The organism is Chromobacterium fluminis (assembly GCF_011602385.1).
Taxonomy (GTDB): domain Bacteria; phylum Pseudomonadota; class Gammaproteobacteria; order Burkholderiales; family Chromobacteriaceae; genus Chromobacterium; species Chromobacterium fluminis.
In genome coordinates, this window is sequence record NZ_JAAOMA010000005.1 from 55724 (window position 1) to 111379 (window position 55656).

At 64.0% G+C, this 55656-nt stretch carries 55 protein-coding genes (1 of these 55 running past the window's edge); 37 read left to right on the plus strand and 18 right to left on the minus strand.

Annotated features, from left to right (window positions below; all coding sequences use genetic code 11):
- The 6 genes from HA052_RS05390 to HA052_RS05415 all read right to left on the minus strand — a co-directional run.
- Positions 1-1340, minus strand: the beginning of a protein-coding gene (locus HA052_RS05390) for a M16 family metallopeptidase (RefSeq protein WP_166451128.1). It extends 1396 nt beyond the left edge of the window; only the first 1340 of its 2736 coding nucleotides appear in the window; it begins with the start codon at positions 1338-1340; its stop codon lies beyond the left edge, outside the window.
- A 318-nt stretch (positions 1341-1658) separates the two neighbouring features.
- On the minus strand, positions 1659-2753 hold the full coding sequence (gene rodA / locus HA052_RS05395) for a rod shape-determining protein RodA (protein WP_166451129.1): 1095 nt from the start codon (positions 2751-2753) through the stop codon (positions 1659-1661).
- Positions 2734-4674 carry a penicillin-binding protein 2 gene (mrdA, locus tag HA052_RS05400; RefSeq protein WP_166451130.1) on the minus strand — a complete coding sequence of 647 codons (1941 nt, stop codon included), beginning with the start codon at positions 4672-4674 and terminating at the stop codon, positions 2734-2736. Before mrdA ends, rodA begins: the two co-directional genes overlap by 20 nt.
- 15 nt (positions 4675-4689) lie before the next feature.
- On the minus strand, positions 4690-5193 hold the full coding sequence (mreD, locus tag HA052_RS05405) for a rod shape-determining protein MreD (RefSeq protein ID WP_166451131.1): 504 nt from the start codon (positions 5191-5193) through the stop codon (positions 4690-4692).
- 6 nt (positions 5194-5199) lie between these two features.
- Complete coding sequence (gene mreC, locus HA052_RS05410; protein WP_081547021.1) at positions 5200-6105, minus strand: rod shape-determining protein MreC; 906 nt, start codon at positions 6103-6105, stop codon at positions 5200-5202.
- A 139-nt stretch (positions 6106-6244) separates the two neighbouring features.
- A complete protein-coding gene (locus HA052_RS05415; RefSeq protein ID WP_043592385.1) occupies positions 6245-7288 on the minus strand; it encodes a rod shape-determining protein in 1044 nt (347 codons plus the stop codon).
- A gap of 366 nt (positions 7289-7654) precedes the next feature.
- On the opposite strand from HA052_RS05415, the gene gatC reads away from it, so the two are divergent.
- The 23 genes from gatC to HA052_RS05530 all read left to right on the plus strand — a co-directional run bounded on the left by gatC (position 7655) and on the right by HA052_RS05530 (position 30546).
- Positions 7655-7942: an Asp-tRNA(Asn)/Glu-tRNA(Gln) amidotransferase subunit GatC gene (gene gatC / locus HA052_RS05420; RefSeq protein ID WP_043592439.1), complete on the plus strand. Its 288-nt coding sequence runs from the start codon at positions 7655-7657 to the stop codon at positions 7940-7942.
- A gap of 112 nt (positions 7943-8054) precedes the next feature.
- On the plus strand, positions 8055-9506 hold the full coding sequence (gatA, locus tag HA052_RS05425; RefSeq protein WP_166451132.1) for an Asp-tRNA(Asn)/Glu-tRNA(Gln) amidotransferase subunit GatA: 1452 nt from the start codon (positions 8055-8057) through the stop codon (positions 9504-9506).
- Between the two features lie 168 nt (positions 9507-9674).
- Positions 9675-11102, plus strand: coding sequence for an Asp-tRNA(Asn)/Glu-tRNA(Gln) amidotransferase subunit GatB (gene gatB / locus HA052_RS05430; protein WP_166451133.1), 1428 nt, complete (start codon positions 9675-9677; stop codon positions 11100-11102).
- A gap of 375 nt (positions 11103-11477) precedes the next feature.
- On the plus strand, positions 11478-11924 hold the full coding sequence (gene mraZ / locus HA052_RS05435) for a division/cell wall cluster transcriptional repressor MraZ (RefSeq protein ID WP_081546979.1): 447 nt from the start codon (positions 11478-11480) through the stop codon (positions 11922-11924).
- A complete protein-coding gene (rsmH, locus tag HA052_RS05440) occupies positions 11921-12883 on the plus strand; it encodes a 16S rRNA (cytosine(1402)-N(4))-methyltransferase RsmH (RefSeq protein ID WP_166451134.1) in 963 nt (320 codons plus the stop codon). Before mraZ ends, rsmH begins: the two co-directional genes overlap by 4 nt.
- Complete coding sequence (gene ftsL / locus HA052_RS05445; protein ID WP_166451135.1) at positions 12880-13152, plus strand: cell division protein FtsL; 273 nt, start codon at positions 12880-12882, stop codon at positions 13150-13152. The genes rsmH and ftsL overlap by 4 nt, the downstream gene beginning before the upstream one ends.
- A complete protein-coding gene (locus tag HA052_RS05450; RefSeq protein WP_166451136.1) occupies positions 13152-14900 on the plus strand; it encodes a peptidoglycan D,D-transpeptidase FtsI family protein in 1749 nt (582 codons plus the stop codon). Before ftsL ends, HA052_RS05450 begins: the two co-directional genes overlap by 1 nt.
- A 7-nt stretch (positions 14901-14907) precedes the next feature.
- A complete protein-coding gene (locus HA052_RS05455; protein WP_166451137.1) occupies positions 14908-16389 on the plus strand; it encodes a UDP-N-acetylmuramoyl-L-alanyl-D-glutamate--2,6-diaminopimelate ligase in 1482 nt (493 codons plus the stop codon).
- Positions 16386-17747: a UDP-N-acetylmuramoyl-tripeptide--D-alanyl-D-alanine ligase gene (locus HA052_RS05460; protein ID WP_166451138.1), complete on the plus strand. Its 1362-nt coding sequence runs from the start codon at positions 16386-16388 to the stop codon at positions 17745-17747. Before HA052_RS05455 ends, HA052_RS05460 begins: the two co-directional genes overlap by 4 nt.
- Before the next feature lies 1 nt (position 17748).
- On the plus strand, positions 17749-18834 hold the full coding sequence (gene mraY, locus HA052_RS05465) for a phospho-N-acetylmuramoyl-pentapeptide-transferase (protein ID WP_081546967.1): 1086 nt from the start codon (positions 17749-17751) through the stop codon (positions 18832-18834).
- Positions 18835-18842: 8 nt separating this feature from the next.
- Positions 18843-20219 (plus strand): UDP-N-acetylmuramoyl-L-alanine--D-glutamate ligase, encoded by a 1377-nt coding sequence (gene murD, locus HA052_RS05470; protein ID WP_166451139.1) that lies wholly within the window; start codon positions 18843-18845, stop codon positions 20217-20219.
- The gene (ftsW, locus tag HA052_RS05475; protein ID WP_081546963.1) at positions 20216-21373 is read left to right on the plus strand and encodes a putative lipid II flippase FtsW; all 1158 of its coding nucleotides are present in this window, start codon (positions 20216-20218) and stop codon (positions 21371-21373) included. The genes murD and ftsW overlap by 4 nt, the downstream gene beginning before the upstream one ends.
- Positions 21374-21505: 132 nt before the next feature.
- The gene (gene murG / locus HA052_RS05480; protein WP_166451140.1) at positions 21506-22588 is read left to right on the plus strand and encodes an undecaprenyldiphospho-muramoylpentapeptide beta-N-acetylglucosaminyltransferase; all 1083 of its coding nucleotides are present in this window, start codon (positions 21506-21508) and stop codon (positions 22586-22588) included.
- A gap of 37 nt (positions 22589-22625) precedes the next feature.
- Positions 22626-24017: a UDP-N-acetylmuramate--L-alanine ligase gene (gene murC, locus HA052_RS05485; protein ID WP_166451141.1), complete on the plus strand. Its 1392-nt coding sequence runs from the start codon at positions 22626-22628 to the stop codon at positions 24015-24017.
- Between the two features lie 23 nt (positions 24018-24040).
- Positions 24041-24952: a D-alanine--D-alanine ligase gene (locus HA052_RS05490; protein WP_166451203.1), complete on the plus strand. Its 912-nt coding sequence runs from the start codon at positions 24041-24043 to the stop codon at positions 24950-24952.
- A complete protein-coding gene (locus HA052_RS05495; protein WP_081546957.1) occupies positions 24942-25667 on the plus strand; it encodes a cell division protein FtsQ/DivIB in 726 nt (241 codons plus the stop codon). The genes HA052_RS05490 and HA052_RS05495 overlap by 11 nt, the downstream gene beginning before the upstream one ends.
- A 19-nt stretch (positions 25668-25686) precedes the next feature.
- On the plus strand, positions 25687-26925 hold the full coding sequence (ftsA, locus tag HA052_RS05500) for a cell division protein FtsA (RefSeq protein WP_166451142.1): 1239 nt from the start codon (positions 25687-25689) through the stop codon (positions 26923-26925).
- Between the two features lie 128 nt (positions 26926-27053).
- A complete protein-coding gene (gene ftsZ, locus HA052_RS05505) occupies positions 27054-28244 on the plus strand; it encodes a cell division protein FtsZ (protein WP_039755403.1) in 1191 nt (396 codons plus the stop codon).
- 111 nt (positions 28245-28355) lie between these two features.
- Positions 28356-29267, plus strand: a complete 912-nt coding sequence (gene lpxC / locus HA052_RS05510) for a UDP-3-O-acyl-N-acetylglucosamine deacetylase (RefSeq protein WP_166451204.1) — start codon at positions 28356-28358, stop codon at positions 29265-29267.
- Positions 29268-29269: 2 nt separating this feature from the next.
- Positions 29270-29452, plus strand: coding sequence for a hypothetical protein (locus tag HA052_RS05515; protein ID WP_019102328.1), 183 nt, complete (start codon positions 29270-29272; stop codon positions 29450-29452).
- Positions 29453-29475: 23 nt separating this feature from the next.
- The gene (gene moaC, locus HA052_RS05520) at positions 29476-29955 is read left to right on the plus strand and encodes a cyclic pyranopterin monophosphate synthase MoaC (protein WP_166451143.1); all 480 of its coding nucleotides are present in this window, start codon (positions 29476-29478) and stop codon (positions 29953-29955) included.
- Positions 29956-30030: 75 nt separating this feature from the next.
- Positions 30031-30261: a type II toxin-antitoxin system RelB family antitoxin gene (gene relB / locus HA052_RS05525; protein ID WP_166451144.1), complete on the plus strand. Its 231-nt coding sequence runs from the start codon at positions 30031-30033 to the stop codon at positions 30259-30261.
- Positions 30262-30546: a type II toxin-antitoxin system RelE/ParE family toxin gene (locus tag HA052_RS05530; protein WP_166451145.1), complete on the plus strand. Its 285-nt coding sequence runs from the start codon at positions 30262-30264 to the stop codon at positions 30544-30546.
- 19 nt (positions 30547-30565) lie between these two features.
- Here HA052_RS05530 and panS read toward each other — a convergent pair whose 3' ends face one another.
- Positions 30566-31516, minus strand: coding sequence for a ketopantoate/pantoate/pantothenate transporter PanS (gene panS / locus HA052_RS05535; RefSeq protein WP_166451146.1), 951 nt, complete (start codon positions 31514-31516; stop codon positions 30566-30568).
- A 171-nt stretch (positions 31517-31687) separates the two neighbouring features.
- Here panS and dsdA point away from each other — a divergent pair, with 171 nt between their 5' ends.
- From dsdA to HA052_RS05555, 4 genes are all read left to right on the plus strand, one after another.
- Complete coding sequence (dsdA, locus tag HA052_RS05540) at positions 31688-33046, plus strand: D-serine ammonia-lyase (RefSeq protein WP_166451147.1); 1359 nt, start codon at positions 31688-31690, stop codon at positions 33044-33046.
- A 14-nt stretch (positions 33047-33060) separates the two neighbouring features.
- Complete coding sequence (gene dsdC / locus HA052_RS05545; RefSeq protein WP_166451148.1) at positions 33061-33987, plus strand: DNA-binding transcriptional regulator DsdC; 927 nt, start codon at positions 33061-33063, stop codon at positions 33985-33987.
- A 101-nt stretch (positions 33988-34088) separates the two neighbouring features.
- The gene (locus HA052_RS05550) at positions 34089-34787 is read left to right on the plus strand and encodes a glutathione S-transferase family protein (RefSeq protein ID WP_166451149.1); all 699 of its coding nucleotides are present in this window, start codon (positions 34089-34091) and stop codon (positions 34785-34787) included.
- Between the two features lie 51 nt (positions 34788-34838).
- The gene (locus HA052_RS05555; RefSeq protein ID WP_240937276.1) at positions 34839-36863 is read left to right on the plus strand and encodes a M13 family metallopeptidase; all 2025 of its coding nucleotides are present in this window, start codon (positions 34839-34841) and stop codon (positions 36861-36863) included.
- A 7-nt stretch (positions 36864-36870) separates the two neighbouring features.
- Here HA052_RS05555 and HA052_RS05560 read toward each other — a convergent pair whose 3' ends face one another.
- Positions 36871-37647, minus strand: a complete 777-nt coding sequence (locus HA052_RS05560) for an AraC family transcriptional regulator (RefSeq protein ID WP_166451150.1) — start codon at positions 37645-37647, stop codon at positions 36871-36873.
- Positions 37648-37741: 94 nt separating this feature from the next.
- Between HA052_RS05560 and HA052_RS05565 the strand changes: the two genes are divergently transcribed.
- Positions 37742-38914 carry an MFS transporter gene (locus HA052_RS05565; RefSeq protein ID WP_166451151.1) on the plus strand — a complete coding sequence of 391 codons (1173 nt, stop codon included), beginning with the start codon at positions 37742-37744 and terminating at the stop codon, positions 38912-38914.
- Positions 38915-38983: 69 nt separating this feature from the next.
- On the plus strand, positions 38984-39355 hold the full coding sequence (locus tag HA052_RS05570) for a cupin domain-containing protein (protein WP_081547013.1): 372 nt from the start codon (positions 38984-38986) through the stop codon (positions 39353-39355).
- 58 nt (positions 39356-39413) lie between these two features.
- On the opposite strand, the gene HA052_RS05575 is transcribed toward HA052_RS05570, so the two are convergent.
- Together HA052_RS05575 and HA052_RS05580 are read right to left on the minus strand one after the other, a co-directional pair.
- Positions 39414-39950 carry a YfaZ family outer membrane protein gene (locus HA052_RS05575; protein ID WP_081546941.1) on the minus strand — a complete coding sequence of 179 codons (537 nt, stop codon included), beginning with the start codon at positions 39948-39950 and terminating at the stop codon, positions 39414-39416.
- Between the two features lie 92 nt (positions 39951-40042).
- Positions 40043-40684, minus strand: coding sequence for a YceH family protein (locus tag HA052_RS05580; protein ID WP_081546939.1), 642 nt, complete (start codon positions 40682-40684; stop codon positions 40043-40045).
- A 172-nt stretch (positions 40685-40856) separates the two neighbouring features.
- Between HA052_RS05580 and HA052_RS05585 the strand changes: the two genes are divergently transcribed.
- Positions 40857-41603: a TlyA family RNA methyltransferase gene (locus HA052_RS05585; protein WP_166451152.1), complete on the plus strand. Its 747-nt coding sequence runs from the start codon at positions 40857-40859 to the stop codon at positions 41601-41603.
- 60 nt (positions 41604-41663) lie between these two features.
- On the opposite strand, the gene HA052_RS05590 is transcribed toward HA052_RS05585, so the two are convergent.
- Complete coding sequence (locus tag HA052_RS05590; protein ID WP_081546935.1) at positions 41664-42140, minus strand: universal stress protein; 477 nt, start codon at positions 42138-42140, stop codon at positions 41664-41666.
- Between the two features lie 168 nt (positions 42141-42308).
- Between HA052_RS05590 and HA052_RS05595 the strand changes: the two genes are divergently transcribed.
- A complete protein-coding gene (locus tag HA052_RS05595) occupies positions 42309-42629 on the plus strand; it encodes a hypothetical protein (protein WP_141111201.1) in 321 nt (106 codons plus the stop codon).
- A 68-nt stretch (positions 42630-42697) separates the two neighbouring features.
- Here HA052_RS05595 and HA052_RS05600 read toward each other — a convergent pair whose 3' ends face one another.
- The 7 genes from HA052_RS05600 to HA052_RS05630 form a co-directional block, all read right to left on the minus strand.
- Positions 42698-44047, minus strand: a complete 1350-nt coding sequence (locus HA052_RS05600; protein WP_081546931.1) for a glutamine synthetase family protein — start codon at positions 44045-44047, stop codon at positions 42698-42700.
- A 251-nt stretch (positions 44048-44298) separates the two neighbouring features.
- Positions 44299-45906, minus strand: a complete 1608-nt coding sequence (locus HA052_RS05605; protein ID WP_166451153.1) for a methyl-accepting chemotaxis protein — start codon at positions 45904-45906, stop codon at positions 44299-44301.
- A 188-nt stretch (positions 45907-46094) separates the two neighbouring features.
- Positions 46095-47486 (minus strand): DUF2252 domain-containing protein, encoded by a 1392-nt coding sequence (locus tag HA052_RS05610; protein ID WP_166451154.1) that lies wholly within the window; start codon positions 47484-47486, stop codon positions 46095-46097.
- Positions 47487-47779: 293 nt separating this feature from the next.
- Complete coding sequence (locus HA052_RS05615) at positions 47780-48163, minus strand: hypothetical protein (RefSeq protein WP_166451155.1); 384 nt, start codon at positions 48161-48163, stop codon at positions 47780-47782.
- Positions 48164-48316: 153 nt separating this feature from the next.
- Positions 48317-48739 (minus strand): DUF2214 family protein, encoded by a 423-nt coding sequence (locus HA052_RS05620; protein ID WP_166451156.1) that lies wholly within the window; start codon positions 48737-48739, stop codon positions 48317-48319.
- Positions 48740-48834: 95 nt separating this feature from the next.
- Complete coding sequence (locus tag HA052_RS05625; RefSeq protein WP_166451157.1) at positions 48835-49311, minus strand: WbuC family cupin fold metalloprotein; 477 nt, start codon at positions 49309-49311, stop codon at positions 48835-48837.
- A gap of 121 nt (positions 49312-49432) precedes the next feature.
- Entirely contained in the window at positions 49433-50692 is a 1260-nt protein-coding gene (locus HA052_RS05630; protein WP_166451158.1) for a glutamate-5-semialdehyde dehydrogenase, read from the minus strand.
- A gap of 233 nt (positions 50693-50925) precedes the next feature.
- Between HA052_RS05630 and HA052_RS05635 the strand changes: the two genes are divergently transcribed.
- The 6 genes from HA052_RS05635 (at position 50926) to HA052_RS05660 (ending at position 55547) form a co-directional block, all read left to right on the plus strand.
- Positions 50926-51918, plus strand: coding sequence for a sulfate ABC transporter substrate-binding protein (locus HA052_RS05635; RefSeq protein ID WP_166451159.1), 993 nt, complete (start codon positions 50926-50928; stop codon positions 51916-51918).
- A 7-nt stretch (positions 51919-51925) separates the two neighbouring features.
- A complete protein-coding gene (cysT, locus tag HA052_RS05640; RefSeq protein ID WP_081546916.1) occupies positions 51926-52780 on the plus strand; it encodes a sulfate ABC transporter permease subunit CysT in 855 nt (284 codons plus the stop codon).
- A gap of 1 nt (position 52781) precedes the next feature.
- A complete protein-coding gene (cysW, locus tag HA052_RS05645; RefSeq protein WP_081546914.1) occupies positions 52782-53678 on the plus strand; it encodes a sulfate ABC transporter permease subunit CysW in 897 nt (298 codons plus the stop codon).
- Entirely contained in the window at positions 53675-54751 is a 1077-nt protein-coding gene (locus tag HA052_RS05650; RefSeq protein WP_166451160.1) for a sulfate/molybdate ABC transporter ATP-binding protein, read from the plus strand. The genes cysW and HA052_RS05650 overlap by 4 nt, the downstream gene beginning before the upstream one ends.
- Before the next feature lie 164 nt (positions 54752-54915).
- Positions 54916-55260, plus strand: coding sequence for a type II toxin-antitoxin system RelE/ParE family toxin (locus HA052_RS05655; protein ID WP_166451161.1), 345 nt, complete (start codon positions 54916-54918; stop codon positions 55258-55260).
- The gene (locus HA052_RS05660) at positions 55260-55547 is read left to right on the plus strand and encodes an XRE family transcriptional regulator (RefSeq protein ID WP_081546910.1); all 288 of its coding nucleotides are present in this window, start codon (positions 55260-55262) and stop codon (positions 55545-55547) included. The genes HA052_RS05655 and HA052_RS05660 overlap by 1 nt, the downstream gene beginning before the upstream one ends.
- The last annotated feature ends 109 nt before the right edge of the window (positions 55548-55656 follow it).

Below are 55656 nucleotides of genomic sequence, written 5' to 3' on the forward strand. Positions count from 1 at the left end.
ACGAACTGGCCGTAAGTGCGGTTGGACGGTTTGAAGTAGTTCTCGGCGGCCCGCTCCACGTCTTTGGCGCTCAGCGCCTCGATGCGGTCGCGGGTCAGGAAGAATAGCCGCCAATCTCCCTTGGCGATGGCCTCGGACATTTCCACCGCCAGTTGCTGCGGGTCGTTAAGGGTCTTGTCGATATCGTTGAGCAGGCTGGCCTTGGCGCGCTTGAGTTCGGCTTCGGTCACCGGTTTGTTCTTGAAGCCTTCGATGGCGGCGAGCATGGCCTGGCGCGTGTCGGCCAGTTTCTGGCCCTTGTTCAGCTCAGCCCAAAAAATGATGTAGCCGGGCTCGGCCAGCGCGAACGGCCAGGCCTCGACGCCGACGGCTTTCTTGCCGCCCACCAGTGCCTGATACAGCCGGCCGTTGGGGGTGCTGGCCAGGATGTCGGCCAAGACGAGGAGGGCCGCCGCGTCGGGGTGGCTGCCGGCGGAGATCGGATACAGCACGGCAGCCAGTTGGGTGTCGCCGACACGTTCCACCGTCAGCTCGCGCGCGCCGTCGCGCTGCGGTTCCTCGGTCCAGGTCGGCGCCAGCTGGCGCTGCGGCTTGGCGATCTTGCCGAATGTCTGCCGGACGACGTCCAGCGTCGCCGCCGGGTCGAACTTGCCGCTGATCATCAGCACCGCGTTGTCCGGCTGATAGTACTTGCGGTAGAAGGCTTGCAGATTGTCGATGCGGACTTTTTCCACGTCCGAGCGCGCGCCTATGGTGTTGTGGCCGTAGTTGTGCCAGTCGTAGCTGACCGCGGTCATCTGCTTCCACAGCACGCGGCGGGGATTGTTCTCCCCCATTTCCATTTCATTGCGCACCACTGAGAATTCGGTGTCCAGATCGCTTCTGGCGATCTTGCTGTTGACCATGCGGTCTGCTTCCATCTCCAGCGCCCAGCGCAGGTTGTCGTCGTTGGCCGGGAAGGTTTCGTAGTAGTTGGTGCGATCCAGGAAGGTGGTGCCGTTGAACTGCATGCCGCGCTTGCCCAGTTCCTGCATCAGGTTGCCGCTGGTGGGCGTGCCCTTGAACAGCATGTGCTCCAGCAAGTGGGCCATGCCGGTTTCGCCGTAACTTTCGTGGCGGCTGCCCACCAGATACGTGATGTTGACGGTGGTGGTGGGCTTGGAGGCGTCCGGGGCCAGCAGGACCCGCAGGCCGTTCGGCAACCGGTATTCGGTGATGCCTTCCACGCTGGTGTAGGCTTGCAGCTGGCTTTGGCTGGCGGCGACGGGTTCGGCGGCGATGGCCGGCAGGGTGTGGCCCAGGGATAGGGCGAGCAGCAGGCTCAGGGTCTTGATGCGCATGCGGTGGCGTTTCCTCTGGCATGAATGCGGGACGGCGGCGCGTGGAGCCGCCGGAATTCTATAGGCTTGCGATTTTGCCTGTATTCGTCAAGTCGGAAACCTTCCGGGCATGACGTAAGTCTGGGGCAAACAGGGGTAGGCCGGCGCGGCGGGCAATTGGTTCCCGCCATGGAACTTAGCGCCTGTTTACGATCTCGCGAGCAAGAGCGAGACAAGGCGGAAATGACCGAAGAAGCGGAATGTACATACGGTACATGAGCATTCTGAGGTCATTTCCAACGCCGTATCGCCGAAGCGCAGCAGATCGTAAACAGGCTCTCAGCGTTTCAGATTGCTGATGCTCATCAGCATGCCCATGCCGACGAACAGGGTGACGGTGGCGGTGCCGCCGTAGGACATGAAGGGCAGCGGCACGCCCACTACCGGCAGGATGCCGGACACCATGCCCATGTTGACGAAGGCGTAGACGAAGAAGGACAGGGTGATGGAACCGGCCATCAGCCGGCCGTACAGCGTTTGCGCGCTGGCGGTGATCATCATCGCGCGGCTGAGCACCAGCAGGTAGAGCGTCAGCAGCAGCACATTGCCGGCCAGGCCGAATTCCTCTGAATACACGGCGAAGATGAAGTCCGTGGTCCGCTCCGGAATGTAATCAAGGTGGGTCTGGGTGCCGTTGAGCCAGCCTTTGCCCCAAGGGCCGCCGGAGCCGATGGCGATCATGGACTGAATGATGTGGTAGCCGTCGCCCAAGGGATCGGTAGTGGGGTCTATCATGGTCAGCACCCTGCGGCGCTGGTAGTCGTGCAGCAGGTTCCAAACGATGGGCAGGCTGGCGGCGCCCAGGCCGATGCCGGTGAAAATCACTTTCCATGGCAGGCCGGCGAAGAACAGCACGAATAGGCCGGCGGCGGCGATCAGTAGGGTGGTGCCCAGATCCGGCTGCTTCAGCACCAGCGCGCTGGGCACGGCCATCAGCAGGGCGGCCACGAGGTAGTGCCACCAGCGCATCGACAGTTCGTATTTCTGAAAGAACCAGGCCAGCATCATCGGCAGCGCGATCTTCATGATTTCGGACGGCTGGATGCGGGTGATGCCCAGTTCCAGCCAGCGGGTGGAGCCGTTGACGGTGATGCCCTTGAAGTGGACGGCCAGCAGCAGCAGCACACCCAGTCCGTAGATGGGCGGCGCGAAGTTCATGATGCTTTGTGGCCGCATGCGGGCGATGATCCACATGATGACCAGCGACAGGCTGGTGTAGATGAGCTTGTTGTCTATCTTGTCGAAGGACTGGTTGTTGGCAGAGTACAGCAACACCATGCTGACCACGAAGATCATGCCCAGAAACAGCATCAGCCAGCCGTCCAGCGGCTCTTTGATCTGTTCCCAGACGCGTTTAATTAGAGAGGTCTGCATTGTCGTTGGCGGTGTCGGTGGGCATGGTCTTCAGCGTGCCTTCGATGTCTTTCGGCACTTTGCCCAGCAAGTAGTAATCGAACAGCGAGCGCACGATGGGCGCGGCGGCGGCGGCGCCGAAGCCGGCGTTTTCCACGATCACCGCCACGGCGATGCGCGGCTTGTCCACCGGGGCGAAAGCGATGAACCAACTGTGGTCGCGGTATTGCTCGGCCAGAGCTGAGGCGTTGTACTTGGCACCCTGCTTGATCTGTACGACTTGGGCGGTGCCGGTCTTGCCTGCCATTGAGTACTGCAGGCCCACGCCCAGCCGCGCGCCGGTGCCGCGCGTCATCACGCCCTCCATGCCGCGTTTCACGTATTCGAAGTTCTCCGGCTTGAACGGGACCTGGCGGGTGGGCATCGGTTCAATGATGCGCGCTTTGCCGCTGCGGGTATCCACCACTTGCTGCACCAGGTGCGGTTTGAACACTTGGCCGTCGTTGGCCATGATGGCGGTGGCGTTGGCCATTTGCAGCGGGGTGTAAGCGTTGAAGCCCTGTCCGATGCCGATGCTGACCACGTCGGCCGGATACCAGCGGCGGAACTCTTCCTTGTAGCGGGCGAAACGGCGCGCTTTCCATTCCTTGGACGGCAGCACGCCGATGGATTCGCCGTCCAGGTCGATGCCGCTCTTGCTGCCCAGGCCGAACTGCGCCAGCGCCGGGTGGATCTTGTCTATGCCCATGTCCCAGGCCAGCTTGTAGAAGAAGGTGTCGCTGGAGACTTCGATCGCGCGTTGCAGATTGACCATGCCGTTGCCGGCCTTCTTGCTGTCGCGGAACTGGTGGCTGGAGCCGGGCAGGGTGAAGTAGCCGGGCGCGGGGCGGATATCGCGCATGCCGATGGCGTGGTTTTCCAATGCGGCCATCGCCATGAAGGGCTTGAAGGTGGAGCCGGGCGGGTAGGTGCCGCGCAGCGCGCGGTTGACCATCGGCTTCTGCCAGTCGTTGTTCAGATTGGTCCAGGTCTGGGTGTCGATGCCGTCGATGAACAGATTGGGATCGAAGCCCGGCTTGGACAGGAAGGCGAGCACGCCGCCGGTGGACGGTTCTATCGCGACCAACGCGCCGCGGCGGCTGCCGAAGAGCTTGTCCGCCATTTCCTGCAGCCGGATGTCCAGCGCCAGCTTCAAGGTATTGCCGTTGACCGGCGGCGTGCGCCGCAGCGAGCGCACCGCGCGGCCGCCGGAATCGGTTTCCACTTCCTCGAAGCCGACCTTGCCGTGTAGATCGTCCTCGTACACCGCTTCCAGACCCGTCTTGCCAATGTAATTGGAGCCTTTGTAATTGGCGGTTTTTTCTTCCTCTTCCAGCCTTTCCTTGTCGCGCTGGTTGATGCGGCCGATATAACCGAGCACATGGCTGGTCATTTCTTTGAACGGATAGTCGCGGAACAGCCGCGCCTTGACTTCCACGCCTGGGAAGCGCCAGGCCTGGGCGGCGACGCGAGCGGCTTCTTCTTCGCTGAGCTTGGTTTTCAGTGGGATGGATTCGAAGTTCTTGCTTTCAATCAGCAGGCGTTTGAACTGGCGCTCGTCGCGCGGGGTGATCTCCACCAGCTTGCGCAGCTCGGCCTCGGTGGCGGCCAGGTCGGCGATTTTGCTGGGCGTCAGTTCCAGCGTATAGGCGGAGTAATTTTGCGCCAGCACCACGCCGTTGCGGTCCAGGATCAGGCCGCGGTTGGGCAGGATGGGCACCAGCGAGATGCGGTTGTTCTGCGCCAGCGTGGAAAAGTGTTCGTGTTGCAGCACTTGCAGCCAGATGAAGCGAGTGAGCAGCACCAGAAACATCAGCACGATCAACGCGTAAGCGACGATCAAGCGCAGCTGAAACTGGCTGTCTTCGGCCTGCGGATTCTTGAAACGGGTGGGTTGAGGCATGGACGGTCCGCGGCGCTAGACCGCGTTGTGGCGGTAGGGCATCAGCATCAGCTTGGTCAGCAGCGGCCATAGCAGGGCGCCGATCAAGGGCGGCAGGAAGTAGCCCCAGCCGACGAAGGCGGAGCCGGTGAGCATGCGCACTACCACCATGATGATCTGGTTAGTCAGCAACAGGCCCAGCACCACCAGTGTTTGCTGGCCCAGGTTGAACATCACCACCTGGCGCTGGCGCGCCAGCGCCAGGTAAGCGGTGATCGAATAGGCTAGCGCGTGCTGGCCGAACAGGCCGGTGGTGGAAATGTCGGCCACCAGGCCCAGCATGAATGCAGTGCCGATATTGACCCGGCGCGGCTGGTTGATCACCCAGTACAGGATCAGCATGCCGATGAAGTCCGGCAGCCAGCGCGTGCTGCCGTGAGGCAGCGGAATCAGTTCGATCAGGACGGCGAAGATGAAGGTGAACAGGATGAAGCGGCGCTTCACCGGTTTGAGCAGTTCCTTGGGGCGCTCGAACGTCATCGGGGCTTACTCCTCGGCGGCGGCTTTCTTGCCGCCCCTGCTCTTTTTGACGATGGGGGCCGGCTCTGGCGGACGCGGCGGCGCCTGCTTCTCGCCCAGCACCAGCATATAGCGGGTTTGCTGCACGCCGGCCAGGGGCGAGGTGGCGATGCGGGCGAAGGTGGCGCCCTGATTTCGCTCCACCCGGGTCACGCGGGCCACTGGGATGCCGGCGGGATAAACGCCGTCCACGCCGGAGGTGACGATATGGTCGCCGTCCTTGATGTCGGCGCTTTGCGGCAGATAGCGGATTTCCACGCCGCCGCCGTAGCCGTACAGGATGGCGCGCTGGCCGGTGCGAGCCACCATTACCGGCACCATCTGGTTCTTGTCTATGACCAGGGTGACTTCCGCGGTTAGCGGCTGCACCCGGGTGACTTGGCCCAGGAGGCCGCTGGCATCCACGACCGGCTGGCCGGCCTTCAGGTTGGCGTCGCTGCCTTTGTCGATGATGATTTTGTAGGAAAACGGATCGCGGCCGGTATACAGCGTTTCGGCCATCTGCGCTTGCTGGTGGTAGCTGGACTTGATGCCGTTGAGCTTGCGCACTTCGTCCAGCTCGCGTTGCAGGGTTTGCAGTCGCGACAGTTGCGCCGACATTTCCAGCTGGCGCACGCGCAAAGCAGTGTTTTCCTGTTTGAGTTCGGTTTGGGAGCTGAGAAAGTCGCTGACGTGGCGCATCGCCTGCGCGGGCATGTTCACCGCGCGCTGCACCGGGTACAGCGCCAGCGAGGTGGCTTCGCGCGCCTGTTCCATTAGGCCGAAATAGCTGTCGCCGACCAGGAGCGCCACCGAGGCGGCCACGGCCATGGCCAAGCGCGCGCCGGGCGGCGGCCCGGAGCGGAAAAAGCTGGGGGTGTTGGCAAAGTCCATCGGCTCAGACCTCGCCCCTTGACGCGGGGCGCTGTGCTTCAAAAACGGGCGCGCTTGCCGCGCGCCCGCCATCATCGCTTGCATTACGAGCGGCCGCCGCCGCCGGAGCCGGGCTCAGGCGGGCGTCGGCCGTTCCGGTTTAGGGGACGTTGGTGAAAATGGTGCCAATCTTGTCCATTTTCTCCAGCGCCTTGCCGGAACCGCGCACCACGCAGGTCAGCGGTTCTTCGGCCACGAACACCGGCAGGCCGGTTTCTTCGGCCAGCAGGCGGTCGATGTCTTTCAGCAGCGCGCCGCCGCCGGTCAGCACCATGCCCTTGTCGGCGATGTCGGCGCCCAGTTCCGGCGGAGTTTGTTCCAGAGCGATCTTCACCGCGGACACGATCTGATTCAACGGCTCGGTCAGCGCTTCCAGGATTTCGTTGGACGACACGGTGAAGGCGCGCGGAATGCCTTCGGCCAGGTTGCGGCCCTTGACTTCCATTTCGCGCACTTCGGCGCCCGGGAAGGCGGAGCCGATGGTCTTCTTGATTTCCTCGGCGGTGGTTTCGCCGATCAGCATGCCGTAGTTGCGGCGGATGTAGTTGATGATGGCTTCGTCGAATTTGTCGCCGCCCACGCGGACGGAGTTGGAGTACACCACGCCGCCCAGCGAGATCACGCCGACCTCGGTAGTGCCGCCGCCGATGTCCACCACCATGGAGCCGGTGGGTTCCTCAACCGGCAGGCCGGCGCCGATGGCGGCCGCCATCGGTTCTTCGATCAGTTCCACGCGGCGCGCGCCGGCGGCCAGCGCCGAGTCGCGGATTGCCTTGCGCTCCACCTGGGTGGAGCCGCAGGGCACGCAGATCACGATGCGCGGGCTGGCGGCGAAGAAGCGGTTGGGGTTCACCTTCTTGATGAACTGCTTGAGCATCTGTTCGGTGACGGTGAAGTCGGCGATCACGCCGTCCTTCATCGGGCGGATAGCCTGGATGCTGCCCGGGGTGCGGCCCAGCATGCGCTTGGCTTCCAGGCCCACGGCCAGAATGGATTTCTTGTTGGTGGGCGCGTCGCTGTGAATGGCGACGACCGAGGGCTCGTCCAGCACGATGCCTTTGGCGCGCATGTAGATGAGGGTGTTGGCTGTGCCAAGGTCAATGGCGAGGTCGTTGGAGAAGTATCCGGTCAGCGAACGAAACATTGGGCGATCCTGGTCAGTTTTCGTCATGTGGCGGACGCGACGGCGCGTCCGCGTTTAATCTGTTGTTTGTTGTCTACTCGTACGACCCGAGTCTACCCGCCGCGTGGCAAAACGACGCTTGGCGCCCACTGGGCGACGCCGGCTAAGCGGCCTCGCCCGGCTGGCCTTGCGCATCATTTTCCGACGCTGTGTCGGGTTGATGAGGCCTGCACGATCCGGCCCCGGCGCGGCGGCTTGCCGCCTGTCGGCAGCGCGGTGAAAGCGCTGCCGAAATAACGCCGTGGCGTGATGTCGATCTTGGGAGAATCAAGCGGGCTATGATACCCTATAACGCTTGAAATATTAAAGGTTTTGAACGAGGACACCATGTCGCTGACGCATCAGGATGTCGCACGAATTGCCAAGCTTGCCCGCATCAATGTCAATGAAGCGGAAATTGCCGCGACAAGCAAGCAACTCAATAATATTTTTGGCCTGATCGAACAGATGCAAGCGGTGAATACCGACGGCATCGAGCCGATGGCCCATCCGCAGGATGTCTCTTTGCGTTTGCGCGAAGATATCGTTACCGAAACCAATCAGCGCGAAGCTTTCCAGGCCGTGGCCCCGCAAGTGGAAAAGGGCTTGTTCCTGGTTCCCAAGGTCATCGAGTGATGCTCTGATTGCCTGCGCCGGTTTAGGTTCCCGCCCGCGCGGGAGGCCGGCGCCGGTCGCTGTCTGAAAGGACGGCGGCGCCATTCCCGGATAGCTAAAGATTCCATTTGAAATGACACAGTCTACTTTAAAGCAACTGTCGCGGCAGCTGGCGGCCAAGGAAGTCTCCAGCCTTGAGCTGGCCACCCAATATCTGGACCGCATCGAGGCGCTGAACCCGGCGCTCAACGCGCTGGTCACCGTCGACCGCGCCAAGACCCTGGCCGAAGCCGCGGCCGCCGACGCGCGCATCGCCGCCGGCAACGCCCATGCGCTCACCGGCGTGCCCATCATCCACAAAGATCTGTTCTGCCAGCAGGGCTGGAAAACCAGCTGCGGCTCCAAGATGCTGGACAACTTCGTGTCGCCGTACAGCGCTCATGTGGTTGAGCAATGCGAGGCTGCCGGCATGGTGACGCTGGGTCGCGCCAATATGGACGAGTTCGCGATGGGGTCGTCCAACGAGAACTCCTTCTACGGCGCCGTGAAAAATCCCTGGGACCAGAAAGCGGTGCCGGGCGGCAGCTCCGGCGGTTCCGCCGCCGCCGTGGCCGCGCGGCTGACGCCGGTGGCCACCGCCACCGACACTGGCGGCTCCATTCGCCAACCGGCCTCCCATTGCGGCGTCACTGGCATCAAGCCGACTTACGGCGTGGTGTCGCGTTACGGCATGGTGGCCTACGCCTCCTCGCTGGATCAGGGCGGCCCGATCGCTCAGACCGCCGAGGACTGCGCGTTGATGCTGAATGTGATGGCCGGCTTCGACCAACGCGACTCCACCAGCCTGGAACGCGCTCGCGAAGACTACGCCCGTGATCTGAATCAGCCGCTGACCGGCCTCAAGGTGGGCTTGCCGCGTGAATACTTCGCCGCCGGCCTGAGCGCCGACGTGGCGCGCGCCGTGGACGAGGCGGTGGCGGTGTTGAAGAAGCAGGGCGCGCAGGTGGTGGACATCAGCCTGCCCAATACCGAGTTGTCCATCCCGGCCTACTACGTGATCGCGCCGGCCGAAGCTTCCACCAATCTGTCGCGCTACGACGGGGTGCGCTACGGCCATCGCGCCGCCGAGTACAAGGACCTGGTGGATATGTATGAGAAGACCCGCGCCGAAGGCTTCGGCAGCGAGGTCAAGCGCCGCATCCTAGTGGGCAGCTATGTGCTGTCGCACGGCTATTACGACGCCTATTATCTGAAAGCCCAGAAAATCCGCCGTCTGATCGCGAATGACTTCAAAGCCGCTTTCGAGCAGTGCGACGTGATCCTGGGGCCGGTGGCGCCGACCGCGGCCTTCGACATCGGCGCGATGAACGACGACCCGGTGCAGATGTATCTGTCCGACATCTACACGTTGTCGGTGAACCTGGCCGGCTTGCCGGGCATGAGCGTGCCGGCCGGCTTTAGCGCGAATGGCCGCCCGATCGGCTTGCAGATCATCGGCAACTACTTCGGCGAAGCCAAGATGCTGAACGTCGCGCATCAGTTCCAACTTGCGACTGATTGGCACAGCCGCGCGCCGGCGCTGTAAAGCCAGCCGCTGCGCGACGCGAATACGGCGTTGGGCGCGCTTGCCGTACTGAATGTACTGTCTGCGCGCGCTTGACTTGTCTTCGGCGCCGCTCGCAGGCAGGCTAAGTTTACGTTTACGAGGGCGGCGTTTCAGCTCCGCCCTGGCATGAAAAAGGATTTTCCGACCATGAAATGGGAAGTCGTCATCGGTATCGAGGTGCATGTGCAGCTCAATACCGTCTCCAAGATTTTCTCCGGCGCCAGCACCGCCTTCGGCGCCGAGCCGAACACCCAGGCCTCCGCGGTGGAGCTGGCCTTTCCCGGCGTGTTGCCGGTATTGAACAAGGCGGCGGTGGACAAGGCGATTCGTCTGGGCTTGGCGCTGGACGCCAAGATCAATCAGAAGAACGTGTTCGCACGCAAGAACTACTTCTATCCGGATCTCCCCAAGGGCTACCAGATCAGCCAGATGGACCTGCCCATCGTCGAGGGGGGCAAGCTGAAAATCCTGGTGGGCGAGCAGGAGAAGGTCATCGGCGTGACCCGCGCCCATATGGAAGAAGACGCCGGCAAGAGCCTGCACGAAGACTTCCACGGCCTGTCCGGCATCGACCTCAACCGCGCCGGCACGCCGTTGTTGGAAGTGGTGTCCGAGCCGGACATGCGCTCGGTGGACGAGGCGCTGGCCTATGTAAAAGCCTTGTACGCGCTGGTGACCTGGCTGGGCATCTGCGACGGCAATATGCAGGAAGGCAGCTTCCGCATGGACGTCAACGTGTCGGTGCGTCCGGAAGGCCAGCAAGCCTTCGGCACCCGCCGCGAGATCAAGAACCTCAACTCCTTCCGCTTCCTGGAGCAGGCCGCCAAGTACGAGATCCAGTGGCAGATCGACACCCTGGAAGACGGCGGCAAGGTGCAGCAGGCCACCGTGCTGTTCGACCCGGACACCGGCGAGACGCGGATGATGCGCAGCAAGGAAGACGCGCACGATTACCGCTACTTTCCGGATCCGGATCTGCTGCCGGTGCGCATCACCGACGAGCAGATCGCCCGCATCCGCGGCGAAATGCCGGAGCTGCCGGCGGCGATGCAAGTCCGTTTGGCCGAGGCCTACGGCGTGTCCGCCTACGACGCGGCGCTGCTGACGTCCAGCCTGGCCCAGGCTCAGTACTTCGAAGCCGCGGCCAAGGCTTCCGGCCAGGGCAAGCTGGCCGCCAACTGGATCAACGGCGAGATCGCCGCGCGGCTGAACCGCGACGGCAAGGAGATCGCCGATTGCCCGATCTCGGCCGAGCGTCTGTCCGGTCTGATCGCGCGCATCGCCGACAACACCCTGTCCAGCAAGCTGGCCAAGCAGGTGTTCGACGCCTTGTGGGACAACGAGCTTTCCGCCGACGACATCATCGAGCGCGACGGCCTGAAGCAGGTGTCCGACGTCGGCGCCATCGAGAAGATGGTGGAAGAAGCGATTGCCGCCAATCCCAAGGCGGTGGAAGAATTCCGCGCGGGCAAGGAAAAGGCGCTCAACGCCTTGGCCGGCCAGGTGATGAAAGCCTCCAAAGGCAAGGCGAATCCGGCCCAGGTGCAGGATATTCTGCGTCAAAAGCTGGCCTAATCCGACGGAACTCCAGGGCGGCGGCGCCGATAGTGGCGCCGCCGCCCTGTTTTTGTGTTGCGGCGCGGCAAGTGGTCTTGCATTGGACTGTCCTTGGAAATATTCCCAGGCCGGAGTTGTGGTGTTTCGAGAATAGTTCGAGTGTTAACAGCTCACTTTGACTGATGTTTTTAAGCCTCTGATTTGACAAGGAATCCGCTTTTTGCGCTGTCCGCTAAGTCATTGTCTCAAAAGGTGAATTAGAACTTCTCGATGTTGACCGTGGGGAAGTTCTTTCTTATAGTGGCGGAAAGTGGGGCGAAGTGGGTGAAAGTGGGGCATTTGCCCCAGGGGGCGACGGCCCCTTAGGTTTATTCGGTCAGCGGGCTCGAAATCATGATTGGTGGCGTCAGCATCTTGTCTCTCGATAGCAAGGGGCGTTTGGCTATTCCGGCTAAACACCGCGAGACACTGCTGTCCGCTTTCGGGCACAAACTGATCGTCACCCTCGAGTCCCAAGACCACTTGCTGATCTACCCCGAACCCAACTGGCGTCCGGTCGAAGCCCGCCTGTTAGCCCTTCCCACCGGCAATCCCACTCTGAAACGTTACCAGCGCCTCGTGCTCGGCCACGCGGAAACGCTGGAAATGGACAGCGCCGGACGCATTCTGCTGCCCGCGCGCTTGCGCGATCTCACCGGACTCGACAAAGACGTCGCGCTGGTGGGCATGGGCAACCGCTTCGAGCTGTGGAATGCCGAGGAATGGGACAGTCAGACCGCTGACGCCCTGGCCATCGATCAAGCCGATCTGGCCCAACACCTTGGAGACTTTACGCTGTGAGCACCACCCCTTTCGTGCACCTGACGGTGCTCTTGACCGAAGCGGTCGACGCGCTCGCCATCCGGCCGGATGGCGCCTACGTCGATTGCACTTTCGGTCGAGGTGGCCACAGCCGCTTGATCCTGTCGCGACTGGGGCCGCAAGGCCGCCTGATCGCCTTCGACAAGGATCCCGAAGCCATCGCCGTGGCCACGCGGCTGGCGGAGGAAGACCCGCGTTTTCAGATCGTGCACAACGGTTTTGAAACGCTGGGGCAGGAACTGGACCGCCTGGGCGTGCCCCAGGTGGACGGCGTGTTGATGGATCTGGGCGTGTCCTCGCCGCAGATCGACGACGGACGGCGCGGTTTCAGCTTCCGTTTCGACGCGCCCTTGGACATGCGTATGGATACCACCCGCGGCATCACCGCGGCCGAATGGTTGGCGACGGCAGACGAGGCCGATATCAGAGAGGTCATCAAGACTTATGGTGAAGAGCGGTTTGCTCGCAAGATCGCAGCAGCCATTGTTGCGCAAAGGGCTGACGCCCCCCTCCAGACCACGCGTGAGCTCGCCTTGCTCGTTGGGCAAAACGTCCGTACTCGGGAACCGGGTCAGGACCCCGCAACGCGTACCTTCCAAGCGATACGGATCTTTGTGAACCGCGAGCTGGACGAACTCAAGGCGGTGCTGCCGCAGGCGGCGCGCCGTCTGGCGGAAAACGGCCGTCTGGCGGTGATCAGCTTTCACTCGCTGGAAGACCGCATCGTCAAGCAATACCTGCGCGACGCCAGCAGCGAGGAAAAACTGCCGGCCTGGGCGATGGTGCGCGCCGCCGACATGGCGCAGCCGCCGATGTCCACCGTGGGCAAACCGGTGCGCGCGGGCGATGAAGAGGTACGCGCCAACGCGCGCTCCCGCAGCGCCATCATGCGTGTGGCCGAGCGCACCGCCGCGCCGTGGCGGGAGATCGACGCATGAACAAGCTCAACGCGATACTGCTGGTCATCGTGGTGCTGTCCGCCTGGTCGGTGGTCACCTCGACCCATGTGTCGCGCAAGCTCTACAGCGATTTGCAGAAAGAGCGCAAATCCGTGCAGCAGCTGGAGATCGAGTTCGGACAGCTGCAGTTGGAGCAGAGCACCTGGGGCGCGCACGCGGTGATTGAGAAAGCCGCGTCCAGCCGCCTCGACATGCATACCCCGGATCCGCGTCAAATCCAGGTGGTTTCGCCTGGAAAGGGGATGTGATGCGTACTTATTCCCCGCGCCACCAGCAACGCATCCCGGACGCCAGCCCCGCGCTGCGCATGAAGCCGGGCCGCGTGCGTTTTGTGCTGCTGATGCTGGCGCTGTTGTTTCTGGCGCTGATCGGCCGCGCGGTTTACCTGCAAGTGGTGCAGCAGGACTTCCTGCAAAACCAGGGGGAGGCGCGTTTCCGTCGCGCAATGACGCTGGAAGCCAACCGCGGCGTGATCACCGATCGCAACGGCGAACCGCTGGCGATCAGCTCCCCGGTACAGACGATTTGGGCCAGCCCTGCGGACATGGAGCCGGTGCCGCCGGCCAAGCTGCGCGAACTGGCGGCGATGCTGGATCTGTCGCCGGAAGAACTGTCGGCCAAACTGTCCGACCGCAAGAAGGAGTTCGTCTACATCAAGCGCCAGATCAGCCCGGAATTAGCCGACAAAGTGATGGCGCTGGGCGTGCCCGGCATCGCCAAGCAGCAGGAATTCCGCCGTTTCTACCCGGCCGGCGAAATCGTGTCCCACATCATTGGCTTCACCGGCGTGGACGGCAAGGGCCAGGAAGGCGTGGAACTGGCGCGCGAGAAGATGCTGGCCGGCAAGGACGGCCGCCGTGTGGTGTTGAAGGACCGCCGCGGCCACATCATCGAAGACATCGCCGCCATCGAACCGCCGCGCGATGGCCAGAAGCTGGCGCTGGCGGTGGATCACCGCATCCAGTATTTGGCTTACCGCGAGCTCAAGGCCGCTGTGGAGCTGAACAAGGCCAAGGCGGGCAGCGTGGTGGTGGTGGACGCTCATACCGGCGAGTTGTTGGCGCTGGCCAATTACCCGTCGTTCAATCCTAACAACCGCAGCGGCGTAACGCCGGAAATGATGCGCAACCGCGGCGTGATCGATCTGTTCGAACCGGGTTCGACGATGAAGCCGCTGTCGATCTCGCTGGCGCTGGAAAACGGCAAGGCCGGCCTCAACACGGTATTGGACACTCACTCTTACATGATAGGCCCGGCCACCATCCGCGACGTGGCGCCGCGGTCCAGCCTGGACATCCTGGGCATCATTCAGAAATCGTCCAACGTCGGCACCAGCAAGCTGGCGCTGATGAGTTCGCCGGAACAGTCGTGGAAGCATTACGACGCGCTGGGCTTTGGCCGCGCGCCGGAAACCGGCTTTCCCGGCGAAGCCGGCGGCCGGCTGCGCGACTGGCACAACTGGCGGCCCATCGAGCAGGCGACGATGTCCTTCGGCTACGGCATCTCGGTCAGCCTGATTCAGATGGCGCGGGCCTACACCGTGTTCGCCAACGACGGCGTGATGTTGCCGATTTCGCTGTACAAGACCGCCTCCCCGATGCCGGGCAAGCGCGTGTTGGCGGAAAAGACCGCGCACGAAATGCGCGATCTGCTGATCGCCAACAGCCAGCCGGGCGGCGGCGCCGTCGGCGGCCGCATCATCGGCTACAGCATAGGCGGCAAAAGCGGCACCGCGCGCAAGCTGGAAGGCCGCACCTACGTGGCCAACAAGCACCGCGCGCTGTTCATGGGCTTCGCGCCGGGCAAGTCGCCGCGCGTGATCGTGTCGGTCATGATAGACGAGCCCTCCGCGGGCAAATATTACGGCGGCGCGGTGGCTGCGCCGGTGTTCTCACAGATCGCCGGCGGCGCGCTGCGGGTGCTGAACGTGCAGCCGGACGAGCCCTCCAACAACACTTTATTGCCGGAATCCACCCCGGTGCCGGTGGATTTTTGATCAGATCATGAAAAGCCGTTTGACCCCCATGCCGGACTGGAATCCGGCCGACATCAAGCAGTTGGGACTGCCCGTCAAGCGGGTAGAGACCGACAGCCGCCGCGTGCTGCCCGGCGACGTGTTCCTGGCGTGCCCCGGCCTGCATTCCGACGGCCGCGACTACATCCAGGCCGCGCTGGCGAAAGGCGCGGCCGCGGTGTTGTGGGACGACGCCGGCGGCTTCGTCTGGAACCCGCTGTGGCAAGCGCCCAATCTGCCGGTGCCGCATCTGCGCGACCGCATCGGCATGCTGGCGGCCGAGGTCTACGGCTACCCCAGTCGCGCGCTGCGCGTAATCGGCATCACCGGCACCAACGGCAAGACTTCCATTTCCCATTGGCTGGCGCAGGCTTTCTCGCTGCTGGGCCAGAAGGCGGCGCTGATCGGCACCGTCGGCAACGGCTTTTACGGCGAACTGACCGAAACCACCCATACCACGCCGGACCCGGTGACCATTCAGCAAAAACTGGCTGAATACCGCCGCCAGGGCGCGCACGTGGTGACCATGGAAGTGTCCAGCCACAGCCTGGATCAAAGCCGCGTCAACGGCGTGGACTTCGCCACCGCGGTGCTGACCAATCTGACTCGAGACCATTTGGACTATCACGGTTCGATGGAAGCCTACGGCGAATCTAAGAAGAAGCTATTCTTCTGGGAAGGCCTGAAGCACGCGGTGATCAACGCCGACGATGAATTCGGCCGTCAACTGGCCGCCGAAATCGACCCGGCCCAGACCCAGGTGGTGACATACGGCCTGGAGCAGGGCGATGTGCGTCCGCTGGCGCTGGCCGCCACGCTGGACGGCCTGCAGTTGACGGTGACCACGCCCTGGGGCGTCGCTGATGTGCGCACCGGCCTGGTGGGGCGTTTCAACGCCGCCAATCTGCTGGCCTGTCTGGCCACGCTGTGCGTCAACGGCGTCAGTCTGCGCGACGCCGCCGCGGTGATGGCGCGCATTCAGCCGGCGCGCGGCCGCATGCAGAGCGTGGGCGGCGCGCACGAGCCGCTGGTGGTGATCGACTACGCCCACACTCCCGACGCGCTGGAAAAAGCCTTGTCAACGCTGGCCGAGATTCGCCCGGAAGGCGGCCGCCTGTTCTGCGTGTTCGGCTGCGGCGGCGACCGTGACCCGGGCAAGCGCCCGATGATGGGCGCCATCGCCGAGAAAATCGCCGATGTGGCGGTGTTGACCAGCGACAATCCGCGCACCGAAGACCCGCAAGCCATTCTGCGCGACGTGCTGGCCGGCATGGACGCCGCGCGCACCCATGTCGAGGTGGACCGCGAAGCCGCCATTCACTGGGCGGTGAGCCAGGCGAGCGCCGGCGACGTGGTGCTGGTGGCCGGCAAGGGACATGAGGAATACCAGGACATCGCCGGCGTCAAGCGGCCGTTCTCCGACTTCCGCGTGGCGGAAGAGGCGTTGACCGCCTGGGGGGAACGGGCATGATGACGCTGCTGCAGGCCGCCGAACTGGCCCGGGGCACTTTGAGCGGCCCGGACGGCGACATCTTGCGCGTGGTGACCGACAGCCGCGAGGCCGGTCCCGGCGATCTGTTCGTCGCCTTGAAGGGCGAGCGTTTCGACGCCCACGATTTCGTCGCCGATGTGACGGCCAAGGGCGCGGCCGCGCTGGTGCGCGCTGATTTCGAGTTGCCGGGCGCGAGTCTGGTTCGCGTGGACGACACCCGCCTGGCCCTGGGCCGGCTGGCCTCCGGCTGGGCACTCCGCCTGCCGGCGCTGCGCATCGGCGTCACCGGCTCCAACGGCAAGACCACGGTCAAGGAAATGCTGGCCGCGATTCTGCGTCGCCACGCCGGCGCGGACGCGGTGCTGGCCACCGCCGGCAACTTCAACAACGACATCGGCCTGCCGCTGACCCTGCTGCAACTGACGCCGGCGCATCGCTACGCGGTGCTGGAAATGGGCATGAACCATCACGGCGAGCTGCGTTACCTGACCGGCCTGGCCCGGCCACGCATCGCGCTGGTCAATAACGCGATGCGCGCTCACTTCGGCTATTTCGGCTCCACCGAAGAAGTGGCGCGCGCCAAGGCGGAAATCTTCGAAGGTCTGGACGCCGACGGTGTGGCGGTGCTGAACGCCGACGACGCCAATCTGGCCTTGTTCCGCCGCGCGGCGGACGGCCATCGCCAGGTCGCCTTCGGCTTGAGTTCCGAGGCGGACGTTCACGCCGCGGAGATCGAACTGGGCGCGCTCAGCAGCCGTTTCACCTTGCGCTGCGCCGACGGCGAACGGCGGATCGAACTGCCGGCGCCGGGCGAACACAATGTGCGCAACGCGCTGGCCGCCGCCAGCCTGGCCCTGGCCGTCGGCGTGCCCTTGGACGGCATCGCCGTCGGTCTGGCGGCCTTCGGCGGTGCCAAGGGCCGTTTGCAGCTTAAGCAAAGCCCGTGCGGCTTGAGCGTGATCGACGACAGCTACAACGCCAACCCGGACTCGATGAAGGCCGGAATCGACGTGCTGACGCGCTTGCCCGCGCCGCGCTGCTTCGTGATGGGCGACATCGGCGAATTGGGCGAAGCCGCCGACGCGCTGCACGCGGAAGTGGGCGAGTACGCGCAGGCGAGTGGCATTGATCTGCTGCTGACGCTGGGCGAAGCCTCGCGTCATGCCGCCGTCGCCTGCGGCGCGGGCGGCAAACATTTTGATTCGATTGACGAGTTGTACGAGTTTCTCGACCGGCAGTTGCCGTCGGGTGCCTCCGTTCTGGTCAAGGGGTCGCGCTTCATGCGCATGGAACGGGTGGTGGAACACCTGATGCAACAATTTAGAGAGGAACAATAACGTGCTGCTCTGGCTGGCTGAACTGCTGGGCTCCCACATCCGGGCCTTCAACGTCTTCAACTACATCACGCTGCGCGCGGTGATGGCGGCGCTGACCGCGTTGGCGATCTCCCTGCTGCTGGGGCCGTGGGTGATTCGCAAGCTGACCGAACTCAAAGTGGGCCAGGCGGTGCGCAACGACGGCCCGCAAACCCATCTGGTCAAGGCGGGGACCCCGACCATGGGCGGTTCGCTGATCCTGCTGGCCATCGGCCTGACTACCTTGCTGTGGGCGGATCTGTCGAACAAATACGTGTGGCTGCTGCTGGCGGTGATGTTCGGCACCGGCGCGCTGGGCTTTTACGACGACTGGCGCAAGGTGGTGTACAAGGACCCGAAAGGCGTGTCCGCCAAGTTCAAGATGGGCTGGCAGTCCGCCATCGCCATCGGCGCCGGCGTGTTCCTGATCGCCACCGCCAAGCTGCCGGCGTCCACCGAGCTGATCGTGCCCTTCGTCAAGACCGTCTCCTATCCGCTGGGCGCGATCGGTTTCTGCATCCTGACCTACTTCGTCATCGTCGGCACCTCCAACGCGGTGAATCTGACCGACGGCCTGGACGGTCTGGCGGCCTTGCCCACCGTGCTGGTGGCGGCAGGGCTGTCCATCTTCGCCTATGTCGCCGGCCACGCGGTGTTTTCCAAATATCTGGGCCTGCCCTTCATTCCCGGCGCGCACGAGGTGGTGGTGTTCTGCGCGGCGATGTGCGGCGCCTGCCTGGGATTTTTATGGTTCAACGCCTATCCGGCCCAGGTTTTCATGGGCGACGTGGGCGCGCTGGCGCTGGGCGCGGCGCTGGGCACCGTGGCGGTGATCGTGCGTCAGGAGATCGTGCTCTTGATCATGGGCGGCCTGTTCGTGGTGGAAGCGCTGTCGGTGATGATCCAGGTGGCTTCGTTCAAGCTCACCGGCAAGCGGGTGTTCCGCATGGCGCCGCTGCATCACCACTATGAATTGAAAGGCTGGAAGGAAACGCAAGTGGTGGTGCGTTTCTGGATCATCACCATGATGCTGGTGTTGGCCGGCCTGTCCACCATCAAGTTGCGTTGAGGAAGAACATGGATTACGCGAATCGTCACGTCGTGGTGGTGGGCTTGGGAGGCTCGGGCCTGGCGGCCGCGCGCTACCTGGCTGCGCACGGCGCGCGCGTGAGCGTGGCCGACGCCAAGCCGTCGGCCGAGCGCGTGGCCGAACTGCGCGCCTTCCTGCCGCAGGCGGAAGTGCGCGGCGGCGATTTCAGCGACCAGACCTTCGCCGACGCCGACTTGCTGGTGCTGAGTCCGGGCGTGCCGCTGAAGAACCCAGCCGTCTCCGCCTTCCGCCAAGCCGGCGGCGAGGTGATAGGCGATATCGAAGTGCTGGCGCGGGCGATTCGCGGCGACGGCAGCAAGGTGATCGCCATTACGGGCTCCAACGGCAAGAGCACCGTCACCAGCCTCGCGGGCCATTTGTGCGCCGCCGCCGGCCTGGACGCGGTAGTGGCCGGCAATATCGGCCTGGCGGTGCTGGAAGCGCAGCTGGAACGCGAGCAAAGCGGCAAGCGTCCGGACGTGTGGGTGTTGGAGCTGTCCAGTTTTCAACTGGAATCCACTTACAGCCTGGAGGCCGACGCCGCCACGGTGTTGAACATTTCCGAGGACCACCTGGACCGTTACGAGGATCTGCTGGACTACGCCCATACCAAGACCCGGGTGTTCCGCGGCGCCGGCGTCCAGGTGCTGAACCGAGACGACGCGCTGGTGCGCGCGATGGTGCGGCCCGGCCGCGCGGTCAAATGGTTCTCGCTGACAGAGAATGCCGCATACGCGTTGCAACAGAATGACGGCCGCTACTGGCTGAGCCTGGACGGCGAGCGGGCTTTCGATTGCGCCGAGATGCGTTTGCAGGGCCTGCACAATGCCGCCAACGCACTGGCCGCGCTGGCCTTGTGCGAGGCCGTGGGCGCGCCGCGCGCCGCGCTGTTGCAAGGGCTGAAAACCTTCCAGGGCCTGGAGCATCGCGTCGAGCTGGTAGACGAAATCGCCTCGGTTGCGTTTATCGATGATTCCAAGGGCACCAATGTCGGCGCCACCGAAGCGGCGCTGAACGGCATGACTCGTCCGGTGGTGTTGATCGCCGGCGGCGACGGCAAGGGCCAGGACTTCGCGCCGCTGGCGCCGGCCTGCCGCCGCATCGCCCGCGCCGTGCTGCTGATCGGCCGCGACGCCGGCAAGATCCGCGCCGCGCTGGCTGACTCCGGCCTGCCGCTGCACGACTGCGCGACGCTGGAAGAAGCCACCCGCCGCGCGGCGGAACTGGCGCGGCCGGGCGACGTGGTGTTGCTGTCGCCGGCCTGCGCCAGCCTGGACATGTTCCGCAACTACGCGCATCGCGCCCAGGTGTTCATCGACGCCGTGCGCGAGTTGAAGCGGCAAGCGGAGGCGACGCGGCCATGATCGTGCACGGAGCCCGGCGCTACGCCGCCATCAAGCCGTTCGACGAAGCGCTGTCCTGGGCGCTGGCCCTGCTGTTGTCGATCAGCTTGGTGATGGTGTATTCGGCGTCCATCGCCTACGCCGAGGCCGACGCGGCCACGCACAACCGCTACTTCTATCTGATTCGTCACCTGATCTTCATGACGATAGGGCTGAGCGCGGCCTATATCGCTTTCCAGATTCCGACGGCGTTCTGGCAGAAGTACTCCGGCAAGATTTTCCTGATTGGGCTGGTGTTGCTGGTGCTTGTGCTGATTCCCGGCATCGGCAAGATGGTCAACGGCTCGCGGCGCTGGATCAATCTGTTCGTGCTGAACCTGCAGCCGTCCGAAGTGATGAAGTTCGCCACCGTGCTGTACGCGGCGGATTACACCGTGCGCAAGAGCCATCTGCTGCACAGCCTGAAAGAAGGCTTCGCGCCGATGTTCGCCGCCATGGTGGTGGTGGCCTTCCTGCTGCTGCGCGAGCCGGACTTCGGCGCGCTGATGGTGGTGATGAGCATCGCGATGGGCGTGCTCTTCCTCGGCGGCATCAATATGCGCATCTTCAGCGGGCTGGCGGTGATGGCGGTGGGCGCCATCGTGGTGTTGATCATCTCCTCGCCGTATCGGCTGAAGCGGGTGCTGGGCTTCATGGACCCATGGGACGACCCGTACGGCAAGGGCTACCAGCTGTCGCATTCCTTGATCGCCATTGGTCGCGGCGAGTGGTTCGGCGTCGGCCTGGGCGGCAGCATAGAGAAATTGTTTTACCTGCCGGAGGCGCATACCGACTTCATCATGGCGGTGATTTCGGAAGAATTCGGCTTTGCCGGCATTTGCGTGGTGGTGGGCCTGTACGCCTGGATTGTGCGCCGCGCTTTCCACATCGGCGTGGAGTCGAAAAAGCTGGAGCGTTACTACCAGTCGCTGGTGGCGCAGGGCCTGGGCATCTGGCTCGGCATTCAGGTGTTTTTCAACATCGGGGTGAATATGGGCCTGCTGCCGACCAAGGGTTTGACCTTGCCGCTGATGTCCTTCGGCGGCTCGGCGATGTTGATGAATTTGATCGCGGTGGCGGTGCTGCTGCGAGTTGATTATGAAAACCGAAGGATTATGCGGGGCTATAAGGTTTAGCCCCGAATAAGGAAAGAGGGCAAGTCTTTCCAGGCGCCTTGGCGCCGCATCCTTCGGTTGCTGCGAGCCCGAAGGGCGAAGCAAAAACCAGCGCATGATGCGCGGCAACGAGAGTTAACGGAACGGATAGAAATGGCGAATCGCACGGTCATGGTGATGGCGGCTGGCACGGGTGGACACATTGTCCCCGGCCTTGCCGTGGCCAAGGAATTGCAAAGCCGGGGCTGGAAGGTGGTGTGGCTGGGCACCCGGCGCGGCATGGAGAACAAGCTGGTGCCGCCGACCGGCATTCCGCTGGAGCGGCTGAACTTTCACGGCGTGCGCGGCAAGGGGCTGTTGGGCTCGGCCAAGGGCGCGCTGCAGCTGCTTGGCGCTTTCTTCAGTAGCGCGGCGCAGATTTTCCGCCACCGCCCGGACGTGGTGTTGGGCATGGGCGGCTACGTCTGCTTGCCCGGCGGCGTGATGGCCGGCCTGCTGTGGAAGCCGCTGGTCTTGGTCAACGCTGACGCCGGCCTGTTGTTGAGCAATAAGGCCTTGCTGCCCTTTGCCAAGAAACTGGTCTGCGGTTTCGATGGGGACGCGGCGCGCAACGGCAAGGCGCTGGTTACCGGCAATCCCGTTCGCGGCGAGATCGAGAGCATTGCCGCGCCGGCGGAACGTTTCGCCGGCCGCAGCGGCCCGTTGAAGGTGTTGGTAGTGGGCGGCAGCCTGGGCGCCAAGATTTTGAATGAAACCTTGCCGCAGGCGATGGCCAAGTTGCCGGCCGACAAGCGGCCGCAATTGACGCACCAGACCGGCGAGGCGAATGTCGCCGCGGTCGAGGCCGCTTATCAGGCCGCCGGCTTGCGAGAGCAGGTGGAATTGCTGCCCTTCGTCAACGATATGCCTAAGCGCCTGGCCGAGTGCGATTTGATTATCTGTCGCGCCGGCGCGATCACGGTCAGCGAATTGTGCGCGGCCGGCGTGCCCAGCGTGCTGGTGCCGCTGGTGGTGTCCACCACCGGCCATCAGCGCGACAACGCCGAGTGGATGGCGCAGGCCGGCGCGGCCTGGCATCTGCCGCAGAAAGAATTGAACGCCGACGGGCTTGCGGGCCTGTTGGCGGGTTTGGATAGAGACCAGTTGCTGGACAAGGCTGAACGCGCGCGCGCGCTGGCCCGCTCCGGCGCGGCCGGCCGGGTGGCCGACCTGTGCCAGCAGCTGGCCAAGGAATGACAGGGCGTCATATGAGCGCTCAAGCAGAGACACAGACATGAAACACAGGGTCAAACACATACATTTCGTCGGCATCGGCGGCGTGGGCATGTGCGGCATCGCCGAGGTGCTGCACGGCCTGGGCTTTACCGTGTCCGGTTCCGACATGGCGGAAAGCGCCACCAGCAAGCGGTTGATCGACCAGGGCATCCGCGTGTTCTATGGCCACGACGCCACCTATATGCACGGCGCCGACGTGGTGGTGACCTCCACCGCGGTCAAGTCCGACAATCCTGAAGTGCTGGAAGCGCGCGCCAACAAGATCCCGGTGATCCCGCGCGCGCTGATGTTGGCTGAACTGATGCGCTTCAAACAGGGCATCGCCATCGCCGGCACCCACGGCAAGACCACCACCACCAGCCTGACCGCTTCGGTGCTGGGCGCGGCCGGCCTGGACCCCACCTTCGTTATCGGCGGCAAGCTGACCGCGGCCGGCACCAATGCGCGCCTGGGCTCCGGCGAATTCCTGGTGGCCGAGGCCGACGAATCGGACGCCTCCTTCCTGCATCTGACTCCGGTGATGGCGGTGGTGACCAATATCGACGCCGACCACATGGACACCTACGACCATAGTTTCGACAAGCTCAAGCAGGCTTTCGTCGACTTCCTGCAGCGGCTGCCGTTCTACGGCCGCGCGGTGCTGTGCGTGGACGACCCGAATGTGCGCGAGATCCGCGGCCGCATCACCAAGCCGGTGACCACCTACGGCCTGGACGATTCCGCCGACATCTACGCCGAGAACGTGCGCGCGGCCGCCGGCCAGATGCACTTCGACGTGGTGGTGAAGAACGGCAAGGAAGTGCGCTTCCCGGTGGTGTTGAACATGCCGGGCCGCCACAACGTGCTCAACGCGCTGTCCGCCATCGCCATCGGCCTGGAGTGCGGGGCCAGCGTGGAAGCGATCCAGCAAGGCCTGGCCGAGTTCGCCGGCGTCGGCCGCCGCTTCCAGCGTTACGGCGAAGTGCCGGCCAAGGACGGCGGCAGCTTCACCCTGGTGGACGATTACGGCCATCACCCGGTGGAAATGGCCGCCACGCTGGCCGCGGTGCGCGGCGCCTTCCCGGACAAGCGTCTGGTGCTGGCCTTCCAGCCGCACCGCTACACCCGCACTCGGGACCTGTTTGAAGACTTCGTCAAAGTGCTGTCCAGCGTGGACGCCTTGTTGCTGTCCGAAGTCTACGCCGCCGGCGAAGCGCCCATCGTGGCCGCCGACGGACGCGCCTTGGCGCGCGCGGTGCGGGTTCTGGGCAAGGTGGAGCCGGTGTTCGTCGAGGACATCGCCGAGATGCAGCAGACCATTTTCGATCAAGCTCGCGACGGCGACGTGGTGGTGACCATGGGCGCGGGTTCCATCGGCGCGGTGCCGGCCAAAGTGACGGCGGGCGCGTGATGATGAATGACAAGGACAAGGCAATGAAGCAGTACGGCAAGGTGGCGGTGATGATGGGCGGGAGCTCCTCCGAGCGCGAAGTGTCGCTGATGAGCGGCGCCGGCGTGCTCAAGGCCCTGCAGTCCCGCGGCGTGGACGCCCATAAGTTCGATCCGTCGGAACAGCCGCTGACGGCGTTGAAGGAAGAGGGTTTCGATCGCGTATTCAACATCCTGCACGGCCCCTTCGGCGAAGACGGCACCTTGCAAGGCGTGCTGGAAAGCATGGGCCTGCCGTATACCGGTTGCGGCGTGATGGCGTCGGCGATCTGCATGGACAAGTGGCGCACCAAGCTGCTGTGGCAGGGCGCCGGCCTGCCGATCCCGGAATTCGAGCTGCTGGACGAGAACAGCGACTTCGCCGCGGTGGAAGCCAAGCTTGGCCTGCCCATCTTCGTCAAACCGGCCACCGAGGGCTCCAGCATCGGCGTGACCAAGGTCAAGCAGCCGGGCGAATTGAAGGCGGCGTTCGAAGAGGCTCGCAAATACGACAGCATCGTGATCGCCGAACGTTTCATCGGCGGCGGCGAGTACACCTGTGCGGTGATTGGCGACACGGCCTATCCGACGATCAAGATCGAGCCGGCGACCGAGTTCTACGACTACGACGCCAAGTATTTTCGCGACGACACCGTCTACCGTTGCCCGTCCGGCCTGAGCGAAGCGCTGGAACAGCGCGCGCGCGAACTGTCGCTGGCGGCTTTTCGCGTATTGGGCGGCCGCGGCTGGGGCCGGGTGGATTTCCTGATGGACGAGGCCGGCGGCATTTACTTGCTGGAAGCCAACACCAATCCGGGCATGACCAGCCATAGCCTGGTGCCGATGGCGGCGCGGGCGATGGGCATCAGTTACGAGGATTTGTGCCTCAAGGTGCTGGATATGGTGCATGTGGGATAACCATCGGTTGCTAAAAGGCCTGGCCAATTTGATGCTGGCCGCCGCAGCGCTGATGTTGCTGTATGCAGGAGGGTTCTGGTTGACGCACGCTCCGGTGTTTTCGGTGAAGAAGATCCAGATTCGCGGCGACATGAAACGCGTGACGCCGGAACAGCTGAAGTTCATTGCCGAGCATGAGCTGTCCGGCACCTTCTTCACGCTGGACATCGACAAAACGCGGGCGGCCTTCGGCAAATTACCGTGGGTGCGGGATGCCCAGGTGCGGCGGCGCTGGCCGGACGCGCTGGATATTTCGGTGGAAGAGCATGTGGCGCTTGCGCGCTGGGGAGAGAACGGCCTGGTCAATACCCGAGGAGAGCGGTTCGACGCCGCCAGCGATCAGGACCTGCCGGTGTTTTACGGGCCGGCGGGGGCAGAGAAGGACATGAGCGAAATGCTGGGCGGGCTGCGTCAGGATCTGGCCCCGGCGGGCGTCAAACCCGCGGAGCTGTGGCTGTCCAGCCGCCGCGCCTGGAGAGTGGGGCTGGACAACCAGGTGAAGCTGGAGTTGGGACGCAACGACGTAAGTCCGCGCGCCCGCCGCTTCGCCCAGTACTGGAAGAGCAAATTGGCGGCGTTGCCGTATCACGTGGAATACGTGGATATGCGCTACCCGAATGGATTCGCCGTGCGGATGCCCGATTACAAGGCGCCGCCGGCCAAGGGAAACAAGTAATTAGCAGTTGGAGCGACAGGTGAGCAAACCAAAGGAAAGCAAGAACATGCTGGTTGGCCTCGACATCGGCACATCCAAGATCGTGGCGATCGTCGCAGAAGTCCTGGAGGACGGCCAACTCAATATCGTCGGCATGGGCCACACCCCGTCGCGCGGTTTGAAGCGCGGCATGGTGGTGAACATCGAATCCACGGTGCAGGCCATCCAGCGCGCGCTGGAAGAGGCCGAGCTGATGGCCGACTGCAAGATTCACGAAGTGTTCGCCGGCATTGCCGGCAGCCACATCAAGAGCGTGAACTCGCACGGCATGGTGGCGATCAAGGATCGCGAAGTCACCAAGATGGACATCGACCGCGTGATTGAAACCGCGCGCGCGGTGACCATCCCGCCGGACCATCAGGTGCTGCACATCCTGACTCAGGAATACAGCATCGACGGCCAGGAAGGCGTGCGAGAACCGCTGGGCATGAGCGGCGTGCGGCTGGAAGCCAAGGTGCACATTGTCACCGGCGCGGTGTCCGCCGCCCAGAACGTGACCAAGTGCGTGCGCCGCTGCGGCCTGGAAGTGTCCGACCTGGTGCTGCAGCCGATGGCCTCCGCCATCGCGGTGCTGTCGGAAGACGAAAAAGACCTGGGCGTATGTCTGATCGACATCGGCGGCGGCACCACCGACATCGCGGTGTACGCCAACGGCGCGATCCGCCACACCGCGGTGATTCCGATCGCCGGCGACCAGATCACTAATGACATCGCCATGGCCTTGCGCACTCCGACCAAGGAAGCCGAGGACATCAAGATCCAGCACGCGGTGGCGCTGGTGGCGATGGCGGACCCGAGCCAGATGATAGAAGTGCCGGGCGTGGGCGAACGCGGGCCGCGGCAGATGTCGCGCGCCACGCTGGCCGAAGTGGTGGAGCCGCGGGTGGAAGAGTTGTTCCAGCTGGTGCAGCAGGAACTGCGCCGCAGCGGCTTCGAGGATTTGCTGTCCTCCGGCATCGTGCTGACCGGCGGCGCCAGCCTGATGCCGGGCATGGTGGAGCTGGCGGAGGAGGTGTTCCATATGCCGGTGCGCGTCGGCGTGCCCAAGTATGTGGGCGGCCTGGCGGAAGTGGTGAAGACCCCGCGCTTCTCCACCGGCGTCGGCCTGCTGTTGTACGGCAAGGATCAGATTCAAACGCATGCCGGCCCCAAGGTGGAGACGGCGGGTGTGGGCCAGATGTTCTCGCGCATGAAGGCGTGGTTCGCTGGCAATTTTTAAGAGTTTGTTGACGATCCGCAGATCGTGAACATTGTACTAAGCGCTACGCGGCCGGCGCATTCGCTGGCCACGATAGCGATCGGGCAGATGTATCGGGTAGGTAGCTCATCTTTATTGAGGAGAGGAAAATGAGCGGAATGGTCTTTGAAGTTATGCAAGAAACCGCCAATGTGGCGATTATCAAAGTCATCGGCGTTGGCGGCGGCGGTTGCAACGCCATCGACAATATGATCGACGGCAATGTGCACGGCGTGGAGTTCATCTGCGCCAACACCGACGCTCAGTCGCTGCTGCGCAACAAATCGCCGCAGAAACTGCAACTGGGCAACAACCTGACCCGCGGCCTGGGCGCGGGCGCCAATCCGGAAGTGGGCCGCAGCGCGGCGCTGGAAGACCGCGAACGCATCGCCGAGATGCTGCGCGGCTCCAATATGGTGTTCGTCACCGCCGGCATGGGCGGCGGCACCGGCACCGGCGCGGCGCCCGTGGTGGCCGAAGTGGCCAAGGAAATGGGCATCCTGACCGTGGGCGTGGTCACCCGACCGTTCGAGCACGAAGGCAAGCGCATGAAAGTGGCGCAGAACGGCATCGAGGATCTGAAAAAGCACGTCGATTCGTTGATCGTGATTCCCAATGAGAAACTGATGGAAGTGCTGGGCGACGACGTGACCATGCGCGAAGCCTTCCGCGCCGCCGACGATGTGCTCAAGGGCGCGGTGGCCGGCATCGCCGAAGTCATCACCTGCCCGGGCCTGATCAACGTCGACTTTGCCGACGTGCGCACCGTGATGAGCGAAATGGGCCTGGCGATGATGGGTTCCGCCTACGCTTCCGGCATCGACCGCGCCCGCGTGGCCGCCGAGCAGGCCGTGGCCAGTCCGCTGCTGGACAATATCACTCTGGAAGGCGCGCGCGGCGTGCTGGTCAATATCTCTACCGCGCCGGGCTGCCTGAAGATGAGCGAGTACCGCGAAATCATGGGCATCGTGCGCCAGTACGCGGACGAAGACGCGCAGATCAAGTTCGGCACCGCCGAAGTGGAAGACATGCCGGAAGACACCATCCGCGTGACCTTGATCGCCACCGGCCTGGGCCAGAAGAAAACCGCCCGCAACACTGAGGAGCGGCCGGAGTACATCAAGATCGTGAAGACCGGCACCGACGACCGCGCGGTGGAAGTGGTCAGCTACGACGACTTCGACACCCCGGCCATCATGCGTCAGGGCCGTCGCCGCGCCGCGCCGTCCATGGACTTCTCCAACCCGGAAGTGAGCGAAAGCTACGATATCCCGGCCTTCCTGCGCAAGCAGGCGGACTGAGGCGGAGCCGCTATAGAAGAAAGCTATTTAATACTGCAAATCAATCAATAAAGTGCGGTTTTTGACTGTGCTAGAATCGGGCATTCCCATCTGTTTGAGAAGTCCGACATGATATTGCAGCGCACGCTGAAACAAGCGATAAGCGCCACGGGTGTGGGTTTGCACTCCGGCGAGCGGGTGAAGCTCACCCTGCTGCCGGCCGCGCCCGACACCGGGATCGTCTTTCGCCGCACCGACTTGCCCGAGCCGGTGGAGGTGAAGGTGGATCCATCGCTCGTCAACGACACGCGACTCTCCTCCACGCTGGTGACTGACACCGGCGTGCGTGTCGGCACGATCGAGCATTTGATGTCGGCCCTGGCGGGCTTTGGCATCGACAACCTCGTGATTGAGGTCACGGCGGCGGAAATCCCCATCATGGACGGATCCGCCGCCCCTTTCATTTACCTGCTGCAGACCGCGGGCGTGGCCGAGCAGAACGCCAAGAAGCGCTTCATCCGCGTGATGCAAACGGTGGCGGTGGAAGAGCGCGGCGTGTGGGTGAAGCTGGAGCCGCACGACGGCTTCAAGGTTACCCTGTCGATCGACTTCAACCATCCGGCCTTCAATCTGGCGCCGCAGACGGTGGCGGTGGATTTCGCGCGTCATTCCTATACCGACGAAATCAGCCGCGCGCGCACCTTCGGCTTCATGCACGAGGTGGAGTACATGCGCAACCACGGCCTGGGCCGCGGCGGCAGCCTGGACAACGCCATCGTGATCGACGACGAATACGTGCTGAACCCGGAAGGCCTGCGCTTCCCGGATGAATTCGTCCGCCACAAAATCCTGGACGCCATCGGCGACCTCTACATCATCGGCCATCCGCTGATCGCCGCCTTCTCCGGCCACAAGTCTGGCCACGCGATGAACAACAAGCTGTTGCGCAAGCTGCTGGAAACGCCGGAAGCCTGGGAATACGTCAGCTACGACGATCCGCTGGACGCGCCGTCCAGCTTCCACCGGCTGCCGGAGGTGGCCTAGCGGTGTTCGGCTTCTGGCGCTTGTGGCTGCTCGTCACCATCCTGTTGTTGGGCTGGGCAGGCGTCTGTTATCTATTGACTCGCAATCCGCTCTACCTGCGCTACCTTGGCCGCATCGCCCGCTGGAGCGGCGGCCTGGTGGTGCTGGTCAGCGCCTTCTGGCTGATTTACCGGCTGCTGTCCTAGCAGGCCGGAGGAGTGATGAATCCATGTCCAAATTGACTCATTTCGATGCCGGCGGCCAGGCCCATATGGTCGACGTCGGCGCCAAGGCGCACAGCCGCCGCCGCGCGGTGGCCGAAGGTCGCATCCGCATGCAGCCCGCCACCTTCGCGCTGGTGAAGGATGGCGGCCATAAAAAAGGCGATGTGCTCGGCATCGCCCGCATCGCCGCCATCATGGCGTCCAAGAAGGCCGCGGACCTGATCCCGCTCTGTCACCCGATCGCGCTGACCCGGGTGGCGGTGGACTTCGAACTGCTGGAGGCCGACAACGCGGTGCGCATCGAGGTCACCGCCGAATGCAGCGGCCAGACCGGGGTGGAGATGGAAGCGCTGACCGCGGCCAACGTCGGCCTGCTGACCATTTACGATATGTGCAAGGCGGTGGACCGCGGCATGGTCATCGACGGTGTGCGGCTGCTGGAGAAAGAGGGCGGCAAGAGCGGGCATTGGCGGGTGGAAGGCTGACGGTCCACGCAGGGGGGCAAACAAGAGCCTTACCTTGTATGCTGTGTATACATTGTGGTTTCTGGAGGTGCTGCCATGAGTGTCATGTCCGTGAGAGTGGCCGATGATGTCGCCCAGCAACTCGAAGCTTTGGCGCATGCGACCGGTCGCAGCAAATCATTCCTGGTGGCGCAAGCCATAGGCGATTATCTGGAGCGTGAAGCCTGGCAAGTACAGGCTATTGAGGCGGGCCTGAAGGAAGCGGATGCCGGCAATTTCGCTTCTTCCGACGAAGTGAGCGCATTCTTCGCCAAGCATGGAGCATAAGTGCGGCTCGTCTGGCTGCGGAGCGCGCTGCAAAATCTCCAGCAAGAGGCGGAGTTCATCGCCGAGGAAAACCCCGCCGCGGCCGCCGCCCTGGTGAGGGCGGTCAGAGCCGCAACCAAGCATCTGGCGGATTTCCCCGAAACAGGCCGACCTGGACGCGTGCCTGGCACGCGCGAACTGGTGCTGGAAGGCTTTCCCTACCTGATTCCCTATCGGGTCAAGGACGATCAGGTTCAAATTCTCCGCATTTTCCATACCCGCCGTCGGCCGCCCAAACGTTGGTGAGTAGGCGCTGGTTTGGGGTTTACGGCGTTTGCTGCGCGCCGGCCCGCGTCTCTTGCCGCCGCTCGGCGGGCTTGTCCCGCCAATAGCCGGCCAGCAGCGAGCCGGAAATATTGTGCCAGACCGAGAACAGCGCGCCGGGCAAGGCCGCCAGCGGGCTGAAGTAGGCCTTGCCCAACTGGGCGGCCAGGCCGGAGTTCTGCATGCCCACCTCGATCGCCAGCGTGCGGCACACCGATTCGTCGAAGCCCAGCAAACGTCCTCCCCAATACCCGCCCAAGAGCCCGATGGCGTTGTGCAGCATCACCGCCAGGATGGTCAGCGCGCCCACCGTGGCGATGTGGTTCTTGCTGCCGGCGACGATGGCGGCGATCAGCGCGACGATGGCCAGCATGGACAATAGCGGCAGCAGCGGCTCCAGCCGGCGGACTTGAGGCGCGAAGAAACGATGGGCCAGCAGGCCCAGGCCTATCGGCAGGATGACGATCTGCAGAATGCTCAGCAGCATCGCCGCCACTTCCACCTTGATCGCCGCGTCCACGTACAGCCGGGTCAGCAGAGGCGTGGCCACTACCCCGACCAGCGTGGACAGCGAGGAGATGGTGACCGACAGCGCCACGTCGCCGCGCGATAGATAGATGATCACATTGGACGCGGTGCCGCTGGCGACGCTGCCCACCAGAATCATGCCGATGGCCAGTTCAGCCGGCATCTGGAACAGCCGCGCCAGCGCCCAAGCCGCCAGCGGCATCACCAGATAGTGCAGACCGAGTCCGGCCAGCACCGGCGCCGGCCGGCTCAGTACCCGTTTGAAATCGTCCAGCGTCAGCGTCAGCCCCATCGCGAACATGATCACCGCCAGCAGCAGCCCGGTATGCGGTAGTAGCGGGGTGAACGCCGCCGGCCGCTGGTAAGCGACGGCGGACAGCAGCAGAGCCCAAAGCGGGAACAGGCGGGTGATCTTGGCGAGCACGGCGACTCCTGGCGGCGGATAATCCGCACATCATAGGCGATGCTCCCCGGTGCGTGGCAAGTCCGCGAGTTCATATGGCTGATCCAGCGTCAGCCGTCGCTTGCGCAATCGTCTTTTGCCAGCGGCGGCGCGGCGCGGTTTAATCGAGTCTTTGATTCCATGGAGCGCTCGATGCAAGCGACGATTGCCGGCAAGACCGTGGCCGACTGGCAGGCCAGTCACCCCTTATTGACGCCCTTGATGGCTTTGCAGCCCTTGGCGTGGTTCAACCCCGCGCTGGCGCCGGTGGCGGAAGCTTTGGCCGACGTGGGCTTGAACAGAGCCGACGTCGAGGACGCGGACGCGCGGCTGCGCCGCTTCGCGCCCTATCTGGCGCGGGTGTTCCCGGACGCGGCCGCCAGCGGCGGCATCATCGAATCGCCGCTGCTGCCGTTGCCGGCGATGCGCGCGGCCTTATGGGCCGATGTCGGGAGGGTGGACGGCGGCAGCCTGTGGCTGAAGGCGGACAATCTGCTGCCCATTTCCGGCTCCATCAAGGCGCGCGGCGGCATCTACGAGGTGTTGAAGCATGCGGAGGCCCTGGCGCTCAGCCACGGCCTGCTGCGGGAGGAGGACGACTACGCCGGGCTGGACAGCGCCGAGGCGAGGGCCTGCTTCGGCGGCTACCGGGTGGCGGTGGGCTCCACCGGCAACCTGGGCCTGTCCATCGGCATCATCAGCGCCAAGCTGGGCTTCCAGGCCAGCGTGCATATGTCGGCGGACGCGCGACAGTGGAAGAAGGACTTGCTGCGCAGCCATGGGGTCGAGGTGGTTGAGTATCCGTCCGATTACAGCGTGGCGGTGGCCGAAGGCCGCAAGCAGGCGGCGTCCGATCCGCGCTGTCATTTCGTCGACGACGAGAATTCAAAGAACCTGTTCCTAGGCTACGCGGTAGCGGCGGAGCGCCTGCGAGGCCAATTGGCGGAGCAGGGCGTACGGGTGGACGTCGAACACCCTCTGCTGGTGTATCTGCCCTGCGGCGTGGGCGGCGGGCCGGGCGGGGTCGCCTTCGGCCTCAAGCTGGTTTTCGGCGACGCCGTGCATTGCCTGTTCGCCGAACCCACCCACGCGCCCTGCATGCTGCTGGGCGTCTACACCGGACTGCATGATGAAGTGACGGTGCAGGACTTCGGCATCGACAATCTGACCGCCGCCGACGGCCTGGCGGTGGGCCGCCCATCCGGCTTCGTAGGGCGCGCGATGCAGCGGCTGATAGACGGCTATTACACAGTGGACGATGGCGAGCTCTACCGCTTGCTGGCCATGCTGGAGCGGGAGCAGGGGCTGCGGTTGGAGCCGTCGGCGCTGGCCGGCATGCCGGGCCCGCTGCGGGTGCTGGGCGAGTCCCAGGGTTACCGCCAGCGGATGGGTTTGAGCCCGGAACAGCTGGCGCGCGCCGCGCATCTGGTGTGGGGCACAGGCGGCGGCATGGTGCCGCCGGCGGAAATGGACGCCTATCTGGCGGAGGGCCGGCGACGGCTGACGGCGTGAACGATACTGGCGATATGCTGAACCTCCCCCCGCGCGCCGGCGTCCGGCTGGATGGCGCGCAATGGTCCAATCTGCACACTTTCGCGGCGGCGGCGCGGCATCTGAGTTTCGCCCGCGCCGCCGACGAGTTGTGCCTGAGCGCCAGCGCGGTCAGTCATCGCATCGCCAGGCTGGAACGGGCGCTGGGCACCCGCTTGTTCCTGCGGCTGACCCGCAGCCTGCGTTTGAGCGAGGATGGCGAGCGCATCTACCAGGCCTGGCTGGCCGGCCAGGCGCAACTGGAGGCGGCTTTGAATCCGAGGGACGAGGCAGAGCCGGCCGGCGCGGTGGCGCTGTACGCGCGGCCCTCTCTGGCGCAATGCTGGCTGGCGCCGAGGCTGGCGGATTTCGCCGAGCGCCATCCGCGCATCGCGCTGGATATCCGCAGCGGCAACGAGATGGTAGATTTTCGCACCTGGAACATCGACCTGGCGTTGTATTACTCGGCAGGCGAGTTTCCCGGTCTGGACGCGCAGCGCCTGATGGACGAGCAAGTGGCGCCGGTATGCAGCCCGGAGTACGCGGACCGGCATGGCCTGCGCGGCAATCCGGCGGCCCTGGCCGATTGTTTGCTGCTGCACGACGCCCAGGCCTGGGAGCGGGCGGCTCACGACGCCGAATGGCGAGAGTGGGCGCGCCGCCGGGGCGTGGTGTTGCCGTCGCGCGGCATGAGTTTTGACCGTTCCGATTTGTGCGCCCAGGCGGCCGCGCATCACGCCGGGGTGGCGCTGGGCCGGCGGCGCCTGGTTCAAGAGCGGGTGGAGCGCGGCGAACTGATGCTGCCGCTGGGGCCGTTCGAGCCGCTGGGACCTCAGGCGTATTATCTGGTGCGCGCGGAGCAATCGCCGTCTCCGCGGGTGCGGGCGGTGATGGACTGGCTGTGCCGGTGCGCGGCGGATTAACTCCTTTCCTTTCCTCTTTTCACGCCGCCCTATCGCGCGTTTTCCCGGCGGCGTGCTAGTCTGCCTCAGTTCAATGTCATGTTGTCCGCGGGAGGCGCTTGATGATCACCCTGTACCAGTTCGGCCCGGCCATGGGCCTGATGGATCCCAGCCCCTTTGTGATGAAGGCGGATCTGCTGCTTAAGCTGTCCGGCCTGCCGTACCGTCGCGTGCGCGGCGATATGCGCAAAGCCCCCAAGGGCAAACTGCCCTGCATCGACGACGACGGCCAGATGGTGCCGGACTCTACGTTGATCCGCCTGCACTTGGCGGACAAGCACGGCATCACGCTGGACGCCGGTTTGAACGCTGAGCAGAAAGCGCTGGCCTGGAGCGTGGATTGCATGCTGGGAGAGCATTTCTACTGGGGCATCGTGCATGAGCGCTGGATGGTGGACGCGCATTTCGAGCGCGGCCCCAGTGTGTTCTTCAAGGGCGTGCCGGCCTTGCTGCGCGGATTGGTGGTGGCGCTGGTGCGGCGTAAAGTGCGCGCCAATCTGTGGGGGCAGGGCATGGGGCGTTTCAGCGAGGCCGAGCGCCTGCGGCTGCTGGAGGCGGATGTGGCGGCGCTGTCAGCCTTGTTGGGCGAGCGGCGTTATTTCATGGGCGACGCCGCCACTTGGATTGACGCCAGCGTTTACGCCTTCGTCAGCGGCGCGCTGACCGACGCCATGGGAGAAACCCCGTCGCGGGTGCTAGTGTCGGCGCGGCCCAATCTGGTGGCGTATGCGGAGAGGCTGCGGGCCGAGTTTTACCCTTGATAAGTTGGAGGGTCCGTCGCGACGCAACACGATAAAAGCAAAGGGGAAAACATGAAGATGAACAGATTGCTGCCCTTGGCGGCCTGGCTGTGCGCGGCCGGCGCTTGGGCTGAGAGCGGATTGGACTACGGCAGCTACGGCATTGATTTGAACGGCATCGATCCGGCGGTGCGGGTGCAGGATAATCTATCGCGGCATGCTAACGGGGGCTGGCTCAAACATGCGGAGATTCCGGCCGAGCGTTCCTCTATCGGCGTGGCGGAAGTGTTGGCGGAGCGTAATCTGGATCGGCTGCGACAGTTGATAGAGCAGGCCGGTCAGGGCGCGGACGTCGGCACGGAGGCGAGGCAGATCGCCGCCTTGTACCGCAGCTTTATGGACGAGGACACCATTGCCCGACGCGGGTTGGAGCCGCTGCGCGAATCGCTGCGGGCGGTGGCCGGCCTGAATTCAACGGTGGAGGCGGTGCGCTATATGGGCCGGCTGCAGGATCAGCCGGTGGATACGCCGTTCCGCTTCTACGTCAGCCAGGACCCCAAGGATTCCGCCGTCTATTTGGCCGGCGTCGGTCAGTCCGGTCTGGCGATGGACCAGGATTACTACCTGGGAAAATCCGCCGATTTCACCGCCGCGCGTCAGGCTTACTTGACGTATCTGGAGCGCTTGTTCGCGTTGGCGGAGCTGGACCAGCCGCAAAGCCGCGCCCGCGACGTGCTGGCTTTCGAGACCCGGCTGGCGAAAATCCAGTGGACTAATGTCGAGAACCGCGACATCCAGAAAACCTATAACAAGCTGAGCCTGGCCGAGCTGGCGCGCCGGCAGCCCGGCTATGATTGGCCGGCTCTGCTGGCCGACGCCGGCCTGGGCGCGGCCAAGCAACTGAACTTGGATCAGCCTGGCTATCTGAGCAAGCTGGCGCCGCTCTTGCGGGCCACGCCTGCGGCCACGCTGCGCAATTATCTGCTGGCGCGCACGCTGGACGCCTACGCGCCCAGCCTGACGCCGGCCTTCGTCGATGCCCACTTCGATTTCTACGGCAAGACGCTGGAAGGCCGCAAGCAAAACCGACCGCGTTGGAAACGCGGCGTGAGCATGGTGGAAAGCGGGCTGGGCGAGGCGCTGGGCAAGCTTTACGTGGCGCGCTATTTCACGCCGGAAGCCAAGCGCCAGGCCGACGAACTGGTGCGTAATCTGCTCAAAGCCTATGACCAGTCCATCGACACTCTGGACTGGATGAGCGCGGCCACCAAGCGGCAGGCTCACGTCAAGTTGTCCAAATACACCTTGAAGATAGGCTATCCGGACAAGTGGCGGAATTACGAGGGCCTGGAGCTGTCGCCGGACGATTTGGCCGGCAATGCGCGACGCATCGCACGCTTCAACTACCGCTATATGAGCGGCAAGTTGGGCCAGCCGGTGGACCGCAAGGAATGGAGCATGACGCCGCAGACGGTGAATGCCTATTACAATCCGGCCAATAACGAGATCGTGTTTCCAGCCGCCATCCTGCAAGCGCCGTATTTCGATCCCGGCTTCGACCCCGCGGTCAACTACGGCAGCATAGGGGCCACCATAGGCCACGAAATCAGCCACGGCTTCGATGATCAGGGCAGCCAATTCGACGGCGACGGCAATATGCGCAACTGGTGGACCGCAGCGGACAACGCGCGCTTCAAGGCCGCCACGCGCAAGCTGGTCAAACAATACGGCCATTACCAGCCGGTGCCTGGCCACTATGTCAACGGCGAGTTGACGCTGGGCGAGAACATTGCCGACAACGCCGGCCTGGAAGTGGCCTATAAGGCCTACCGCCTGGCGCTGGGGGGCAAGGACGCGCCGGTGTTGGACGGCATGAGCGGCGACCAGCGCTTCTTCATCGCCTTCGCCCAATCCTGGCGTAGTAAAACCCGCGACGAGGCCACGCTCAAGCAGTTGGTGTCGGACCCACACACGCCGGATTTGTGGCGGCCTATTGGCACCGCGAGCAATATGGAGCCGTTTTACCAGGCTTTCGGCGTCAAGCCGGGGGACAAGATGTATTTGCCGCCTAAGCAGCGTTTCCATTTGTGGTGGTGAGTCATGCTCAGACCGAGCGTTTGAGTTGGCCGGGCGTGAGCCCGGCATGGCGACGGAACATGGCGATGAAGGCGCTGTCCTGCGCATAGCCCAGCTCCGTCGCCACCCTGCTGACGCTTTCCCCCTCGGCCAGCAACCGGCTGGCTTCCATCATTTTCAATTGCCGCCTCCAGGCGCTGAAGCCAAGGCCGGTCTGTTGCTGGAACAGCCGGTTAACGGTGCGGCTGCTGGCGCCTGCCTGAGCCGCCAGTTGTTCCAAGGTGGCTTCGTCGCCGGGCTGTTGCAACAGCTGCTCGGCAATGCGCAGCAGCCGCCGGTCCTGAGGCAGCGGTAAACTCAGCGCCTGTTCCGGCGCGCGGCTGGCTTCGTCCAGCAATACCGCTACAAGCCGTTCTTGCTCAGGTTCCAACGGTGACAAGGGCCACTCCGCCACCCTCACGATCAGCTCCCGCAGCAGCGGGCTGACGGCGATGATCTGTGGCCGCCGCGGCAGCGCGGGATAGACGACCGGATCGAAGTACAGGCTGCGGTAGGCGAAGGGCTTGCCGGTTTCGGCCTGATGCCACAGCCCCGAGGGAATCCAGGCGGCCATCGTGGGCGGCAGCACGCAGCGGGTATGGCCGATGCGGATTTGCAGCACGCCGCTGACCGCGTACATCAGTTGCGCGCGGCGATGACGATGCAGGCCGGAGTCGTGCGGCGCCGGCGCGTCTATGGCCATGCCGACGATGGGATCGGCGAGTTGGTCCGGGTCCGGGGCGGTGCTGGGCAGGTAGCGCGGCATATTGTCTGTTTTTCAATGTTTTATGGCTATCCATCGATAATAGTCAGGTCTTCATCCTCCTACAATCCGTGCTCAATGTTTGAAGGAGGACAAAATGAAATCCGCAATCCGTGCGGCGCCGCTGGCGCTGCTGATTTTATTGCTGGGTTTTCCGCAATTGAGCGAAACCATCTACGCGCCGGCCTTGACCGAGATCGCCCAGGCTTACCGCGTCAGCCCAGGCCAGGCGCAACTGACGATGAGCGTCTACTTCCTGGCTTTCGCCTTCGGCGTGGTGTGCTGGGGACGTTGCGCCGATGTGTACGGCCGACGGCCGGCTTTGCTGGCCGCCTTGGTCTGTTACGGCGTGGGCGCGGTGCTGGCGGTGATGAGCCGCGACTTCGCCGCGCTGCTGCTGGCCAGGCTATTGCTGGCCTTCGGCGCCAGCGCGGGTTCGGTGGTGGTGCAGACCATGTTGCGCGACCGCTATCAAGGCCCGGCCTTGCTGACGGTGTTCGCCACCGTCAGCGCGGTGTTGTCGCTGTCGCCGGCCTTGGGCCCGCCGCTGGGCGCTTTGCTGGTGGCCGGTTTCGGTCATCAGGGCGTATTCGCCGCGCTGTGCGCGCTGGCCTTGCTGTTGCTGACGCTGTCGTGTCTGTTTGCCGGCGAGAGCCGGCCGGCGGATCTGCCGCCTCCGGTCGCCTTGGGCGCGGTGGCGGCCAGGATGGCGCGCGATCCACGGGTGCTGGCCACGGTGTGGCTGGTGGCCGGCTTCAATCTGCTGTTGTTCGGCTTTTACACGCTGGCGCCGTTTACGCTGCAATTGCTGGGCATGCCGCCCTGGCTGTTCGGCCTCAGCGGCCTGCTGGTGGCGGCGGGCGGCTTGTTCGGCGGTGCCGTCAACCGCCGCTTGGCGGCGCGCGGCGGCGGCGAGCGCTTGCCGCGTCTGGCCTTGATGGCCGCCGGCGCGGCGGCCTTGGTCCAGTTGCTCAGCGGTTGGCCGGGTCTGTGGCAGCCTGTCGCCGTTGGCGTGCTGTTGCTCAGTCAGCTGGCGATTTCCGCGGCCTTCGGCTGTGCGATTCCGCCGCTACTGGCGGGGGCCCTGCGGGATTACCGCCAGGTGCAGGGCACGGCCGGCGCCTTGCTGGGCTTGATGTACTACCTGCTGATCGCCGGCGGTTTGGGTTTGCTCGGCGCGGCTTATCAGCCGTATACCTTGTACCAGCCCATGGCCATGGCGCTGCTGTGCGCGGCGATGTGGCCGGCGGCGCGGCGATTGGGCCGCTAGGGAGTTGAATATTCTGTCTGATTCATGGCATTGTGTTGAAAATTTCAAACAGCCATGGAGAGCAGCGCGATGAAGCAGGCCAGCGATATCATTGTGTTCCAGCGTCACGACGTGGCGCTGGAATCGTTTGTGGCGGCGGAGGATCGCCGCATTGCCGGCGAATGCCGGCAAAGCGTGGCCAACCATTATTCAGATCCCAGCGGGCAGTTCCACGCTGGCATTTGGAGCGGCGGGCTGGGCTGCTGGAAAGTGCGCTACAGCGAACACGAGTTCTGCACGCTGTTGCAAGGACGAGTGAAGGTCAGCGACGAGGCCGGGAACAGCGTGGAGTTGAAGCAGGGCGATCACTTCGTGATCCCCGCGGGCTTCATCGGCACCTGGCAGGTGCTGGAGCCGGCGTGCAAGACTTACGCGGTGTTCGAAGCGCGCCACGCCGAGTGAGCTGCGACAAACAACAGCCCCGCATTGCGGGGCTATTTTTCGTAGCGGCGGGCCGAGCTTAAAAGGTGAAGCCGGCGCCGATGTACATGCCGTCGGCCAGCCGGCGGTTGCGGTTGTTGTCCTTGCGTTCAATGTCGAAGTAGCGGTAGCCGGCTTCCACGGTGAACGGGCCGATCGGATTCCAGCGCACGCCGGCGGCGAGATCGCTCACGTTCTTGACGCTGCCGCTGGCCATGCTGTCGCCGGCGTAATAGGCCTGGCCGTAGAGGCTGATCTTGGGCGCGAGCTGGATGTTGGCGCGGCCGCCGAGCAAGGCGGCGGTGCCGGAACCGCTGTCCGGGTTCAGGCCCATCAGCTTGCCGCCGCCGGCCAGAGTGACCGGGCCTAGCGGAATGGCGAACTCCAGGCCGGCGCCGCCGGCGTTGCCCTTGTGGTCGCTGTTCAGGTAGTCGATGGAAAGGCCCAGACCCAGGCCTTGCGGGGTGCGGCTGAATTGCTGGAAATCCTTGCCGGCGATGAAGCTGTAATCGGCGGCGTGGGCGGCGGCGGCCAGGGAAAGCAGAGCGGCGGCGGCGCCCAGTTGCAGAGTTTTCATGGGGTCACTTCTCTTGGGTGAGTTAGACAACAAGGGAAGTGACCGCTTTTTAAATAACAAGTTCGACGTGCCGCCAAATATTCACGTGCGAATCATTCGTTGGCGAGCAGGTTTTCCAGTTCCAGCAGCCGGGTCTTGAGGGCGGCCACTTCCGCTTCCAGCGCGGCGACGCGGCCGGCTATGCCCACCTCGATCACGCCGCAGCCATTGTCGCCGGCGGCCGGCAAAGACGGCGGTTCGCCGCTGAGCAGGTGAGCCCAACGCGCCTCGCGCTCGCCGGGTTGACGCTCTAGCTTCAGCACCAGCGGCGGGTATTTGTCGGCCAGCGCGTTGAGCGCGGTCTCCACCTCCTCCACGCCGCTGAAACCGTAGATGCGGCCGGAGCGGGTGCGAATCTCCGCCGCGGTCTGCGGCCCGCGCAACATCAATAGCGCCAGCGCCGCCAACCGCGCGCCTTCGATGTTCCATTCGTAATTGAGCCTGTGTTCGTACTTGGCCACCCGGCTGCCGGCGGGCAGCCGCTCGTTTGCCAGTTTCTTGGCGATCAGGCTGTCCAGCGCCGCGCTGATGTCGGCTTCGGACAGTTGCATCACCGGCTCGCGGCTGGTCAGCTGATTGCAGGCCGAGGCCAGGCCGTTCAAGGTCATCGGGTAGGCGTCCGGGGTCAGCGCCTGCTTTTCCACCAGGGCGCCCAGCACGCGCACTTCATGCGCTTCCAGTTGATGTGTATCCATCCATGTCTCCGCTTGAGGCTGCCGACGCCGGGGGCGGCGGCGGGCCGGATTGGCATGTAGCGATTCTAGCGCGGTTGGAGGGGCCTCCGCACGGTGAGATCATGGTCTTGGCTTGACAGCGGCCGGCGTGCTTGCCACGCTGTGCGGTTTTGTCGATGGTTGGGAGAGCGTGATGACGCGAGTGGACGTGTTGCTGGTGGAACTGGGCTTGGCGGCTTCGCGCACGGCGGCGCAAAACTTGATCGCCGCCGGGCGGGTCAGTTGCGACGGCGCGCTAGTGAGCAAGCCCAGCCAGAAATGCGCGCCGGGCAGCCGTTTCGATATCGCCGCCGACCCGTCCGATCGTTTCGTGTCGCGCGGCGGCCTGAAAATGCTGGGCGCGCTGGAGTCGTCCGGCCTGGACCCGCGCGGCGCGCTGGCTTTGGACGTGGGCCAGTCCACCGGCGGTTTCAGCGATTGCCTGCTGCAACAAGGCGCGCGGAGGGTGGTGGGCGTGGACGTGGGCCACGATCAATTGCATTCGCGGCTGCGAACGGACCCGCGCGTGCGCTATTTCGAAGGCGTAAACGCCAGGGCGTTGGACCATGCCGCCTTGTTGGAGGCCAATGACGGGCTGCCCTTCGACCTGATGGTGTGCGACGTGTCCTTTATCTCTCTGACTCTGGTGCTGCCGTCGGCGCTGCCCTTGATCCGTCCCGGCGGCCATCTGCTCAGCCTGGTGAAGCCTCAGTTCGAGGTGGGACGCGAAGGTTTGGCCAGGGGGGGCATCGTACGCGACGAGAGCCTGTACCCGCGGGTGCGGGAAAAGATCAGTGAAGCCGTGCGGGAGCAGGGTTTCGAACTGTTGAAGTGGTTTGACAGCCCGATCACCGGCGGCGATGGCAACCGCGAGTTCTTCATTTACGCGCGCAAACGCTGAGCGGCGCGAGGCAAAGCCTTTTTATGGTTTTGGCATCGCCACGGCCGCGTGTCGCGGTTATTATTCCGCTTGGCCAAACTCGCTTTGTTCGCTGCGCAGCACCATGACCGGGCAATTGGCCCGGCGCAGCAGGTTTTGGGCGAAGCTGCCCAGCAACAGGTGGGCGATGCCGCTGCGGCCATGAGTGCCGAGCACGACCAGATTGGCGTTGTGGCTGTCCGCGTAGCGCACCAGCAGTTCCGCCATGTCGGCGCCGCCGTCCCAGCTTTCCGCCATGTGGATCTGCACTTGTTCCACGCCGGCTTCCACTGCCTGCTTGCGCGCCTGTTCCAGCACGCGGTTGCCGTCGCGGAAGGCTTGATCGTGCAGTTCGTGGGTGCCGAGCAGGCCGACGCCTTCCACCGCGAGGTCGCGCAGGCTGGCGATGTGGAACAACGTCAGGCTGGCTTTGCAGAACTTGGCGATGCGAACGGCCTCCAGCAGCGCCTTGTCCGAATTGCTGCTGCCGTCCAGCGCGGCGATGATGTGTTGGTACATGTTCGATGTCCTTTATGGCTGGTGAGACGGAGGGCTATCGTGACAGCATATCGCGGCGGGCTGCTCAGGCCAAGTCGGCATAGGCCGGGCTTGACCTGGCGCAAAGCATTGACGAAGGGGCTGGTCGGTGTTTTACAATTCAATATTCAGTTAAAGGTTTGATTTGAAATGCTTGTTTTTCTATTGATCATCGGCGCGTGCTTGCTGGCTTTGCTGGGGTGGATTTTGCACTCGCGCCGCGCGCCGCGTCTGGTCAAAAGGACGCGGACCGAGGACAAGGTGTACGCCTTGAATACTCAGATCCGCGCGGTGGAGCCGCCGGAGCATTCCACGGGGATGGCTTTCGGCGTACTGCTCAAGGCTGCGCGCGGCGATCGCACCGCGGTGGAAAAGTGGATTGTGGCCGAGCAATATCGCGGCAACGTGCCGGTCAGCCGGGATGAGGCGATCGAACTGCTGGCGAGGCGGCTGTTATTGAGCCGCAGCTGAGGTTTTCAGCACGAGAGAATAAAAACAGGCCCGCATAAACGGGCCTGTTTGCATTGCTCAACGAGTTCTCAGGCCAGCAGGCCCAGGTATTGACGCTCCCACGGCGTAATCTGGCTATGGTAGTGGCTCAACTCCACCTCCTTCACCGCCAGGTAGGCGGCGCTGAACTCCGCGCCGAACAGCCGCTTGGCGGCGTCGCCGCCGGCCATGGCCTCGCAGGCCGCGTCCAGGGTGTTGGGCAGGCTGGCGCGCTCGCTCTTGAACACATTGCCGGTGGCGGGCTCGCTGGGCTGCAAGCGGCCTTCAATGCCCAGCAGGCCGGCGCCCAGGCTGGCCGCCAGCGACAAATAGGGGTTGGCGTCGCAGCCGGGCAGCCGGTTTTCCACGCGGCGGCCTTCGGGTCCGGACACCGGCACCCGCAGCCCCACCGAGCGGTTGTCCAGGCCCCAGCTCAGGTTGACCGGCGCGGCCATGCCCTTGACGAAGCGGCGATAGGAGTTGGGACTGGGGCAGAACAAGGGCATCAGCTCCGGCAGATAACGCTGCAGTCCGGCGATGAAGCCGTGGAAAGTGTCCGAGGCTTCGCCGTCGGCGCGGCTGAACACATTGTCGCCGCGCTGGTCCACCACGCTTTGGTGCAGGTGCATGGAACTGCCAGGCTGGCCCGGCAGCGGCTTGGCCATGCACACCACGCTGAGACCGTGGCGGTTGCCTATCTCTTTAAGCGCGGTCTTGAACAGGAAGGTTTGGTCGGCCAGCGCCAGCGCGTCGCCGTGTTTGAGATTGATTTCAAACTGGCTGGGGCCCATCTCGTGGACGAAGGTGTCGGTGGCGATGCCCAGCATTTCGCAGGCGCGGTACAGATCGTCGAAATACGCTTCCAGGTCGTTGAGCGAGGAGAAGCTGAAGGAGTCGAAACCGGCTTCGCGGCGGCCGCTGCGCAGCGTCGGAGGTTGAAACGGCTGTTGCGGGTCGCCGTGGGCGGAGAAGATGTAGAACTCCAGTTCCGGCGCCACCACCGGCGTCCAGCCTAGCGCCGCGTAACGCGCCAGCACCGCTTTCAGCGCCGAGCGCGGCGCCAGCGGCGTCAGGCTGCCGTCGTGATCGACGCAGTCGCAGATCACGCTGGCGCGCGGGGTCTGGGCCCACGGCACCTGACGCAGAGTGGCGAAGTCCGGCGCCAGGGTGACGTCGGGATCGTGCTCGCCGTAGAAGCGGTAGTCCGGAAACTCCCCTATGCAGCTTTGAATGGGCACCGCCCGCGCAATGCGCAGCGGTTGCCCCTTGATGAAGGCTTTGGCCGGCAGGGTTTTGCCGCGGGCAAAACCGTGCACGTCGGCGAAAGCCAGTTCTACGTCACGAACATTCTGTTGAATCAGCCATTCGGCCAAGTCCGCCGGGATGGTGGCCTGGGACATGAGTCTCTCCCGATGCGCTTGCGCGTTATTGTTTGCATGTTTGGGTCTGTCTGTCCGTGGCGTTGTTTTATTTTTGGAGCGTTTGCTCTGCGGCCATTATGCCATCAGGCAGGGTCGGGAGGGCAAGCTCGGAATGAAGGCGGCAAAAAGCCCCGGCGAACCGGGGCTTGGGGGAGGAGAAGGCTCGGAACGTGTTTCCAACGCCCTTTTCCATCGATCTCGCCGACGCGCAGCGGATCGCAAACAGGCTTTTAGAGGCGGAAGCGGCCCACGGTCTGCTGCAGGGTATCCGCCTGCTGATCGATGGCGCGCACCGCCTGCACGGCGTTGCTGACCGAGTTCTGGGTTTCCTCCACCACGCCGGCCACCTGCTCGACATTGCCGGCGATATTGGTGCCGGCCTGGCTTTGCTCGCCCATCGCCACTACGACATTGTGCACGTTCTCCAGCGCCTGGCTGGCTTGCTTGCTGATGGCGTCCAGAGTCTGGGCCGCCTGCTGCACCTGTTCAACGCCGCCCTCCACCGCCGGACGGATGTCGTCCATCTGGTTGGATACGCTGCCGGTTTCGCTCACCACTGCTTGCACGATGGTGGAGATTTCATCGGTGGCGGTGGCGGTGCGTTCGGCCAGCTTGCGCACTTCGTCGGCCACCACGGCAAAGCCGCGGCCGGTTTCGCCGGCGCGGGCGGCTTCGATGGCGGCGTTCAGCGCCAGCAGATTGGTCTGGTTGGCGATATCGCGTATGGTCTCGGCGATGCCGCTGATGTTGCGAGTGCGCTCGGCCAGTTTGCCCACCATATCGCTGGCCGCATGTACCTGGCCGGCGATATTGCGGATGCCGTCGGCGGCCTGGGCCGCCAGCGCTTCGCCTTGGCGCGCTAGCTCCACGGTGCCGCGCGAGCCGGATTCGGTGTCGCGAGCGCTGGCGGTGACGTGGTCGATGCTGACCGACAACTGCTCAATGGCGGCGGCGGCGGAACTGGTGGAGGAGCTGGCCACGCCGGACACTTCGTGCACCTTGTCCATATCGCTGGACAGCTGGCGGCTGGCCTGGTTGATATTGGTGGCCGCCAGGCGGATCTCTTCTATCATCTGGCGCAGTTTCAGCTGCATTTCGCGCATGGCCGCCAGCAGGCTGTGCGGCGGGCCCTGCACCGCGATGTCGGTGCCCAGGTCGCCGTCGGCGATGGCCTTGACCACCTGCGCGGCGTAGTTGGGGTCGCCGCCCAGAGATTGCATGATGCTGCGCGACACCAGCAGGATCAGCCCGGCCAGCGTGATCATGCCGATGGCGGCGATGATGAGCAGCGTGCGCGCCTGGCTCCAGAACAGCTGGTCGATGTCGTCGATGAAAATGCCGGTGCCCACCATCCAGCCCCAAGGTTCGAAGCGCACTACGCCGTTGAGTTTGGGAAACTCTTCCTTGCTGCCCTTGCGCGAGGTCTGAATGGTCACCAGGCCGTAGTGGTCCTTCTGCAACGCCTCTTCATAGACCGCCACTGTGGTGCGGCCGTCCGGCAGCGTGCTGCCCATGTCCACTTTGCCCACCCTGCCCTTATTGGGGTGGAACATCACCACGTTTTGCGGATTGCGGCCGAAGAAGTAAATGTCGTCCACCTTGAGCGCGTTGAGCGCGGCGATGGCTTGTTTTTGGGCGTCGGCGCGCGGCAGGCCTTTTTCTTCCAGTTTCTGGAAGTGGCTCATGGTGCCTTCCGCCATGCGCAGCAGGTGGGTGATTTGTTCGCGCTTTTCCTGGCCCAGCGTGGCGCGGGTGGAGAGCAGCGCCACGGCCGCGATGCTGAGCAGAGCCAGCAGGCTGGCCGCCATGATGATGAACAGTCTGGTATTGACCCGCATGATGTTCGCTTTTCGAAGGTGGATGTCTGATTTTGGGCTGTCGGTCCTGCCTCTGCAGGAGGCAAGAGCAGGGCCGGGATTATCGCCTGTTCTAGTATGGTTTTATGACATTACAAGCTGCAAGATCAAGGATTTGGTATTAATACTGTAGGATTGGCGCCGCCGGCGGCGGCGCCGTTGCGGGCTTTTTAGTCGTGGACTTGCAGGCGGCCGCTGGCGATGGCGGCCTTGAACACCTGGTAATCGGCCTCAACTTGGTCAGCGTAGGCCAGCGCGTAGTCGGCGATGGCCTGATCCAGCTTGTCGCTGTCACCCACATAGCCCGCCAGTTGGGCGGCTTGGCCGCCGGATTTGGAATGCGCCCGCGCCAATGCCCAGGCGCAGGCCTGGCCGTAGGCGGTGAGCGCCTCCGGCGTGGCGAAGGCTTCCAGCGACGGCGCGGCCTTCATGTCGCGCAGCTGGCGCACGTAGAAGTGGCGGCCGGCGGGGCCGGTGGTCCAACCCAGGAACAGGTCGCTGGCGGCCTGCATCAGGCGCTGGCCGAACACGACTCGCTTGCCCTGGTGGCCGTGCACGCAGGCCTGGGTGTAGGGCTCCAGCACTGAAGAACGCGCCTCCTTCAATTGCAGGAACAGCGGTTGGTCGAAATTGTCCTGCAACAGCATCACCAGACAGCGGGTGCCGACGCTGCCGACGCCCACTACCTTGAACGCGCAATCCACCAGCCGGAAACGCTCCAGCAACTGGCGGCGGTCTTCCTTCAGGGTGACGATGTAGTTGTCCAGCATCGGCTTGACCAAAGCTTCGGCGTCGTCGGCGGATAGCCAGCTGTCGTCGTTGTCCAGCAGGGTGTTTTTGTCGTGAAGGTGGAAGATCACCGGCGGGTTGTCGCGCAGTCGCAACGTGCCGTCCTCCAGTTCCGTCATTTTGGGCAGCAGCTTTTCCTGGGTCTGGTGTCTGGCCTTGTCGGACAGCTTGAGCATTTGCTGGCGGATGGCGTCGGTGGGCGCGCGCTCCAGTAATTGCTCAAAGCCCACCTTGGTGTACCACAGCTCCAATTGGCCCATGCGGGCGTACTCGTTGACGCGGCGGCGGTAGACCTCGCTGGCGCGGCTCACCATGTCCCGCGCCTGGCTTTCGCTGAAGCCCTGGCCGCGCGCGGCCAGCACCAGGCTGACCGCCAGCCGTTTCAAATCCCATTCCCACGGGCCGTGGTGGGTTTCGTCGAAATCGTTGATGTCGAAGATCAGCTGCCGTTCCGGCGAGGCGAAGAAGCCGTAATTCATCAGGTGGGCATCGCCGCAGATCTGCAAGTTCAGGCCGCTGCTGGGATTGGAGGCCAGATCGGCGGCCTGGATCATGGAGAAGCCGCGGAAAAAGGTGAACGGCGATACCTGCATGCGGCTGTAGCGCAGCGGAATCAGGCCTTGCACCCGTCCCTGAGAGGTTTGCTCTACCATGGCCACCACGTCGCGCGGCGCGCTGAGCCGGTTTTCCGCTTGCAGGGTGCGGGAGCAGGATTGGCGCAGCGCCTTGCCGGCGGCGTAGTGTAGTTCGTACTTGGCGTGGTAATTGGACATGCGGGCTCCTGAACTAAAGATCTCCTGTCCAGTGTAACCGCTGGAGAATTTTTGTCAGGTGGAAGCGGCGGCTTGGCTTATCCACAAGGTTGTCCCCGTTTCATCCACATTACACACAGCGCAGCGGGATTTTCGAAAGTTGTGCACAAGGTAGAAAGGCAAGCGGATGCAATCAAACCGGGCGTCTGCCGGAGTGCCTATTATGTTATCCACAGTGTTGTGCACAGTTTGTGCACACTTTCCACAGCGGCGGGGTTGTGGACGGCGCTGTCCACAGCCCCGACGGAGAGGCGTCAGCCGCGTTGCGCGCAGTCATTGACCAGCTTGCGCCATGCCTTGCTGTAGCTGAGGCCATGGGTGTTCACCGTGAGTTTGCTGGCGTCGCCATCCGGGCGGATGAGAATTTCCAGCCCATCCTTATTGGTGGCGGGATTGGTCAGCCGCACGATCTCGCCGCGCTCTCCGCCGCGCTCGCGTTCGATGTACTCGCTGGGAATGCGCAGCTTGCGCATGCGCTCGTCCAGGCAGTTGGCGACGACGGGCGGAGGCGCCTTGGCCTTCAGCGTGGCGACCGGGTCGTTCAGGTTGGCGAGCGCCGGCACCACCGCGCAGCTCAGGGCGACGCCGAGCGCGGTTTGCAGCAATAGGGATTTGCAGTGTTCGATCAGATTGGGCATGGCTTTCTTGCGGGAAGGACGACGTACCAAGATTGGAAACGTCGCGTCGCGCGCAAGTTCGAGTTAGGCCAGTTGCAGGTGTTAAGGAGTTTGAGGTCCGAGGAACGGTCGGGGTCCGGTGCCGGCCCAAAGTTCACCAGCGTGAACGGGGTTTCAGCCGTGCAGCGCGACGGATTCGCCAACGACGGCGAGTAGCAGCCAGATTTGCCAATAGCTGCTGCGCGCCAGCGAATCGGCGCCGCGCAGTTCCAGGCTGCGCTGGATGCGCAGCTGGCTTTGCCAGCGCATCAGACCGCGGGAGGCGCGGACTTCCAGCAGCAGCAGCGGGGCCAGGGTCAGCAGTTTGAGAATGAAAAGAGGATGTTGCAGACGGGAGGTGTCCAGCGAGAGCAGGCCCAGGCCGCTGACGGTCCACAGCGCGAGCGCCAGCAACCACCAACGATGGCTGCGGAATAGCTGCGGGGTCTGGCTGGGGAATTGCTGCTGGCGCAGCAGGCTGGCGCGGCTCCATAACGCGGCCAGGCCGGCGCCCAGAGCCAGTAGATGCAAGCTTGCCAGCAGCCAGTGCCACAACATGGTTTGCCTCCCGTCCCCAAGAGATGCCCTACACGGTAAACAGGGGCGCGGCGGCTGGCAAGCTTATTTGCTTAGCCGTTTGACCGGGGGACGGCTTAGCCGGCGAAGCGCTGGCCCGCTTGGGCGCGGCGCAGGAAATCCAGCATCGCCGGCACGCGCTCGGAGCCCTCGGCCGGGGCCCAGGCGGCCAGGTTTTGGTCCTGCAGCGGCAGATAAGGACCGTGCTTGACTTCAAACACCACGCTGCCCGGCAGCAGCGACACGACCGAATGCCAGGTATTGGCCGGCATTTCGAATACGCGCGCGCCGTCTTCGCCCAGGCGATGACGGCCTTGAACCACGCCGGCCTCGTCAAACACGATCACCTCGAAGGTGCCGCTGAGCGCGATCAACATTTCCCAGCTGTGGTCGTGGCGGTGCGGGCGGACATAGGTGTCCGGCTCCATGGCGATGGCCAGGCGCTGGATAGGGTCTTCCAGCTGAGCGTGGAAATTCTGGTTGGCGCGCAGGCGCGGCGCACAGGCGGCTTTGGCCGACAGCGCGGCCAGGTCTTGTTGGTTCAGGGTCAGCATGGAATCGCCCGGTAGGGAAGCAAAGCAGCGATTATCAATGAAAACGCCGCCGGCAGCGAGGCCGGCGGCGAGCGCGAGCGTTTAGCGAAAGGCGGTCAAACCGGCCTTCGAGGCGGCGGGATCAGGAACGGATCTGGCCGTCGCCCAGCACGATCCACTTCTGGCTGGTCAGGCCGGTCAGGCCCACCGGGCCGCGCGCGTGGATCTTATCGGTGGAAATGCCGATTTCCGCGCCCAGCCCGTATTCGAAGCCGTCGGCGAAGCGGGTGGAGGCATTGACCATCACGCTGGCGGAATCCACCTCGCGCAGGAAGCGGCGCGTGCGCCCGTAGTCCTCGGACACGATGGCGTCGGTGTGGTGGCTGCCCCAGTGATTGATATGCTCGATGGCCTCGTCAAGGTCTTTGACCACCTTGATGGCCAGGATGGGCGCCAGATATTCGCTGGCCCAGTCCTCGTCGCTGGCCGGCCGTACCTTGTCGCCCAGGATGGCGTGGGTGCGTTCGCAACCGCGCAGCTCCACGTCTTTTTCCCAATAGGCCTCGGCCAGGCGCGGCAGGATGAATTCCGCGAAGGCGGTGTGCACCAGCAGGGTTTCCATGGTGTTGCAGGTGCCGTAGCGGTGGGTCTTGGCGTTCAGCGCGATGTTGAAGGCCTTGTCCGGGCTGGCGGTGTCGTCGATGTAGACATGACAGTTGCCGTCCAGGTGCTTGATCACCGGCACCCGCGCCTCGGCGCTGATGCGGGCGATCAGGCCCTTGCCGCCGCGCGGCACGATCACGTCCACGTATTGCGGCATGGTGATCAACTCGCCCACCGCGGCGCGGTCGGTGGTGGCCAGCACCTGCACCGCTTCCGCTGGCAGTCCGGCCGCGCGCAGGCCCTCGTGCACGCAGGCGGCGATGGCCTGATTGCTGTGGAAGGCCTCGGAACCGCCGCGCAGCAGCGCGGCGTTGCCGGATTTCAGGCACAGGCCGGCGGCGTCGGCGGTGACGTTGGGGCGGGCCTCGTAGATGATGCCCACCACGCCCAGCGGCACCCGCATCTTGCCCAACTGAATGCCGGACGGCCGGTAGGCCATCTCGCTGACCTCGCCCACCGGATCCGGCAGCGCGGCGATTTGGCACAGCCCTTCGGCCATGCCGGCGATGGTTTTCTCCGTCAAAGCCAGCCGCTCCAGCAGCGCCGGTTCCAAGCCGGCTTTGCGCGCCGCGTCCATGTCCTGAGCATTGGCGGCCAACAGCTTGGCCTGATCGCGCAGAATGGCGTCCGCCATCGCCAGCAGCGCGCGGTTCTTCTGCGCGGTGTCGGCGCGGGCCAGTTCGCGGCTGGCCTTGCGGGCGGCCTTGCCCGTCTGTTGCATATAGTCTTTGACGTTCATCGTGGAAACTTCCGAGAGCCAGAATAGAGAATTGACTCTGAGAGTAAACCAAAGCGGGGAGGGCGGCCAGCGCGGAGCGCACGACGCCTGGGCGCGCTGGAATGACTTGGGGGCGAGTGGGTTTTGTTAGATGATTGAGGGATAAGAGTATTTCACAATATTATTTATGGATATAACAGTCCTTGGGTATAGTCGGGAACATCGCCGATCATCCATCAAGAAAAGGTCTGTCCATGAAGCTCCGCCTTGCCCTGGCCGCCCTGTTGCTGGCCGCGACCGGCTCCGCGCTGGCCGACGCCACTCTGCTCAATGTGTCCTACGACGTGATGCGCGACTTCTACAAGGACTACAACCCGGCTTTCCAGAAAGCCTATAAGGCCAAGACCGGCGAAACCGTCACCCTGCAACAGTCGCACGGCGGCTCCAGCAAGCAGGCGCTGGCGGTGGCCAACGGCCTGGCCGCCGATGTGATCACCATGAACCAGGCCACCGATATTGACCTGCTTGCGGGCAAGGGCCTGCTGCCGGCCAACTGGGCCAGCCGCCTGCCCAACCACGCGGTGCCGTTCACCTCCACCATCGTGTTCTTGGTGCGCAAGGGCAATCCGCAGCAAGTGCGCGACTGGAGCGATCTGGCCAAGCCGGGCCTGAAAGTGGTGATTCCCAATCCCAAGACTTCCGGCAACGGCCGTTATAGCTATCTGGCGGCCTGGGGCTATGCGCTGAAACAGCCGGGCGGCAGCGAGGCCAAGGCCCAGGATCTTGTGGGCCGCATCTTCAAGAACGTGCCGGTGCTGGACGGCGGCGGCCGCGCCGCCACCACCACCTTCATGCAGCGCCAGATCGGCGATGTGCTGGTGACCTTTGAGAACGAGGCGGAAATGATCGCCCGCGAATTTGGCCGCGGCGGCTTTGAACTGGTTTACCCCAGCCTGTCCGTGCTGGCGGAGAACCCGGTGTCGGTAGTGGACAAGGTGGTGGACCGCAAGGGCAGCCGCAAGCAGGCGGAAGCCTATCTGCAATACCTGTGGAGCCCGGAAGGCCAGAAGCTGGCCGCGGACAACTACCTGCGCCCGCAAGACCCGGCAGTGGCCAAGCAGTTCGCCTCCCGCTTCCCGGCGGTGAAGACCTTCACCGTGGCCAGCGTGTTCGGCTCCTGGGCCGCGGTCAATCAGAAGCACTTCGCCGACGGCGGCAGCTTCGACCAGATTTTCAGCAAGAAATGAGCGCGTGATGGCGGCCAGCGGCTTTAATCTGATCAATAAGCGCCACTCGGTGCTGCCCGGCTTCGGCCTATCCTTCGGCATCACCCTGTTTTGGTTGGGCCTGATCGTGCTGCTGCCCTTCGCCGTGCTGCTGTGGTCGGCGCATGGCATGGGCTGGGCGGCCTTCGTCGATGCGGTGGCCCATGAGCGCGTGGTGGCCGCCATCCGGCTGTCCTTTGTTTCCGCCGGCATCGCCGCGCTGATCAATCTGTTGTTCGGCTTCCTGGTGGCCTGGGTGCTGGTGCGCTACCACTTTCCCGGCAAGCGGCTGATAGACGCGCTGGTGGACCTGCCGTTTGCGCTGCCCACCGCGGTGGCCGGCATCGCGCTGACCACGCTGTACGCGCCCAATGGCTGGATAGGCCAATACCTGGAGCCGCTGGGCCTGAAAGTGTCGTTCACCCCGCTGGGCATCATCGTGGCGCTGACCTTCATCGGCCTGCCCTTTGTGGTGCGCACGGTGCAGCCGGTGCTGGAAGACCTGGAACGCGAGCTGGAAGAAGCCGCCACCTGCCTGGGCGCCGGGCGCTGGGACATTTTCCGGCGCGTGATCTTTCCGGCGGCCTTGCCGGCCTTGATCACCGGAGGCGCCATGGCCTTCGCCCGCGCCACCGGCGAATACGGCTCGGTGATCTTCATTGCCGGCAATATCCCGATGGTGTCGGAAATCGCCCCTTTGATCATCGCCGCCAAGCTGGACCAGTTTGATCAAAACGGCGCGGTAGCGGTGGCGCTGGTGATGCTGGTCATCGCCTTCCTGTTCCTGTTCGCCATCAACCTCATCCAATGGTGGGCCGCGCGCCGCCACGGCGCGGGTAAATGATATGCAAAGCCTGACCACTGAATCGCGCCTGGTGCGCTATCTGTTGACCGGCCTGGCCTTGGTCTTTTTGTTCCTGTTCCTGCTGGTGCCGCTGTTGGCGGTGTTCTGGGAAGCTTTCCGCAAAGGCTGGGATCTGTATCTGGCTGCCTTGGTGGAGCCGGACGCGCTGGCGGCCATCAAACTGACCTTGACCGCCGCCGTCATCGCCGTGCCGCTGAACCTGGTGTTCGGCGTGGCGGCGGCCTGGGCCATCGCCCGCTTTGAATTCCGCGGCAAGAGCTTCCTGACCACGCTGATCGACCTGCCGTTCGCGGTGTCGCCGGTGGTGGCCGGCCTGATGTACGTGCTCTTGTTCGGCGTCAACACCGCGCTGGGCGGCTGGCTGCAACAGCACGGCCTGCAAGTGATCTTCGCCGTGCCCGGCATCGTGCTGGCTACCGTCTTCGTTACCTTCCCCTTCGTGGCCCGCGAACTGATCCCGCTGATGCAGGCCCAGGGCGCGGACGAGGAGCAGGCGGCGCTGGTTTTGGGCGCTTCCGGCTGGCAGACCTTCTGGCGCGTCACGCTCCCCAATGTCAAATGGGGCCTGCTCTACGGCGTGATCCTGACCAATGCCCGCGCGATGGGAGAATTCGGCGCGGTGAGCGTAGTGTCCGGCCATATTCGCGGCCAGACCAACACCATTCCGCTGCATGTGGAAATCCTGTACAACGAGTACAACTTCGTCGGCGCCTTCGCCTGCGCTTCGCTATTGGCCTTCCTCGCCCTGGTCACCCTGGGCGTCAAGAGCCTGGTGGAGTGGCGGATGGCGCGACAGAGCGACGCCGCCGCGGAACGCAGCGCGGCCGCTCGCCTGGCCGCCGCCGGCCGCGCCATAGCCAAGGACCAGCCCGCATGAGCATAGAAATCCGCAATATCCGCAAACAGTTCGGCGACTTCGTCGCGCTGGACAATGTCAGCCTCAACGTGGAAGCCGGCGAACTGCTGGCGCTGCTGGGGCCGTCCGGCTGCGGCAAGACCACCTTGCTGCGCATCATCGCCGGCCTGGAACAGCCGGACGCCGGGCAAGTGCTGTTTTCCGGCGCCGACGCCACCCACACCCATGTGGCCGAGCGCGAAGTGGGCTTCGTGTTCCAGCATTACGCGCTGTTCCGCCACATGACGGTGTTCGACAACGTGGCCTTCGGCCTCAGCGTCAAGCCGCGCAAGAGCCGGCCCGGCAAGGACGAGATCCGCGACAAAGTAATGCAGCTGCTGAAAATGGTGCAGCTGGACTGGCTGGCGGACGCCTATCCCGGCCAGCTGTCCGGGGGCCAGCGTCAGCGCATCGCCCTGGCGCGCTCGCTGGCGGTGGAGCCCAAGGTGCTGTTGCTGGACGAGCCCTTCGGCGCGCTGGACGCCAAGGTGCGCAAGGACCTGCGCCGCTGGCTGCGCGATCTGCACAACGATATGCACATCACCAGCGTGTTCGTCACCCACGACCAGGAAGAAGCGCTGGAAGTGTCGGACCGGGTGGTGGTGATGGACCACGGCCACATCGAGCAAGTGGGCCGTCCTGACGACATCTACGAAAACCCGGCCACCCCCTTCGTCACCCAGTTCCTGGGCGATGTGAACCTGTTCCACGGCCGCATCGAGCGCGGGCAGTTGCAGATCGGCGGCTACGCTCATGCATTGGAAGGGCTGAGCCTGGCCAGCGGCGACGAGGCGGTGGCTTATGTGCGCCCGCATGATCTGGATCTGTCGCGTCAGGCCGACGGCGCGCTGGCGCAGGGCACGGTGGAGCATATCCACGCGGTGGGGCCCATCGTGCGGGTGGAGCTGGTGCAGGCCGACGGCCGGAGCATAGAGGCGGCGGTGAGCAAGGAGCGTTACCGCGAGTTGGGCGTCTTGCCCGGCGACAGCCTGTATGTGACGCCGAAGAAGCTGTCGGTGTTTGCCAAGCAGGAAGGTCAGGATTACGTGATTTGAGTGTTGCAGGCCGCGTTCGCGCTGAGTCCGTTTCATTGGAAAGAGAAAAGCACCGTTCGTCCCGATAAGGGGAACGGTGTTTTTTTATGGTCTTTGCTAGGTGGGGCGGTATTTCAGTCTAGGCTTAGATTTGACTAATGTATCAAAATTGGTACCATTCAAGTATGAATGCCCCCATCTTGGATGTTTGTTTCTACCAGACGGCAAGCGGTACGGAACCTGTGCGTGATTGGTTGAAAGCGCTGGAGGCTCCGGACCGAAAAGTCATAGGCGCAGCTATCAAGACAGTCCAGTTTGGCTGGCCGCTTGGCATGCCGTTGGTGCGGAAAATGGCCAAGGATTTATGGGAGGTCCGCATCCATCTGCCTGGGCGTATAGCCAGAGTGATGTTCATCGTGGTCGCGGAGGCGATGGTTCTGCTTCATGGTTTCATCAAGAAGTCGCAGGCCACCGCGAAGGAAGATTTGGGGCTGGCGCTTGCGCGGCTCAAACAGCTAGGAAATATATGATGAACAAAGAGCATATCGGCAGCCGCTTCGATGACTTCCTGGCCGAAGAGGGCATGCTGGAAGAAGCCACTGCAATCGCGGTGAAGCGGGTGATCGCCTGGCAGATTCAGCAGGAAATGAAGGCGCAGAAACTGAATAAGACGGCTATGGCAAAGAAAATGCATACCAGCCGCGCGGCTTTGAACCGCTTGCTGGATGATACGGATACCAGTCTGACGCTGGCTACGCTGGCTGGCGCAGCTACTGCGCTGGGTAAGAAAATCAAGGTGGAACTTGTTCCTGCCTGATCAAGGAGCTGATAGCGTGTCACCCTGGTTCGCGAGACTTTGAACAGGTTCTTTAGGACATGCGGCGGAATCCATCCTTGGGTTTTGATGGCGGGGTTTGGTGGGTATC

Bases quoted from the DNA above. Each gene is read 5' to 3' on its own strand.
- ftsL (WP_166451135.1), top strand. From the start codon at position 12,880: ATGAACAAGCTCAACGCGATACTGCTGGTCATCGTGGTGCTGTCCGCC.
- HA052_RS05585 (WP_166451152.1), top strand. From the start codon at position 40,857: ATGACGCGAGTGGACGTGTTGCTGGTGGAACTGGGCTTGGCGGCTTCG.
- HA052_RS05550 (WP_166451149.1), top strand. From the start codon at position 34,089: ATGATCACCCTGTACCAGTTCGGCCCGGCCATGGGCCTGATGGATCCC.
- HA052_RS05650 (WP_166451160.1), top strand. From the start codon at position 53,675: ATGAGCATAGAAATCCGCAATATCCGCAAACAGTTCGGCGACTTCGTC.
- HA052_RS05415 (WP_043592385.1), bottom strand. From the start codon at position 7,288: ATGTTTCGTTCGCTGACCGGATACTTCTCCAACGACCTCGCCATTGAC.
- cysT (WP_081546916.1), top strand. From the start codon at position 51,926: ATGGCGGCCAGCGGCTTTAATCTGATCAATAAGCGCCACTCGGTGCTG.
- HA052_RS05495 (WP_081546957.1), top strand. From the start codon at position 24,942: ATGTGGGATAACCATCGGTTGCTAAAAGGCCTGGCCAATTTGATGCTG.
- rodA (WP_166451129.1), bottom strand. From the start codon at position 2,753: ATGCAGACCTCTCTAATTAAACGCGTCTGGGAACAGATCAAAGAGCCG.
- gatA (WP_166451132.1), top strand. From the start codon at position 8,055: ATGACACAGTCTACTTTAAAGCAACTGTCGCGGCAGCTGGCGGCCAAG.
- murC (WP_166451141.1), top strand. From the start codon at position 22,626: ATGAAACACAGGGTCAAACACATACATTTCGTCGGCATCGGCGGCGTG.
- HA052_RS05655 (WP_166451161.1), top strand. From the start codon at position 54,916: ATGAATGCCCCCATCTTGGATGTTTGTTTCTACCAGACGGCAAGCGGT.
- gatC (WP_043592439.1), top strand. From the start codon at position 7,655: ATGTCGCTGACGCATCAGGATGTCGCACGAATTGCCAAGCTTGCCCGC.
- HA052_RS05620 (WP_166451156.1), bottom strand. From the start codon at position 48,739: ATGTTGTGGCACTGGCTGCTGGCAAGCTTGCATCTACTGGCTCTGGGC.
- HA052_RS05575 (WP_081546941.1), bottom strand. From the start codon at position 39,950: ATGAAAACTCTGCAACTGGGCGCCGCCGCCGCTCTGCTTTCCCTGGCC.
- HA052_RS05580 (WP_081546939.1), bottom strand. From the start codon at position 40,684: ATGGATACACATCAACTGGAAGCGCATGAAGTGCGCGTGCTGGGCGCC.
- relB (WP_166451144.1), top strand. From the start codon at position 30,031: ATGAGTGTCATGTCCGTGAGAGTGGCCGATGATGTCGCCCAGCAACTC.
- moaC (WP_166451143.1), top strand. From the start codon at position 29,476: ATGTCCAAATTGACTCATTTCGATGCCGGCGGCCAGGCCCATATGGTC.
- HA052_RS05600 (WP_081546931.1), bottom strand. From the start codon at position 44,047: ATGTCCCAGGCCACCATCCCGGCGGACTTGGCCGAATGGCTGATTCAA.
- HA052_RS05450 (WP_166451136.1), top strand. From the start codon at position 13,152: ATGCGTACTTATTCCCCGCGCCACCAGCAACGCATCCCGGACGCCAGC.
- HA052_RS05460 (WP_166451138.1), top strand. From the start codon at position 16,386: ATGATGACGCTGCTGCAGGCCGCCGAACTGGCCCGGGGCACTTTGAGC.
- cysW (WP_081546914.1), top strand. From the start codon at position 52,782: ATGCAAAGCCTGACCACTGAATCGCGCCTGGTGCGCTATCTGTTGACC.
- murG (WP_166451140.1), top strand. From the start codon at position 21,506: ATGGCGAATCGCACGGTCATGGTGATGGCGGCTGGCACGGGTGGACAC.
- murD (WP_166451139.1), top strand. From the start codon at position 18,843: ATGGATTACGCGAATCGTCACGTCGTGGTGGTGGGCTTGGGAGGCTCG.
- dsdA (WP_166451147.1), top strand. From the start codon at position 31,688: ATGCAAGCGACGATTGCCGGCAAGACCGTGGCCGACTGGCAGGCCAGT.
- HA052_RS05565 (WP_166451151.1), top strand. From the start codon at position 37,742: ATGAAATCCGCAATCCGTGCGGCGCCGCTGGCGCTGCTGATTTTATTG.
- mrdA (WP_166451130.1), bottom strand. From the start codon at position 4,674: ATGCCTCAACCCACCCGTTTCAAGAATCCGCAGGCCGAAGACAGCCAG.
- HA052_RS05560 (WP_166451150.1), bottom strand. From the start codon at position 37,647: ATGCCGCGCTACCTGCCCAGCACCGCCCCGGACCCGGACCAACTCGCC.
- HA052_RS05595 (WP_141111201.1), top strand. From the start codon at position 42,309: ATGCTTGTTTTTCTATTGATCATCGGCGCGTGCTTGCTGGCTTTGCTG.
- HA052_RS05630 (WP_166451158.1), bottom strand. From the start codon at position 50,692: ATGAACGTCAAAGACTATATGCAACAGACGGGCAAGGCCGCCCGCAAG.
- mraZ (WP_081546979.1), top strand. From the start codon at position 11,478: ATGATTGGTGGCGTCAGCATCTTGTCTCTCGATAGCAAGGGGCGTTTG.
- HA052_RS05455 (WP_166451137.1), top strand. From the start codon at position 14,908: ATGAAAAGCCGTTTGACCCCCATGCCGGACTGGAATCCGGCCGACATC.
- HA052_RS05610 (WP_166451154.1), bottom strand. From the start codon at position 47,486: ATGTCCAATTACCACGCCAAGTACGAACTACACTACGCCGCCGGCAAG.
- ftsW (WP_081546963.1), top strand. From the start codon at position 20,216: ATGATCGTGCACGGAGCCCGGCGCTACGCCGCCATCAAGCCGTTCGAC.
- HA052_RS05605 (WP_166451153.1), bottom strand. From the start codon at position 45,906: ATGCGGGTCAATACCAGACTGTTCATCATCATGGCGGCCAGCCTGCTG.
- HA052_RS05590 (WP_081546935.1), bottom strand. From the start codon at position 42,140: ATGTACCAACACATCATCGCCGCGCTGGACGGCAGCAGCAATTCGGAC.
- HA052_RS05555 (WP_240937276.1), top strand. From the start codon at position 34,839: ATGAAGATGAACAGATTGCTGCCCTTGGCGGCCTGGCTGTGCGCGGCC.
- ftsZ (WP_039755403.1), top strand. From the start codon at position 27,054: ATGAGCGGAATGGTCTTTGAAGTTATGCAAGAAACCGCCAATGTGGCG.
- HA052_RS05660 (WP_081546910.1), top strand. From the start codon at position 55,260: ATGAACAAAGAGCATATCGGCAGCCGCTTCGATGACTTCCTGGCCGAA.
- HA052_RS05615 (WP_166451155.1), bottom strand. From the start codon at position 48,163: ATGCCCAATCTGATCGAACACTGCAAATCCCTATTGCTGCAAACCGCG.
- mreD (WP_166451131.1), bottom strand. From the start codon at position 5,193: ATGACGTTCGAGCGCCCCAAGGAACTGCTCAAACCGGTGAAGCGCCGC.
- gatB (WP_166451133.1), top strand. From the start codon at position 9,675: ATGAAATGGGAAGTCGTCATCGGTATCGAGGTGCATGTGCAGCTCAAT.
- HA052_RS05625 (WP_166451157.1), bottom strand. From the start codon at position 49,311: ATGCTGACCCTGAACCAACAAGACCTGGCCGCGCTGTCGGCCAAAGCC.
- dsdC (WP_166451148.1), top strand. From the start codon at position 33,061: ATGCTGAACCTCCCCCCGCGCGCCGGCGTCCGGCTGGATGGCGCGCAA.
- mreC (WP_081547021.1), bottom strand. From the start codon at position 6,105: ATGGACTTTGCCAACACCCCCAGCTTTTTCCGCTCCGGGCCGCCGCCC.
- HA052_RS05490 (WP_166451203.1), top strand. From the start codon at position 24,041: ATGAAGCAGTACGGCAAGGTGGCGGTGATGATGGGCGGGAGCTCCTCC.
- HA052_RS05570 (WP_081547013.1), top strand. From the start codon at position 38,984: ATGAAGCAGGCCAGCGATATCATTGTGTTCCAGCGTCACGACGTGGCG.
- HA052_RS05635 (WP_166451159.1), top strand. From the start codon at position 50,926: ATGAAGCTCCGCCTTGCCCTGGCCGCCCTGTTGCTGGCCGCGACCGGC.